Here is a 57,671-nt window from a genome sequence, read left to right on the forward strand (position 1 = left end):
TGTTCGTTTCACACCTTGTCCCATCGGGTTCTCCATGTATTGGGGGGAAAGGTGTAAACCATATTCAGGACGGGACACCAGCCACACTGAAGGCAGCTCACCATCTCCCCTTTTAAAGCCCGTTATTAAGTGGATCATGTTGATATGGTGCCACATGGCAGCATGAATCATGCTCGTCACAGGAGGGGCATAGGGTGGATACGGCATATTTCTCCAAGGTGGGTTCCTGCTGCCAATGTCGATGATGCGCACCACTTTGGGGCGAAAGCACCATAACAGAGCAAGCCACCCTCGGATGCCGCTTGCGCCCAAGCGATGTCGACGCTACTGCTTATTGCCTTCCCCGTCTGGTCCCTCTCCCTCGCTCCCTTGATATGCGGCATAAAAAAGTCGGCCCCAAGGCCGACTCGCTGCATACGGTGACAGGCTTTCCTTATTTGAGATATTTACCGTCAACGCCCACCTTGCCCGGGCCGTTCAGTACCCAGATCCGTGCCGAATAGGCGGGCACCGCAAAGCTCAGACTGCCGTTGCTGACGTTCTGACTCGCGCCGGTCACCGCATCCGTATAGGTGCCGTTCTTCAGGCCACTCAGGTTTATTTGCTGGGCCGAATTGGCCGCTAGGCCCACGGCAGCGTAGCTGCCTTGAGCGCTCAGGTCACGCACGAAGCTGATGCCGCTGCCCCACTCGTTCACCTGGCTCATGGGCGCCTTCTGCAGGGCGGGCACCGCCTTGCGGATCTGGTTCAGGCGCTTGATGTGCTGGTAGAGCGGGTGGCTCGGGGTGGCCGGGTTGTCCAGCACCTCCCCGTAGTAGGCACGACCAGTCTGATCCACCGTCATGGTGGCCCCGTCGATATCCTGGGGCTTGCCCGCCTGGAACATCACCTCCTCCCCGTAGTAGAGGGTCGGGATGCCCCGCGCCGTCCAGAGCAGGTTGTAGGTCATGGCCGCATTGCCCTCTTCCCCGCCGTAGCGGTACTTGAAGTCGTTGTCCGGCCCCACGTCATGGTTCTGGAAGAAGGTGATGAGCTTGGTGGCATCCCCATAGACCCAGTCCATGGCAAAGATCCCGCCCACCCCGCCAAAGCTCCCCCGGGTGACGTTGTCACGGAAGGTGGAGAAGAGGGAAAAGTCCAGCACCGAGAGGCCGGAATCGCCCCCTGCCCTGGGATCCGCCGGGTTCGGCGTGGTGCGGGTATACCACCAGGGACGGATCACCGCCGAGGCATTGTCGTTGGCCAGCTCAGAGCCCCAGCCGGTACCCTTGACCAGGTTCTCGCCAAAGACGAACAACCCCGGCTTGTGGGCCTGCCAGTCGTGGACATAGGTCAGCAGCTCGTCCCGCTCGATGTGCTTCAAGGTATCGATGCGAATGGCGTCAACCCCCATGTCGAGGTACTGGCGGATGGCGCCGTTGAGGTAATCCTTGACGTTCTGGTTGCCGGTGGCGAGATCGATGCAATCCCCCGCCATGTGTTTGCGCTGCAGGGCGAGCGGGCTCTCCCAGTCACCGCCTGACATGAAACCGTCCAGGTGATACCAGGCGGGATCCAGGGTCTGGGCGTCGATGCCGAAGAAGCGGTTGGGGTTGTAGCCAGCACTCGGCACGGTGGCGTCCGTCTTGGGGTCCACCAGAGGCTGGGTGCCCGCCGGATCGGACTGGCAGCGGGCCTTGTACCAGTCGGGAGCCACCGGGTTGTCGTCGTCACAGCGGTTGGCGCTGGCGTAGTCCCCGAGGTTGCCCTGATAGGGGCCGTTGTTGATGAGCCCCTGGCTCGACCCCGCCGGTACGTAGTATTTGACGGGCAGGCGATCGATCCAGGTCTTGCCGCGCAGGCCGTACTGGCTCGAGTGGTTGAGCACCACATCCTGGATCACCTTGAGCCCCTTGGCGTGGGCCGCCTGGATGAACTCCCGGTAACCCGCCCCCGGCGACTCCAGACGGGGATCGACCCGGTAGAAGTCGTAGGCGTGGTAGCCGTGGTAGTCGAGGCCGGAGCGATTCTCCACCGGTGGCGTCACCCAGATGGCGGTGAAGCCGAGATCCTTGATGTAGTCGAGCTTGGCGATCAAGCCCTTGAAGTCGCCGCGCCAATGGGGATCCCCCGCCTTGTAGCGATCCCGGTTATGGTAGTTGTTGCTGGCATCGCCATCATAGAAGCGGGCGGTCAGCAGGAAGTAGATGCTCTCGGCACGAAAATCGCCGCTCGCCACCCCCTGCTCGCCGATACGGTACTCGAAGCGCTGCTCGCGCTGATTGCCGCTGGCGTCAATGGCAAGGGTGCGGATCACCAGATCGGTGCCGCTCCCCTTGTCGCTCGCCACCAGGGGCTGGCCTGCATAGCGGGCCGACGCCGTGGTGGGCTGGCTGCCGTCCGTGGTGAAATGCACGGCGGGGGCGCTGTCCTGATCGTCGCTCACCCCCAGGGTGATGGACTGGTTGTCCAGATAACTCCCCGGGGCCGGGGTGACCGTCACCGTGGGGGCCTGCAGATCGGCCCCAGCCAGCGTCTCCACCTCGATGGCCTTGCGCAGGCTGTCAAAGCAGATGCGATAGCGGGTGTTGGCGCTGACCAGGTAATCCTGGGCCGGATACGCCTCGGTCCAGTCCCCCTTGTGGTCAATCTTGAAGCGGGGGTTGTTGCTGCCAAAGGCCTGCTCGGTGCAGAAGGTGGTACCATCCTCGCTGGTCATTGGGGTGAGCCCCCAGTTGTTGGTCGTGCCCCGGAAGTACCAGCTGTCGCTGCTCTGTCCTGCCCCGACCACCACGCTCACACTGCTGCTGCCCTTGGCGCCCTGATCGTCGGTGACCGTGAGGCCATAGGTGAAGGTGCCGGTCTGGGTGGTACTGACGACGATGCTCTCCGTGGTCTCGCCGCTGCTCCACAGATAGCTCGTGATCTGGCCGTCGGGATCCGTAGAGTCGCTGCCGCTCAAGGTCAGTGACGCCCCCTGGGTCACATTCACCGTGCCCCCCGGGGTGATGACCGCGAGCGGCGGCTGGTTGTCATCCCCAAGGGGGGTGATGCTGTAGACCAGGGTCTGGTCGTTGACCTGGATGCGCACCGTACCCACGGCGCTCCAGAAGATGTCGCCGCCACTTTTCTCCAGCACGCCGTCGCCGTTGCTGTCGCCAAAGTTGACGGCCCAGTCGCCAGCCTGATCAAACTTGAGGCGCTGGCTCGCCTTGCCATCCATGTAGGCTTCCACCTGCCATAGGTGATCCCCTACCAGAGTCATGGGTAGGCTGGCCCAGCCGTTGAAGGTGCCGCGTACGTTGAGTTGCGGCAAGGTGCTGGCAAACCCCGAGGCCTCGCAACTGGCCACCGCCGTCGCGCTCACCGCCTGAGTGCTGGCGTTGATGCGGATCTGGTACGCCGTGTTGGCATTGACCCCGTAGTCGGCCGCCGGGTAGCTCTGCTGCCAGTTGCCGTACCTGTCTATCTTGAAGCGCGGTCCGCCGCTGGCATCCCCGCTCACGAAGCGCTGGCAGGTATCAAAATTGACGCCGTCCGTCGACGTCATGGCGGTCGCCGCCCATCCATTCGCGGTGCCCCGGAAGAACCACTCCGCCGCCGACGTCGGCGCCGTGATCAGGGTTCCCAACAATCCGGCCGCGAGTATCCATCTAGCCATTGATAGTCCTTTATTTTCATTGTTTTGTGTGTGATGCCGGTGTGCCCCGGCATTCCCCCATCCGCTACAGTCCCGCCTTCGGATGAGCCCGATCAGTCTAGAGTTCCCCATAACCAATTCATGGCGAATGCGCGCAAAATGTGACCACCATCGACTTCGCTATTGGCTGTATGTGATTGATAGCGCTTTCATTTCCATGCAACACCGATTTGCAGGGAGGAGTGACCAACCTGATCCATTGACTCGGCGGACGAGGTGAAGTGGGGTAAGATGGCGACATTGTTTCTCTCCTCCGCCTTCGCTGGCGAGGAACCGTGCGCAGGAACCGCCTTGAACTATCGCAACGAATCCGGCCAAAACAGGCAACAGCAGGTCTTTACCGTCACCCGCCTCAACAGCGCCGTGCGCATGATCCTGGAGCAAGATCTGGGGCTGGTGTGGCTGACCGGCGAGCTCTCCAACCTGGCGATGCCAAGCTCCGGCCACTGGTATTTCTCGCTTAAGGACATATCGGCGCAGGTGCGCTGCGCCATGTTCAAGGGCAACAACCGGCGGGTGGCCTTTCGCCCGCAGGATGGCATGCAGGTACTGGTGCAGGCGCGAGTTTCCCTCTATGAGCCGCGCGGCGACTACCAGCTGATCATCGAGTCGATGCAACCTGCAGGCGATGGCGTGCTGGCGCTGCGTTTTGAAGAGCTCAAGCGCCGCCTCGGCGCCGAGGGGCTGTTTGACGAGAGCCGCAAGCGGCCGCTGCCCCGCGAACCGCGCGCGGTAGGCCTCATTACCTCCGCCACCGGTGCGGCTTTGCACGATATGCTGACGGTGCTTAAACGGCGTGCGCCGGATCTACCGGTCTTTATCTACCCGACTCAGGTACAGGGGAGCGCCGCCATCAGCCAGATCGTCGCGGCGATCGCCAAAGCGAACCAGCGCGCCGAGGTGGATGTGCTGATCGTCGGGCGCGGCGGCGGGTCGCTCGAAGATCTCTGGTGCTTTAACGAAGAGGCGGTGGCGCGTGCCATTGCCCACTCCGCCATACCAGTGGTGAGCGCGGTGGGCCACGAGGTGGATGTCACCATCAGCGACTTTGCCGCCGACTTGCGCGCCCCTACCCCATCGGCCGCCGCCGAGCTGGTGGCGCCGGATCAGAGCGCCCGAGCCCAGCGTCTCGTTCACCTCAAGCAGCGACTGCTGCAGGCGATGAGCCGCCAGCAGACCGCCGCCCGCCACGATTTCATCCTGCTGCAAAAGCGGCTCGACCATCAGGATCCGAAGCGGCGGCTGGAGCAACAATCCCAGCGACTCGACGAGCTCTCCACCCGTTTGCAGCAACTGCTGCGCCAGCGGCTGCATCAGGGTGAGCGGCGCCTCACCAACCTTGAACTGCGCCTGCAGGGCAAGAGTCCGGAGCGCCTCTTGGCAGCTGGCAAACGCCGCCATCAGCTGGCCGAGGAGCGGCTTCATGCCCTGATTGCAAAACGGCAAGACCTTGCTAGTCACCGCCTCGCCATGCTCAGCGCCCGCCTCGACGGGGTGAGCCCGCTCGCCACCCTGGGGCGCGGCTACTCCATCACCCGCACCGCGCGTGGCGAAGTCATCAGCCGCGCCGATCAGGTCAACAGTGGCGACCAGCTCGTCACCACCCTGGCGCAAGGGAGCTTGCAGGTACGGGTCGAGGAAGTTATCAACGACTCAGCGCAGTAGATCTGCTGCATCAAACTACCAGCCAATCTGCTATTTAGCCCGGCATCGACCCGTTAATCGGCCAAACAAAAAAAGGCCACCACCGCAAACAGGGTGGTGGCCTTTTTTATCTCGGGTGCTGGCGCCTGCTCACCCCTTGGCGCGGCGGGCGACCAGGGTGAACTTGTAGTCATCGCTCTTGAAGAAGTTGCGACTGAACTCGAACACGGTGCCATCTTGCAGGAAGCCACGGGAAACCTTCTCGATAATGGGCTTGGCAGGATCGATACCGAGCGCCTCCACCACCTGCGCCGAAGGGAGCACCGGAATGATCTCCTGCTCGCTGCGGTCGATCACCAGCTGCTTCACCTCTTCGATGTAGTGGTACTTGGAGCCCTGCATCACCGCGTAGCTTAGATCGGGGAAGAGGGCCAGCGGCATCCAGGTCTCCTCCAGCGTTACCGCGATCTGGCGAATAAAGCGCACCCGCTTGACGTAGTAGACCAGCGCCCCTTCCAGCAGATTGAGCCGCTCGGCCAACTCACTGCTCGCCTTGATCACCTCGAAGGCGAGAATGTCGCTGTGGGTCTCGGCCGCCGGATCGGTCACCTTCTCATAGAGGCTGGTGAGCTGATAGATGTCGTAGTTCACCTTCTCCTGCCGCACGTAGCTACCGCTGCCCTGAATACTCTCGATGACGTTGAGTTCGGTCAGCTGCTTGAGAGCCTGACGCACCGTCACCCGGCTCACCCCGAACTGCTCGCGCAACTCGGCTTCGGTGGGCAGGGCATCGCCGGGGGCCAGCTCCCCTTGCGCAATCCACTGCTGGATGGTGTCGGCTATCTGGCGATACATGGGTTTTTTCGACACGAAAGGCCACCTCGTCGGCTCTGCGCCATGATAAATGGAAGAGGCGCCATTCTACCCCAGTTGCCCGGCAGACAAAAAGGCTCGGCCTCATTTGACCTAACAAATCCCCTTGATCAAACAATACAAAAATAATACAAATAACGAATTGTATGATACCACTCACAAAAATCAGTCGGTCGGTTTGTTAGCATCGCTGTCACTTTCACCATGACGGCTTGCTGGCAAGCCAACCTGACAGAGGATCATCATGAATCTGACCAGTCTTACCGGCCCCCATCTCATCACGCTGCAAACCCGGTTTGCCGATCGGGATGCGGCCATTCATGCCCTGGCTGATCGGCTCGATCAGGCCGGCAAGCTGCACGACAAGGCCGCCTTTCTGGCCGCGGTCATGGCCCGCGAGGCACAGGGCCCCACCGCCCTTGGCGAAGGGCTGGCGGTGCCCCACGGCAAGTGCGATGCGGTGCGTGAAGCGTCCTTTGCCGTCGCCACCCTGAGCGAAGAGCTGGGTTGGGAGGGGATCGACGGCACCGAGCCGGTCAACCTGATCTTCATGCTGGCGATCCCGACCGATCAGGCGGGCTCCACCCACATGCAGCTGCTCACCACCCTCACCACTGCCCTGGTGGATGACGATACCCGCGAGGCGGTGCTGGCAGCCAAAAGTGCCGAGCAACTGATGGCGCTGCTTGATGGTGAGGGGGATAGTGGCAAGCAACCAGAAAAAGAAGACAACTTAAATACAAATAAACCCACTGTGGTCTGTGTCACCGCCTGTCCGGCGGGGATCGCCCACACCTATATGGCTGCCGAGTATCTGGAAAAGGCGGGGCGCAAGCTGGGCATTCGGGTACTGGTCGAGAAGCAGGGTGCCAACGGCATCGAGGATCGCCTGCCGCAAGAGGCGCTCGATGCTGCGGTGGCCTGCATCTTCGCCGCCGAGGTGGCCATCAAGGAGCAGGAGCGTTTCGCCGGTATCCCCCGGATCGAGACGCCGGTGGCCGAGCCCATTCGCCATGCCGAGCGGATCCTCAATGATGCGCTGGAAGCGGCCAAGGCCGGTCGCACCGCCCCGACGCCAAACCCCAGCCAGAGCGACGCGCCGACCGGCAAGAAGGTGAGCCTCAAGACCGAGCTCAAGCAGGCGCTGCTGAGCGGCATCTCCTTTGCCGTGCCGCTCATCGTGGCAGGCGGTACCGTGCTCGCCGTCTCTGTGCTGCTGGCCCAGATCTTTGGCCTGCAACATCTGTTTGACACCGAGAACTCCTGGCTCTGGATGTACCGAAAACTCGGCGGTGGCATGCTGGGCACCCTGATGGTGCCGGTGCTGGCGGCCTATACCGCCTATTCGCTGGCAGACAAACCGGCGCTGGGCCCGGGCTTTGCAGCGGGACTGGCCGCCAACATGATTGGCTCCGGCTTTCTCGGCGGTGTGGTCGGTGGTCTTATCGCCGGTTACCTGATGCGCTGGGTCAAGCAGCATGTGCGTCTGAGCCCCAACTTCAACGGCTTTCTCACCTTTTACCTCTATCCGGTGATCGGCACTCTGGTGGCGGGCAGCCTGATGCTGTTTGTCATCGGTCAGCCGGTGGCCTGGCTCAACAACAGCCTCACCGAGTGGCTCAACGGCCTCTCCGGCACCAATGCGCTGGTACTGGGCGCCCTGCTCGGCTTTATGTGCTCGTTTGACCTGGGTGGCCCGGTCAACAAGGCGGCCTACGCCTTCTGCCTCGGCGCCATGGCCAACGGGGTCTACGGCCCCTACGCCATCTTCGGCGCAGTCAAGATGGTCTCGGCCTTTACCGTCACCTTCTCCACCCTGCTGGCGCCACGCCTGTTCCAGACCTTCGAGATCGAGACCGGCAAGTCCACCTGGCTACTGGGGCTGGCGGGGATCACCGAGGGCGCCATTCCGATGGCCATCGAAGATCCGATCCGGGTGATCGGCTCCTTCCTCGCAGGCTCGGTGGTCACCGGCGCCATGGTGGGAGCCATGGGGATTGGTCTCTCCACCCCGGGGGCCGGCATCTTCTCCCTGTTCCTGCTCCACGATGGCGGCCACGGTGCCCTGATGGCTGCCGCCGTCTGGCTCGGTGCGGCGCTGGTGGGCACCCTTATCTCCACTGTGGTGCTGATCGGCTGGCGCCGTCACGCCATGCAGCGCGGCACCTATCAGGTGGTTGCCGCAGAGTAAGGCGCATCTTCACAACCGATTTTTCAACAGACTATTTTTCCGCACGGCAGGCAAGGGCCGCCGTGCGTCAGCAAAGGATCATTGTCATGACAGTTTCACGAGTTCACATCACGCCGCACATGCACTGGGATCGGGAGTGGTACTTCACCACCGAGGAGTCCCGCATTCTGCTGGTCAACAACATGGCGGAGATCCTGGCACGGCTTGAATCCGACCCCGACTACAAGTTCTATGTGCTGGACGGCCAGACCGCGGTGCTGGAGGATTACTTCGCCATCCAGCCCGAGAACAAGGCCCGGGTGAAGGCACTGGTGGAAGCGGGCAAGCTCATCATCGGCCCCTGGTACACCCAGACCGACACCATGCAGGTGAGCGGCGAGTCCATCCTGCGCAACCTGCTCTACGGGATGCGCGACTGCCTCAGCCTTGGCGAGCCGATGAAGATCGGTTACCTGCCCGACTCGTTCGGCATGTCCTCCCAGCTGCCCCACATCTTCAACGGCTTCGGGATCGATCGGGCCATGTTCTGGCGCGGCTGCTCCGAGCGTCACGGTACCGACAAGACCGAGTTCCTCTGGCAAAGCAACGACGGCAGCGAGGTGACCGCCCAGGTACTGCCGCTCGGCTACGCCATCGGCAAGTACCTGCCGGAAGATGAAGCTGGGCTGCGCAAGCGGCTCGAATCCTACTTCGAGGTGCTGGAGAAGGCCTCGGTGACCAAGGATATCCTGCTGCCCAACGGCCACGACCAGATGCCGCTGCAACAGAACATCTTCGCCATTATCGACAAGCTGCGGGAGATCTACCCCCAGCGTGAATTCCACATGAGCCGCTTCGAGCAGGTCTTCGAGCGCATCGAGGCGTGCCGCGACCAGCTGGCCACCCTCAAGGGGGAGTTCAACGACGGCAAATACATGCGGGTACACCGCACCATCTCCTCCACCCGGATGGACATCAAGCTGGCCCACGCCGCCATCGAGAACAAGATCGTCAACATTCTCGAACCGCTGGCAAGCATCGCCTGGGCGCTCGGCTTCGAGTACCACCACGGGCTGCTCGAGAAGATGTGGAAGGAGATCATGAAGAACCACGCCCATGACAGCATCGGCTGCTGCTGCAGCGACAAGGTGCATCAGGAGGTGATGACCCGCTTCATTCTGGCCGACGACATGGCCGAGAACCTGATCCGCTTCTACATGCGCAAAATTGTCGACAACATGCCGGTGGTGCTGTGCGAAGACGGGGTACAGGTGGCCGACAAGCTCTGCCTGTTCAACCTGATGCCCTTCCCCCGTCAGGAGGTGATCAACACCAGCATTCGCATTCGCGCCCAATCCTTTGCCCTGCGCGATGAAGCGGGCCAGCCGGTCCCCTACTTCATTCGCGCCAGACGCGAGATTGACCCGGGTCTGGTGGACAGACAGATCGTTCACTACGGCAACTACGACCCCTTTATGGAGTACGACATCCAGCTCTGCCATCCGCTGCCGGCCATGGGCTACTGCACCCTCCATATCGAGGGCAACCAGCCGGGACTGGAACAGCCGGTGACGGCCAGCGGCGAGCTGCTGGAGAACGATTTTTACCGCATCGCCCTCAACGACAACGGCACCCTGCAGATCTTGGACAAACTGCGCGGCACCACCTTCGATCAGGTACTCACGCTCGAAGAGGGCTCCGATGATGGCGACGAATATGACTACTCGCCGTCGCGGGACGAGTGGCTGCGCTACTCCACCGAGTATGCGGTGACCCGCGAGGTCACCCATCAGGCGTGGCAGAGCATCGCCACTCTCAAACTGCGTATGGCCTTGCCGGCCAATCTCGCCGAGCGTGCGGATCGCCAGTGCAGCGGCCACCTCGATGTCACCTGCCGCATTACGCTGGCGCATCAGAGCCCACGGATCGACATCGAGCTGGAGCTCGACAATCAGGCTGATGACCACAGGGTGCGGGTGCTGATCCCCACCCCCTTCCCGAGCGACACCGTGCTTTCCGACAACCAGTTTGGCTGCATCACCCGCCCCACCCGTGACAGCGCCATGGCGAACTGGAAAGCGGAGGGGTGGAAAGAGGCCCCCATTCCGGTCTGGCAGCTGATGAACTTCGTCGCCCTTCAAGATGGCAAGCAGGGGCTGGCGGTGCTGAGCAACGGTCTGCGCGAGTTTGAAGTGATCGGTGAGCAGTGCGACACCCTGGCACTCACCCTGCTGCGCGGGGTCGGCGTACTCGGTAAAGAGGAGCTGCTGCTGCGCCCGGGTCGCCCCTCCGGCATCAAGCTGCCCACTCCGGACTCCCAGGTGCGTGGCAAGCTCAGCTGCCGTTTCAGCCTGCTGGCGTTTGCCGGTGATCACATCAGCGCCAACGTGATGCAGGCGGCGCGCAGCTACCTCACCCCGGTGCGCTGCTACAACAAGATCCCGTTCGATGCCATGAAGCTCAACAAGGCGAGCTTCACCACCCCGCTGCACTTCAGTCTGCTCGCCATGGACCCGTCCGGTCCGGTGCTGAGCGCCCTTAAAAAGGCAGAGGATGAAGAGGCGCTGGTGATCCGGGTCTACAACCCGAGCGAGCAGGCGCGGCTGGAGGGTGGCAAAGTGAGCAGCGAACACGCCCTGAGCGACTGGCAAGCGGTGCGGATGGACGAGCAGCCCCTGCCCCTTGAACTGGCCGCTGGCGAGTTTGGCGAGCTGGCGCCGTGCCAATCCCGCAGCGTGCGCTTTTGGGTGGCTCGCGGCTAACCGCCGGTAACACCCACAGCTAGCAACAGGCGGGGAAGAGTCATCCCCGTCTGTTTATCCCTTCAAGCTGGCCTGCCCCGCTTGATAAAGACATAAAAAAATCCCCGCCAATTGGCGGGGATTTTTATTGGGTTCTGCTTCATCCCGCGAGCGGGAGAGCACGCTTAGCTGGCCTTGCGAAGGATCTGCTCAAGGTAGTCGGCGAAGCGGTGACCGTGATGCTCCAGCAGTTTCGGGAACATGGAGATGGAGGTCATGCCCGGGAAGGTGTTGATTTCATTCAGCAGGATCTCCCCCTCCTCGGTCAGGAAGAAGTCGATGCGCGAGAGATGGGTCAGTTTCAGCTGACGGAACGCCTTGAGGGCATACTCGTGGATCGCATCGGCCTGCGCCTCGGTCAGCCCTTCGGCACGCAGTGCGGTCTCGGTATGGCTGGCACTGCTGTACTTCTCTTCATAGGTGTAGAACTTGTCCTGCGGCACGCAGATCTCGCCCGGATAGGTGGCCACCAGCTCGTCACCATACTGGTAGACCGCTACTTCCAGCTCGCGCGGCTTGACCGCTTTCTCGATCAGAACCTGTTCGGAGTAACCGAAAGCATCGGCAATGCCCTTCACCAGATCCGCTTCGTTGCTGGCGGAGTAGCAGCCAACGGAAGAGCCCTGGGAGGCGGCCTTGATAAAGACCTTGCCCCACTTGGCCAGTGCCACTTTCGCCTCAGCCAGAGCCGCATCGCCCTGCTCGGTCAGGAACAGATAAGGGGTGTTGGGGATACCGATGGCGGAGAGCCACAGCTTGGTGGTGATCTTGTTGAAGCAGATCTTGCTCGCTTCGGCGTCGCAGCCCAGATAAGGCAGGCCAGCCAGCTCGAGGAAGGATTGCAGATCGCCGGTCTCACCCGGGTAACCGTGGATGCAGGGCACCACGTAGTCTACCGGACGGGCCACGCTGTCAAACGAGAGCAGCTTGTCCAGCCCCAGTTTGCACTCGCGACCATCGGCGCTGAGCCAGCGGTCGGCAAACATCTCGACGCGGGTCACTTCGACGCCGGGCAGGAGAGCGAGTTGTTTTTCGAGGAAATTGGCGCTGCGCAGAGAAACCTCGTGCTCGGAGCCACCGCCGCCGCACAGCAGCAAGACATGCATGTTCTTCATTAGATGTGATCCCTTGGGAAAAGCGGCCTCGTCATGACCATTTGATAAGCCAACCACCATAAAAACCGGACGAAGCCAGATACGAACATAAGTGCGCGCCAGTGTAGCAAGGGAGATCAACCCTTGTCAGCTGATGGGAGACCCATGACCCCACTTCTTGCAGTGAAAAGTCTCCCCTGTGTCAAAATCGGGACACATTGCCCCTCAGCGCGGGGGATCGACCCTTCCCATGCCGTTGCCATTGACCCGAAACCAGCCAGCGATGCTGTAGCGCTCGCGGTTGGCGGGCAGCACCTCGTGGGGAAACTCCTCGGAGAGAAACATGACCAGCCGCCCCCCCTTGGGGCTGACATCCATCAGAAACTGCTCCCTGTCGTCATACATGCGCAGCACTCCACCCGCTTCGGGCAGCCAGTCGTTGTTGAGGTAAAATACGGTGGTAAGACGGCGGTTGGAGCGACCGGCAAAGGCATCCCGATGGGTGGCGTAAAAATCCCCGCTGCGATAGCGGGCGAAGTGTGCCTCGTAGTCGAACAGCCCCAGCATCAGCATCCGGTTGGCGGCAAGACGCAGGGACTCCATCCGGGCGAGGTAGTCAGCCACCGGCGCACCGAGGGAGGGCTCCAGCCAGTGGATCTGGTCACGGCGAATGTCGGGATTGCCCTGGTGCAGGGCGTCACGGCCGATCCCGGCCGGTTGCCATTCGCTTGGCAAACAGGCTTTGAGGGCATCCACCTCGGTGGCGGTCAAAAAATCATCCACTATCACCCATCCCCGGGTGTAAATGGCATCCATGGCAGCTTGATAGTCCAAGATTGGCTCACAATGAGTGGAAAGAGGGCGCTTTGTAGCGACTTACCGGCAAAGTCACAAACCGGTTTGCTTCTCTTGAGAAGTCCCAACATCAATACGCGAGTTGCTGCCCGCCGCCCCGCATTTTTGTCGACAGTTGTGATCCCGCTCTGCCAAGGAGCGTATTGGCTGTCGAAACTGTGATGGCCCTTGCAATCAAGGGGACGGATCCTTGCTCTCACCTTGCCGTTAAAAGAGCCAACCGATACCGTAGCCACATCACCATCATGTCGTTAGGCCGGCGCTCATCGCCACAACCGACCTGACACCCCACGGATAACCACGAGAAGGATCTGCTTATGCCTCTGCCCGACCTTATTTTGCAACAACTGGATGGAAGCCCCTACCCGCTGACTCAACTGGCGGGCAAGGTGGTACTGGTGGTCAATGTGGCTAGCCGATGTGGCTTTACTCCTCAATACGAGGGGTTGGAAGCCCTCTATCGCGAGCTGGGGCCAGAGGGGTTGGTGATCCTGGGCTTCCCCTGCAACCAGTTCGGCAATCAGGAGCCGGGGGATGCGGACGAGATCGCTCGCTTCTGCTCTCTCGATTATCCGGTCAGCTTCCCCATCATGGCCAAGTGCGATGTCAACGGTGAACAGGCCCACCCCCTCTATCAATGGCTCAAGAAAGAGAAACCGGGGCTGCTGGGGCTCGAAAACGTCAAGTGGAACTTCACCAAGTTCCTGATCGACCGTGATGGCAAGGTGGTTGACCGCTTTGCTCCCACCACCAAGCCGGAGAGTCTGGTCACCCCCATCCGCGACCTGCTCTGATTGCTTTTCGCGATACAAAAGAGCGGCCGGTACAACAGCTACTGCGCAGCGGCCGCTCTTTTGCTATATTACGCCCCCGTTATCATTTCCATATCGTGGCTGGCCCCAACGCGCTGGCCACCCGTTGAGCCAAAGGCTCATCTCAGGAGTTTCTCTCGAACATGTCATTCAACGAACTGGGTCTGTCCCCGCACATCCTGCGGGCCGTCAAGGAGCTGGGTTACGAACAGCCAACCCCCATCCAGCAGCAAGCCATTCCGGCTATTCTGGCTGGTCAGGATGTGCTCGGCGGTGCCCAGACAGGCACAGGCAAAACGGCCGGTTTCACCCTGCCGATGTTGCAGCGTCTGCTGGCCAACCATGGCCGCGGCCGACGTCAGGTGCGCGCCCTGGTGCTCACCCCGACCCGCGAACTGGCGGCACAGGTGGGCGAGAGCATCATAAAGTATGCCCACCACCTGCCGTTCAAGACTCTGATCGCCTATGGCGGTGTCAGCATCAAGCCCAATCTGGACGCCATCAAGCTGGGGGTGGACATTCTGGTCGCCACCCCGGGCCGTCTGCTGGATCTGCTGACCCAGGGCGCCCTGACCCTGAGCCAACTGGAAGTGTTGGTACTGGATGAAGCGGATCGCATGCTCGACATGGGCTTTATCGTCGACATCCGCCGCATCATGAAGGCGCTGCCTGCAGAGCGGCAAACCCTGCTCTTCTCTGCCACCTTCTCAAACGACATCAAGGCGCTGGCCGATGACCTGCTGAACGACCCCACCCTGATCGAGGTGGACCCCAGCAATACTGCCGCGGAGCAGGTGACCCAACGCATCATTCAGGTGGATCGGGAACGCCGCCGCGAGCTGCTCTCCCACATGATTGGCCGTGGCAACTGGCAGCGGGTGCTGGTCTTTGTTCGCACCAAGCAGATCGCCGACCGCCTCGCCCAGCAGATGCAAAAAGATGGCCTCAATACCGTGGCGATCCACGGTGACAAGAGCCAGGGAGCCCGCAACCGGGCGCTGGCCGATTTTCGCAGTGGCGACGTTCGGGTATTGGTGGCAACCGATATCGCCGCCCGCGGTCTGGATATCGATCAACTGCCCTACGTGATCAACTTCGAACTGCCCCAGATGGCGGAGGATTACATCCACCGTATCGGCCGTACCGGCCGCGCCGGTCGTGGCGGCGAGGCAATCTCGCTGGTCAGCCAGGACGAGCTGGGTCAGCTCAAGGCTATCGAAGCCTTGATCGGCCAATCCCTGACCGTGGAGATCCTGGAAGGGTATGAGCCAAGCGGCAAGCCGAGTCGCCAGACTCTGCCGGGCAGCAAGCCGGTGCAGAACCCGCCCCGGGCTCGCGGCCATGCCAACGCCAAGAGCAATGCCAAAGGCAAACCTGCCGCAGGCAAGGGCAAAGCCAAGGATGATGCCTCCAAGAAGCCCGCCCAGTCTCCTCAAAACAAGTCCCGCAAGCGGGAAGTGGTGGGCGAGGATATCGGCTTTGCGCCAATGCGCCGCTTGCCCAAAGCAATGCGCGACAGCTATCAGGAGAGCAGCGACGAGTAAGCTCGCGCGACGCTAACTGCCAAGCCAAAAGAGGGAGCCTGCAAGGCTCCCTCTTTCGTTGTGGATCACACGGAGCCGTGCAAATGCTCCACTCGGGCTCAGACCAGCGAATGGCGCACCGCGGCGGTACCATGGCTGGGCGGCGCTGAACCATCGAGCGGATTGAGCTGCAGGAAGTCGAACAAGCCAGCCTGCATATTGACGTTCCAGAAGCGTCCGGCAAGGGTGAGTTGCAGTCGCTCATGGCTTATCTCGGCCAAGCCATGCTGCTGCCAGGCCGAGAAGAGCGGCATCAGATGAGCACGCAAGGAGACCGGCAGACGATCCAGCGCCAGCACGCCACTGTCGAGGGCACCGCGCAGCAGACCGTCCATCCTTGCATTGGGATTGCGCCCCATCACCATCCCGGGCGCCCGCTTGCCACTGGCCAGCGCGTCGTGCCAGGGGGCCAGATCCCGTCCATACATCAAGCCGTGGCCAAGAATGCTGCCCCCCGCACCGGCGCCAAAGGGGAGGATCTCCGCACCGCGCTTGGCCATCTGGTTATAACGACTCTGCTCGGCCGGACTGCGCCGCCAGTGACTGCAAGAGAGACGCTCCCAGCCGTGAGCTTCCAGTTGCGCCCCGCCATAGGCATACATGGCCGCCCGCTGCTGGCCATCGGCGAGCCAATCCAGGGTGCCCTTCTCCTGCGCCCGCTCCAGATTGGTGCCCTGCATGGCGATGAGCTGATAGAGATCGACCCCGTGTACACCGCTCGCCATCACATCGCGGATATCCTGCTGCCACACGGCATCATCCTGACCGGGCAGACCAAAGATGAGATCCGCCACGATCACAGCCGCATCATCCCGGGTCAGCTCACCCAGACGGGTCAGCAGCGTCTCCCTGTCATCGAAACGGGCCGCCTGCTGACGCACCCGGGTATCAAAGCTCTGCACCCCGAATGAGAAGCGGTTGAAGCCCCCGGCCAGCGCCACCTGCCATTTCTCATCATCAAAGCCGTTGAGCCGCCCCTCCAGCGTCACCTCGGCATCGGCCGACAACGGAAAACGGCGGATCACGGCGGCCAGCATGGCCAGCTCGTCGGCGCTCATGTCGGTCGGCGTACCGCCCCCCACATAGACGGCTGAAAATGGCAGGCTCTGCGCCAGCGGGGTGTCAGCCGCCTGCGCAAGGGAGGCGCACAGAGCGTTGACATAGCGGTTGATCCGCGCCGGGTTGGCGCCATTTTCAAAGAAATTGCAGAAGCTGCAGCGCTTGCGGCAAAACGGAATATGGATGTAGAGGGCGCGCTCCTCAGCTTCACTCTCTCGCTGCCACCAGCTCTGCCAGCCAGCCTCATCCAGCGGGAAGGGGCGCATCCCTCCCCGACTGGCGTGGGCCGAGGTCTTGGCGCTAAAGGCAAACTTGAGGGGATCCGGCGAGGAGATACCGGTCATGGAAGGGGTCAGATTCATGGTGGTCACTATTTAGTAAATAATGACAATGATAACGATTATCGTTACTGGCATTTTGTTCTGGATCAACCCGCAGAGCCGTGCAGCTCGTCGAAGTCATTTTGGCAACCAGCATTACCGATCTGCTTAACAGATTATTTACTAAAGAGCGGTTATGGTGTGCCGATAGAGAACCATCATTCTTGCTCTCCTCGCCTACGCTCAGATGAAGCTGGAACAGATAAAACACAACAACGCATGGAACGCCCCGACTATGCATAACCTCTCCCTGAACTGGAAAATCTTTCTCCCTCTTGCGCTGGTCATCAGCACCACCTTTGGCCTCAGCTTCGAGCTCTCTGCCTGGCTGCAACGGGATCTCGCCATCCGGCTGGCAGAGGAGAAGGTTGAGAGCATGGCCAACACCTATATGGATCAGGTCAACGTGCTGATGATGACAGGTGGCATGGCCAACCGGCAGATAGTGCAGACCAAACTCAAGAGTGAAGCGGGCATTGTCGAGGCTCGTCTGGTTCGAGCCCCGGCCGTCAGCAACCTGTTTGGCCCGGGTTTCCCGGACCAGAAAGCCCAGGACAGCTTCGACGAACGCGCCATCAATCAGGGGGAAACCATCCTGCAGCAACAGGGTAACCAGCTCACCCTGATCAAGCCGTTCAAAGCCTACAAGGAGTATCGCGGTACCCAGTGCACCACCTGCCATCAAGTGCCTGAAGGCACTGTCATGGGAGCGGTGCGGATCAGTTACGATCTCAGCCATACCTTCGGCGAGATCCGCCACAACAACCTGATCCTGAGCGGCAGTCTGGCCCTTGTCTTCAGCCTCGGTTTCGGCCTGCTGTGGTGGGTATTGCAACGCTATGTAAAACACCCGCTGCGGCAACTGCAACGTACCATGCTCCAGATGGCCAAAGAGCGTAACCTCGCTATCCCCCTGCTAAACCAGAGTCAGGATGAGCTGGGCCAGATGACCCGTGCCGTCAATGAGATGGTGCAGGGCTTCAGGCACAGCCTGCAGGAAGTAGAAGGGGCGACCCATCAGCTCTATCAGGAGTCGAGCCAGATCCGTCAGGTGGCGACCCAGACAGAAAACTCGGCCCGTCAGCAAGAGTCGATGACCACTCAGGTTGCCGCCGCTGTAAGCGAGCTTGCGGCAAGCTCCCACGAAGTGCGCGAACATGCCCGCAAGAGCGCCGAGCTCTCCGCCCTAACCAATCAGGATGCCGCCAATACCAGCCGCCTCGCCCAGCACTCCATCATAGATATGGGCGAGATGTCGGCAGAAATTGATCGGGTGGATCAGGTGATCCAGCAACTCGATAGCCGCTGCCTCGCCGTTGACGGTGTGCTTGAGGTGATCAAGGGGATTGCCGATCAGACCAACCTGCTGGCCCTCAACGCCGCCATTGAAGCGGCCAGGGCCGGCGAGCAAGGCCGTGGCTTTGCGGTGGTAGCCGATGAAGTGCGGGCCCTCTCCAACCGTAGCCGTGCCGCCAGCGAGGAGATCTCCCAGATGATCGCCGCCCTGCAAAACGAGGCCCAAAGCGCCGTTGTGGTGATCGGGGATGCAAAAAGCAAAGCCGGTGAGAGCATCAGCAAGACAGAGGCGACCCTGGCGGCCATGCAAAACATCATTGGACGCATCGCCAGCATCAATGACCTCAACGCCCAGATGGCACAATCAGCAGAAGAGCAGGACAGGGTCTGCAGCGAAGTGGATCACGCGGTCAGCGACATTCGCAATACGTCAAATGACACTCTGGGTCAGGCCCATGCCGCCAACCTCGCCAGTATCCAGCTGGTCGAGCAGTGTCAAAAACTGGAGGCCTTGCTGAAAACCTACCGCTGGTAATCCAGCCAATGGCAACAAGCGCGCTCCCGAGTCGCGCTTGTTGCCGCAAACTACCCTTGATGGGCGGTGTCGAGCATTCATCAATCCTCTTCAGCACATAGCATGTGTGCTTCATCTCCCTCGGCAACATAGCCTCAACAGTCATCCCACCAGGGATCCAGCAAGGTGAGCTGCTGGCGGTCGAGATCAAGCGCCACCTCGATACCCAGCGGCAGCGTCAGCATGGGGTGGGTATGGGCGCAATCAAACTCCGCCAGAATGGGGAAGTTCAGCTCCCCCACCACCTCCAGCAGGATATCGAGGGGGCGCTTACCGCTACCCTGATCGTTGAACAGCTCATGCTTGCCGAGGATAAGCGCGCCGATCCTATCAAACACCCCGCACAGCTTGAGGTGGGCGAAGGATCGCTCCACCGTCTCGGCAGATTTCAGGCTGTCCTCGAGCAGCAAAATGCCGCCGTGCTCGATGGGCGGCATATAGGGGGAGCCCCAGATCCCCGCCATGGTGTTGAGGTTGCCGCCAATCAGCCGTCCCTCAACCCGGCCTGAGCCCACCGAGATCAGCCGATTGGGCTGGCAGCGCTTGGCCCGGGTCTGGCTTTCCCAATCGAGCCGTTCATCGCTCCACTTTACCGGGGTGGGCAGCGTGCAGGGGACGCCAGCTTCATCGGCCAACGCAATCTGTAAAAAACTGGCCAGCGTCTCATCCACCAGCGGCGGCAACTCGCCAAAGGAGGCCACCAGCGCCGGGCCATAAAAGGTAACCAGGCCAGTTTGGGCGTGGATGCCGAGCAGCAGGGCCGTCACATCGGAGTAGCCAACGATGATCTTGGGATCGCGCTTGAGCGCATCAAAATCGAGATAAGGGAGCAGGGAGTTGGAGTTGCTGCCGCCAATCACCGATATGATGCAGCGCACTTCTGGGTCGCGAATAAGGGCGTTGAGCTCCTCGGCTCGTGCGGCGATGGAGCCGGAGCGCCAGTGATCCTGCTGGCCGGTGAGGCTGCCCGCCTTGAGCCTAAAGCCCTGCCCCTCAAGAAAGGCTTTTGCGCGGGCAAAACGGTTGGGTGCCCAAGCGGTCGCAGCGCTGGAGGGGGAGAAAAAAGCGATGGTATCGCCACGTTGGAGCAGCGGGGGAACCAATAACGTCATGACACACTCATCCTTGCCAATATCCAGCCATCACAGAGTTGTTGAGACTCCTGCACAATCCCTTTGATCACAACGGGTTTATCACTGTCGTTTAGAAATACAAAACACTTGATTCATTATTAACAGATATTCTAAACACCATCCCCTTCCTAGAATGACCTCATTGCGATGGCCAACCCCGGTTGGTTGTCAGAACGGTCGGCCTGACAGCCCGGACGTTCTCTTTCCCACTTTTTCTCTCTGACTTATCAATGAGGTGCCTGTCATGAACAAAAACGCATCCCCCAGCGCATTGGTTGTAGAAGGCGGCGCCATGCGCGGCATATTTGCCAGCGGCGTGCTGGATGCGTTTATCGAGCATGACTATCGCCCATTTGACTTCGCCATCGGTGTCTCGGCGGGGGCCACCAACTTGCTGGCTTATCTCGCCAGCCAGCATGGCCGCAGCCACGAGATCCTGACCAAACTGGCGTGCAGCCAGCAGTTTATGGATCCCCTGCGCTTTGCCAAGGGGGGCAATCTGGTGGATATCCACTGGCTGTGGAACACCAGCTGCAGCAAGTATCCCCTCGACATTCACACCTACCGGGAGACCGGCATCCCCTTCTATGCGGTGGTGACCAATACCCTGACCGGCAAGGCGGAGTACATCCGGGTCAAGCCGGAGAACATGAACGAGGTGCTGCCCGCCAGCTGCGCCATTCCCCTCGCCTCCCACGAATACCCGGAGGTGCACGGGGTACCGATGACAGATGGCGGGGTGGCCGACTCCATCCCGGTGATCGAGGCCTACCGTCGCGGTGCCCGTCACCTGACGGTGATCCTCTCCGAGCCCCTTGGCTACCGGCTCAAGCCGATGCCCTTCCCCTGGATGATCCGCACCCTGCTCAAGACCCGCCCCGCGCTGGCACAGGCGCTGGAGCAGCGGGATCGCAGCTACAACGAGGCGCTCGATTTTATCGCCAATCCGCCGGAGGACTGCCAGATCGAGGTGATCGCCCCGGCCGACTACTTCCCCGTTTCCCGTTTCACCCGCGATATCAACAAGCTGGAGATGGGATACGTGATGGGCAAGTGCGCAGGCTATCAGGCCGCCCTGCTCAATTGACAAGGGCTTTACAGGCATGACCCGACCTGCCGCGACGCACGCGCCGCCAACACAATAACAATCGGGTCAGTTGAGCAACATGAGTCATAAAAACAGACCGTGGCGAGGCAAGCGCGGCCAGAACCGGTGCCAGACACCCTGACCGGCCCGCTCCTCATCCCTATGCCAGGTCATCTCACCCTCATACAAGGTGTTTATTTATGTCGTTTCTTCTCACCCATCCCGCGCTGGCGCAGCTGTTCGAGCGGCTGCTGCCCGATTACCGGATCATGGCGCCCGCGGCCGAATATCGGGGCGGCCGCTTCTCCGACACCGACAACGTCACCTACCACAGCATCCGCCATCCGGCCGATCTGGTGTGGCAGGAGAAGTCCCACTTCTCCCCAAAAGAGGTGGTGCTCCCCATCACCCAGACCCTGTTCCACTTCGACAATCTGGAACTGCGCGAATCAAAGGTGGAGGCCAAGCCCACCCTGCTGTTCTTGCGCAGCTGTGATATCCACGCTCTGCGCAGGCTGGATCAGGTCTACCTGAAAAACGGCCAGAACAGCGACGTCTACTACGCCCGGCTGCGCAGCAAGCTCAAGCTGGTACTGCTGGAGTGCCGCGAGAGCTTCGAGAACTGCTTCTGCGTCTCCATGGGCAGCAACGAGACCCAGGACTACGCCGCCGCCATTCGTCTGAGCGATGAGGGTGCCCGTATTGAGGTGAAGGATCCCGAGCTGCTCGGCTACTTTGCCGAACTGGGCGAAGCCGATGACTTCACCCCGGAATTTGTCCAGAGCAACCCGGTCAAGGTACGCACTCCGGACAGCGTCTGTGACGACCCCCAGCGGATCCGCCAGATCCTCACCGCCCATCCGGTCTGGGCCGAGTACGACAGCCGCTGCATCGGCTGCGGCCGCTGTACCACCTCCTGCCCGACCTGCAGCTGCTACAGCGTGCACGACCTCACCTATGCGGAGAACCCCAAGCAGGGCGAGCGCCGTCGCCAGTGGGCCAGCTGCATGGTGGATGGCTTCAGCGACATGGCCGGTGGCCACGGTTTTCGCGCAAAGCATGGCGAGCGCCTGCGTTATCGCGCCCTGCACAAGGTCAACGACTACAAGGCCCGTCAGGGAGAGGAGCACATGTGCGTCGGCTGTGGCCGCTGCGACGATCGCTGCCCTCACTACATCTCCTTTAGCAACATCATCAACAAGATGACCGATGTGGTCGAACAGACCATCGCAGCCGACAACGCGCAGGGGGCGAACTGATATGTGCCAGTGCCAACAAACCGCAACAGCAGAACCGCAGCAGGACGTGGTCGAAAACCGCCTGCTGCCCAAGGCCTACACCATTCTGGCCATCGAGCGCCACACCGAGCTGGAGTGGAACTTTCGTGTATCACGCGACTTTGATGTCCACTACGGCCAGTTTGTGGAGATCTCCCTGCCCACCGTGGGCGAAGCGCCCATCTCGGTCTCCGACTATGGCGATGGCTATGTGGATCTGTTGATCCGCAAGGTCGGCAAGGTGACCGATGCGCTGTTTGCCCTCGATGTGGGCGACAAGGTGTGGATGCGCGGCGTCCACGGTAACGGCTATCCGCTGGAGACCTACCGCAACCAGCACCTCATCGTGGTGGCGGGCGGCACCGGCGTCGCGCCGGTCAAGGGGCTGCTGCGCCGCTTCAGCAAACATCCGGAACAGGTGAAATCCCTCGACATGATCCTCGGCTTCAAGAACGAGCAGGCGGTGCTCTATCGCCACGAGATGCCGCTCTGGGCCGAGCAGCAGAACCTCATCGTCACCCTGGACGAGGGCAAGGAGAGCGAGCAGTTTCGCATCGGCCGGGTCACCGACTACATCGACCAGCTGGATCTCGCTGACAAGGAGGATATCCAGGTGATCGTGGTCGGCCCCCCCATCATGATCCGCTTCGTGGTGCTCGCCTTCCTCGAACGGGGCATCCCCAAGGATCGCATCTGGGTCGACTACGAACGCCGCATGGCCTGCGCCGTGGGCAAGTGTGGCCACTGCCGGATGGGCGACACCTATATCTGCGTGGATGGACCGGTCTTTCGTTTTGACCAGGCCCAGCATCTGATCGACTGAGGGAGAACACCATGAGTCTCGATATCGACATCATCAAGGCCCGCGCCAAGAACGAATACCGCCTCTCCAAGGTGCGCGGCGAAGCGATGATCAGCGTACGCATTCCCGGCGGGATCATGCCCGCCCACCTGCTGGCGGTGGCCCAGCAGATCGCCGAACAGTATGGCAACGGCCTGATCCACCTCACCACCCGCCAGAAGCTGGCGATGCCCGGCATCAAGTATCAGGACATGGACAAGGTCAACGCCGCCCTCGAGCCCTTTATCAAGGAGATCGAGGTGGAGACCTGCGGCATCGAGGTAGAAGACACCACAGCCGGTTACCAGACCATCGGCGGGCGCAATATCGTCGCCTGTCAAGGCAACACCATCTGCCAGAAGGGCAATATCGACTGCACCGGGCTGGCTCAGCGGATGGAGAAGCACCTCTACCCCAACCCCTATCACCTCAAGATGGTGATCGCCGGCTGCCCCAACGACTGCGCCAAGGCCAACATGGCCGACTTCGGTATCCTCGGCATCGCCAAGATCCACTTCAATGCCGAGCGTTGCATCGGCTGCGGCGCCTGCGTCAAGGCGTGCAGCCACCACGCGGTGGATTGCCTCGCCATCAAGCATGGCAAGGCGGTCAAAGAGGAGAGCAAGTGCATCGGCTGTGGCGAGTGTGTGCTGGCCTGCCCGACCCTGGCCTGGCAGCGGGATCCCAAGCAGCTCTACATGGTCAAGCTGGGGGGACGCACCAGCAAGAAGACTCCCCGTACCGGCAAGCTGTTCCTCAACTGGGTGACTGAAGAGGTGCTGCATGCGGTGATCAAGAACCTGTTCGAGTTCGAGGCCGAGATGCTGGATGGCAAGCCCATCTACCTGCACATGGGTCACCTTATCGACCGGGCCGGTTATCACAAGTTCAAGGAGCGGGTGCTGCGCGGCGTCACCCTCAACCCGGAAGCCATGGTCGCTGACCGCATCTTCTGGGCCGAAGATCAGTACGTCGCCAACATGCACGTCAAAGCGGTGCAATAGGAAAAACCTCGTTTGGGGAAGCGTGATCAAGTGGCCGACACCGGTGGGGATCTGTCGTTGGCCCGGGCGTAGATCACCCTTCCCCTTTTTTATTCCCGTCGGGGGATCTTTCCCCCGACCATCCGGGGTGCGTCACGGCGCGCCCTGCTATCTCGCCCGGCGCGGCATTGCGAGCGGGCCAGCATCCGGAGCCTGTTATGGACTTTCTCCCTCTCTTCTGTCAGCTGCAAAACAAGCCGGTCCTGATCGTCGGCGGCGGTGAGGTGGCGGTGCGCAAGGCGCGCCTGCTGCTCGATGCCAAGGCGAAGATCATCATTAATGCCCCGCATCTGGAACCCCAGCTGATGAGCTGGGCCGAGCAGGGTCGCCTGACCGTCTGCGCCGCCGATTTTCATCCCGAACTGCTCGATGGCAAGTGGCTGGTGATCGCCGCCACCAACCAGCCAGAGGTCAACCATCAGGTCTTTCATGAGGCGAGCCTGCGCCAGATCTTCTGCAATGTGGTGGACTCTCCGGCCCACTGCAGCGCCATCATGCCCGCCATCATCGACCGCTCGCCGCTGATGGTGGCCATCTCCAGCGCAGGTTCGGCGCCGGTTCTAAGCCGCCAGCTGCGGGAAAAACTTGAAGCCATGCTGCCGCAACACCTCGGCCAGCTCGCGGCGCTGGCGGGCAAGCTGCGCGAGCGGGTCAAACTCATTCCGGACAAGCTGGCCCGCCGCCGCTTCTGGGAGCGGCTATTTAGCCACGATCGCCTCGCCCGCCAACTGGCCCGCGGCCAGCAGCAAGCTGCCGAACAGAGCGTCGCCGAGCTACTCGATGAGCAACAGCAGAGCAAGGGAAGCGTAACCCTGGTGGGCGCAGGCCCCGGCGATGCGGGACTGCTTACCCTAAGCGGTCTGCAACAGTTGCAGCAGGCGGATGTGGTGGTCTATGACCGACTGGTCTCGCAGGAGGTATTGGCGCTTGTTCGCCGGGATGCCGAGCGGATCTTTGTTGGCAAGGAGGCGGGCCGCCACTGTGTGCCCCAGCAGGCGATCAACCAGCTGTTGCTGGAACAAGCGCAGCTGGGCAAACAGGTGGTGCGGCTCAAGGGGGGCGATCCCTTTATCTTTGGCCGGGGTGGCGAGGAGCTGGAAACCCTGGCCGAGGCGGGCATCCCCTTCTCGGTGGTACCGGGCATTACGGCAGCCTCAGGCTGCGCCGCCTACAGCGGCATTCCCCTCACCCACCGCGACCATGCCCAGCGGGTGCAGTTCATCACCGGCCACGACAAGGAGGGCAATATCGCCCAGGAGTGGTCAGCGCTGGCGGCCCCACGCCAGACCCTGGTGTTCTACATGGGGCTGGCCCACGCCACCCGCATTCAGGATGCGCTGCAAACCCACGGCATGCCCGGCCACACCCCGGTGGCGCTGGTGGAGCAAGGCACCCAGCTCAGTCAGCGGGTGGTGCGCGGCGAGCTGCAGCAATTGGCCGAACTGGCCCGTCAGGTGAAGAGCCCGAGTCTCATCATTATCGGCTCGGTGGTCACTCTGGCCGACCAGCTCGACTGGTATGGCAACGACAGAAATTGATCAATAAACGAGAAGGGCCGACAACCGGGTTGTCGGCCCTTGGGCAGCCAGCAGTTATCCACTTTATCCGTGACCCTGCCTGCGACGGCAGTTGTCGGCAACCCTTGCGTGGCGCATCACACCAGCACGGCAGTACCACTGATGCTGACCATCAGCATGCTGCCGTTTTGCCCCACCACTTCGTAGTCGATATCGATACCGACCACCGCATTGGCGCCAAGGGCGGCAGCGCGCTCTTTCAGCTCATCGAAGGCGATGTCGCGGGCACGGGCCAGCTCTTTTTCATAGGCGCCGGAGCGGCCGCCGATGATGTCGCGGATCCCGGCAAAGAGATCCTTGAAAATGTTGGCGCCGAGAATGGCTTCGCCAACCACGATGCCGCGGTATTCACGAATGGTTTTGCCTTCCAGCGTGGGGGTCGTCGAGAGGATCATCTTGAACTCCTGTGAGTAGCAGAAGGCCCCAGACTACCCCAACTGACAGCAAATCCCAACCGGGTGGTGGCCTGTACGACGCCGTCATTAAAAATCACGACGGTCAGATAAAAAACACCGCGCACGGGGCGCGGTGTTTGTTTCAGAGGGCCATTGCAAACGGCAACGCCATTACGGGTTGTAGGAGACCACCGAGCCACTGAGGCCGGTCATCTGGGAGATCCGTCCCTGCATCCCCTGCAGTTTGGCCTTGGAGACATCCGGCCCGATAAAGACACGGTTGAGCTGACCCTGCACCGGTGTGCGCGGCGAGGTGTGGGCAGAGTAGCCCGCCGCCCGCAGCTTGCTCACCAGCGCGTTGACGCTGTCGACGTTCTTGAAGGCGCCAAGCTGAAGGATCCAGCTGCCCTGCGCCGGTGCCGCAGCAGGCGCGGGAGTGGTCGGCTGGGTCATCTTGCTTTCAATCAGATCGTCGAGGGACTTGATCTGACCCGCCTGCGGTTTGGTCGGTGCGGGTGCCTTGGCCACTTCAACCGGTTTGGCTGGCGTCGGCTTGGGTGCTGGCTTTGGCGGTTCGACCGGTTTTTTGGCCACCACTTCCGGCTTGGGCTGTGGCTTGGGTTGGGCATTCTGTTGCGGCTGAACCGGTGCCGGTGCGGCAGGGGTTGTCGCCAGCTGCGCACCGTTGCCCTGACCGGCGAGGGTCATGGGGTCAGCCACCTCTTCCACTTGCCACTGCTGGGCCGCAGAGGCCTGTTGCTGGCTGGCCAGATGATCGGCGGGCAGGCTGCTGGCTGCCGAGACCTGCAGCGCAGGCTTGGCAGGCTCCAGCTCGGGGCGCAGCGGGATCTTGGCAAAGGCCTCCTCCTTTTGTGCCAGCTTGTGACCATCCAGCAAGTCCGGCAGGAAAATAACAACCAGGGCCACCAGGATGACGGTGCCCACCAGACGGTTTTGAAACTTCGAGGCCAAGTTGAATCCTACCTTTACGTAACTCAATATGCGATTTGGCTCCCCGCCAAAGGGCTGGGGAGCCGGGGTGTGGCCTAGACGGCGACACCCGCCAGAATGTCGGCGACAGTGTAAAACGAACCAAACACAATGACCATATCGTCCGGACTCGATGCGGCCAACGCTGCCTGATAAGCGGCGCTGACATCATCAAACTCCCTGGCAGGCCCCTTGCCCTCCCCCTGCGCCACAGCCAGTTGCGCAGCGGTGGCGGCGCGCGGGCCGGTGAGGCTGGCCAGATACCACTCGCCGATCAGACCGTCGAGCTCAGCAAGTGACCCCGCCATGTCCTTGTCTTTGAGCATGCCGACCACGGCACGGCGCACACCCGTGCAGGGCATCTTACGCAATTGCGCGGCCAGATAGGCTGCCGAATGGGGATTGTGGGCCACATCGACGATCACCAGCGGCGCACTTTGCAACTGCTGCATCCGGCCAGCCAGCCGGGCATTGGCAAGCCCGTCACGAATGGCGGACTCCGGCAGCGGCAAGCCGAGGGATTCCAGCGCCGCCAGCACGGTCACCGCGTTCATCAGCGGCAGCGCCGGTTTTGGCAGATCCCGCCACTGGTTGAGGCCGTGATAATCCCAACCGCTCTCGTGCTCATCACCACGAAAATCGAGACCGACCTGACGCAGGTTGGCGCCAAGACGCTGGGCTTCGCTCGCGATAGTCGCAGGTGGATTGGGCTCACCGCTGATGGCGGGTTTGCCGGCGCGATAGACCCCAGCCTTCTCCACCGCCACGGCTTCACGGGTATCACCCAGCCAGTCGCAGTGATCGAGGGCAATGGAGGTGATCATCGCCACATCGGACTCCACCACATTGGTGGCGTCGAGCCGGCCACCCAACCCCACCTCCAGCAGCAGCACATCGGGCGCGGCGCGGCGAAACAGCCACAGCCCAGCCAGTGTCGCGAACTCGAAGAAAGTGAGGGCAATCTCGCCGCGAGCCGCTTCCACCTCGGCAAAGGCGGCGCAGTGGTCGCTGTCGGGCAGCTCCTGCCCGTTGATCCGCACCCGCTCGGTAAAGCGCAGCAGATGGGGAGAGGAGTAGACGCCGACCTTATAGCCTGCGGCCATCAGAATGCTGGCCGCCATGGCACAGCTGGAGCCCTTGCCGTTGGTACCCGCCACCGTGATCACCTTGAACGGCAGTTGGGTCAGCCCCATACGCCGGGCAACGGCACCGACCCGATCCAGACCCATGTCGATATTGACCGGATGGATCTGCTCCAAATAAGAAAGCCAGTCGACAAGCGACCGGCTTTGGGATTGTTGCATGTTTGAACTCATCTTCACTCTTCGATGACGTGAGTATTCAGCATTTTGGCGAGCAGGCTGGCCAGACGGTTACGCATGTCGCGACGATCGATAATCAGGTCGATGGCCCCCTTCTCCAGCAGGAATTCGGAGCGCTGGAAGCCTTCCGGCAGTTTCTCGCGTACGGTCTGCTCGATAACGCGCGGGCCGGCAAAACCGATCAGCGCCTTGGGCTCGCCCACGTTGATGTCACCCAGCATCGCCAGACTGGCGGAAACGCCCCCCATGGTGGGGTCGGTCAGCACAGAGATAAAGGGCAGGCCAGCCTTGGAGAGTCGGTCTAGCGCCGCGCTGGTCTTGGCCATCTGCATCAGGGAGAAGAGGGCTTCCTGCATGCGGGCACCACCAGAAGTAGAGAAACAGACCAGACCGCGGCCCTCCTTGATGCACTCCTCGACAGCGCGCACGAAGCGGGCACCGACCACGGAGGACATGGAGCCACCGATAAAGGAGAACTCAAAGGAACAGGCGACAACCGGCACCCCTTTGAGGGTCCCTTTCATGACCACCAGCGCATCTTTTTCTCCTGTCGCTTTCTGGGCGGCAGACAAACGATCCTTGTAGCGCTTGGAATCCTTGAATTTCAGTACATCCTGCGGCTCCAGCTCGGCACCGATCTCGGTACGACCCTGCTCGTCGAGGAAACTCTCGAGACGGGCGCGAGCGCTGATGCGCATATGATGATCACACTTGGGGCACACTTCGAGGTTGCGCTCCAACTCTGCCCGGTAGAGCACCTGTTCACAAGCACTGCACTTGGTCCACACCCCTTCCGGAATGTTGTGACGACGGGGTGCAGTGATCTTGCTCTTGGGAAGAATCTTCTCAAGCCAGCTCATGGAATTCCTTAATGCTTTTGTGCCTGACAAAACGCATCGAGCCTAGATTGTTCAATGACTTAATAGCTCGATGGCAACAAATGACGGGTCATTAAACCACAATTTTTCGGGCGCAGTTACTAAAAACTGGTCGTACCCGGTGCCGAGTCCGGCAGCCACAGCGGGCCGAGCGGCAACTGCGGCAGAGCAAACTCGGCCGGGTAATCCACGTCGACCAGATAGAGGCCACCGGCCTTGGCGGTCGGCCCGGCCAGATTGCGATCCTTGGCAGCCAGCACCTCGGCAATCCACTCCACCGGTTTGAGCCCCTGCCCCACCAGCAGCAGGGAGCCGGTGATATTGCGCACCATGTGGTGCAGGAAGGCGTTGGCCTTGATGTCGAGCACGATGTAGGGGCCGGAGCGGCTGACGCACAGATGGGTCACATTGCGCCACGGGGTGTTGGATTGGCAGGCAACGGCACGGAAGGTGCTGAAGTCGTGCTCCCCCAGCAGGCTCTGGCCCGCCAGGTGCATCAACTCGGCATCGATGGTCTCGTGGTAGTGACTGACGCCACTGCCGAGGATCGCCGGACGGAAGTTGTGGTTGTAGATGACGTAGCGGTAGCGACGGGCGGTGGCGCTGAAGCGGGCGTGGAACGTTTCGTCCACCTCCTTGACCCAGCGCACGGCGATATCTGGCGGCAGGTTGGAGTTGAGCCCCAGGGTCCAGGCCCCTTCGGCACGGTTCGCCTCGGTATCGAAGTGGATCACCTGGCCGGTCGCATGGACGCCGGCATCGGTGCGCCCGGCACACTGGATGGAGACAGGGTGGTTGGCGATCCGGCTGATGGCCTTCTCCAACTCCTCCTGCACGCTGATCACTTCACGCTGACGCTGCCAACCGAAATACCGGCTGCCGTCATATTCAATACCTAGGGCAATTCGCATGGATAAACTTGTCTTGTTGTGAAACGCAGTGAAAGAAACGGGGCGGATTATACGCGCTCAACTCGAAAAGTCCCACAAACCGCCTGATTGGCTTGCATGGGCGGAGAATTCACCCTGTGCAAATTGCCATGAAGAAGGGGGCAGCCAATGGCTGCCCCCTTCTTGCTGATCCCGCGACAGGGACAATTTTACCCCAACCGCTTGAGCAGTTTTTCTGCCTCGGCACGCTGATGCTCGGTGCCCTGCTCTGCCGCTTCTTGCAGCAGCTCGCGGGCGCTATCCTTGTCGTCGATCTCGAGGTAAGCGCGGGCCAGATCCAGCTTGGCCCCCACACCGCCGTCATCGGCATCCACATCAAAGCCGGTGGATTCAGGCAACACCTCGGGGAAACCATCGAGCCCCACGTCCAGCGAGAGACCCTGATAGGGCTCCTGCTCCGGCGCGGTGGCATCCGCATCGGCCAGCAGCTTGTCGATCTCGACGTAACCGCTTGCCTGGGCCTGTTCCCTTGGCTGCAATTCTGCCGGATGAGACTCCACTTCGGTAAAGGCATCCTCGAAATCGGAGAGCGCCAGTTCGTTGGGATCCCACTCAAGATCGAGCTCGGTCTCCTTGCCTTTGGTTGGCTCAAGCCCCAACTCGGCCAACATATCATCAGCCGAACCATCCACGCTCAAGTCGATGGCATTATTGCCCTCGCCCGCAGCCGGTTTATCCAGCTCATTTTCAAAATCACCCAGATCAAAACTGGCCAGATCATCAGCAGCCGTACTCTTGCTGCTTGCACTCAACTCCGGTTCCAGATCAGCCGAAAGATCCGCATCCAGCTCGGCAAACAGGGCTGCCTGCAGCTCCTCTTCGCTCATGAGCTCATCAGCATCCCTGGACTTGGGATTGAACTCGCTGGCCAGATCCATGTCGGGTTCATTGGCCAACGCGACAGGCTCATCCAGCGAGAGATCGAGATCCGGCACCAGATCCGGGTCACGACTGGCTGACTGGGCAGCCATTCGCTCCGGCTCGAAACCTTGCAGATCGATCTCGCCATCGTCGCTGAAAACCAGATCAACATCCGGCTTTTTAGCCGGTTCATCTGGCTCGACCGGCATAAAGCCATCAGGGGTATTGAGATCCGGCACCGGGCGTACCGGCTCGTTGTCGGTCACATCGACACTCAGCAGATCGTCAAACTCGCTCTGCTCCTGATCCATCATCATGGCGGTGGACTCGGAGAGGCTCTTCTCCTGCTCCTCCAGCTCGCGACGGGCACGGGCCCGCAGCCACAGAGTCACCAGCGCCAATACCAGCAGCACCGGCAGCAGGATGATCATGGCAAGGTTGAGCGGTGAGGAGAGCAGCTCCATCAGCCAGTGCTGCTTGGGTTCAGGCTCTGCCACCACGGGGGGGACAGGTCTGGCCTTCAGCTCGGCGAGCTCTTTTTGCAGCGCGGTCTGATCCTGCAACTGGGCCTTGAGGGTCTCGACCTCTTCGGTGAGAGATTGCAAGCGCAGTTTGAGCCTGTGGTTCATCTCGGTCACCTGACCGAGCTGGGCATTGGCATCTTCCAGCGCCAGCGCCATCTCGGTGGCCGGTTTGCCCACCGGTTTTTCCAGATCGGAAGGCAGAGGCGCCGGTGTGGTGCTTGCTGCGGCGCTCGTCGCCGGGACTGGGGCCACCGCCTCTTTTGGCGCAGGCTCGCTCGCCTTGACAACATCTTTGGTTTCAGCAGACGGTTGCGGTGCTACGACAGGAGCAGGAATGGGTGCCGCTTTTGCCGCAGGCAAGGGAGCTGGCGCGGTTTTCACCGGTTCGGCTTTGGCAGTCTCAACCTTCACGGGCTTGGCCGCCGGTTTGGCGCCATGGGCCTGCTTCTCGGCGAGATACTTGGGGCTTAACCCCTTCCAGCTGGCGTTGTCGCTGCGGAACTTAGCACGAGCCTGGGCATCGGTGATGACGCTCGCCTCGGCCACGGTCGGCAGCAGGATGCGTGACCCCACCAGAATGTGGTTGATATTGCCATCGGCAAAACTGCGGGGGTTTTTCTCGTAGATCGCCACCATGGTCTGGTAGACGCTGACACTACTGGAGGGACGGTATTTGCTCGCCAGACTCCAGAGAGTATCGGTTGGACGAACAGGGCCATAACTACCGGCATTGGCCGTGACCTGACGTACCACCGGCTGGGCGGTTGCACGTACCGGTTGCGCCACGGGTCTGGCGACCGGTTGCGCCAGCGGCTGGGAATTGACGGCTGGAGGTGCGGGCTCGTCAGGGCCTTTTAGCTCGACAAAAAAAGGCTCCCGCGCAGCGTCTTCAGCCTGGACGGAGCCCAGCAGACCCAATGCGAGTAGCGTTGCCAATGTTATGCGGGAATGTCCCATATTCGTTCCTTCGTATGACGGCCCTATCACATTGAAAAATCTGGATAGTTACCCCAAAACAGTCGGTTCAATATAAATCAGGCTCGCGTCGCAAGCCAGTAGTCCGACACATTTAGCACCCGACTTGACTCTGAGTGTAGGAAAAAACTTAATCAGTTGATATCGCAACAGAATCTTGATGTAGCGGAGTGCGGCATGGGTCACACCCCCGATTTATCACAGTCCGGATGGGCAGCACTCCCTGCTGCGCATCTGTGGCAGATATCCAGCCTTACAGATAGTCGCGAACCAGCAGCTCGGCAATCTGTACACTGTTGGTTGCCGCGCCCTTACGAACGTTATCGGCCACGATCCACATATTGATACCACTCGGATGAGAAATATCCTGGCGCACCCGCCCCACCAGCACCTCATCCTTGCCGGTTGCGTCGCGCACCGGAGTCGGATAATCCCCTTCGTCATCAAACAGGGTCACGCCCGGCGCACTGCGCAGCAGATCCTTGACCTGTTCGGCATCGAGCGGCTGGTGCAGTTCGACGTGTACCGCCTCGGCGTGACCGTAGAAAACCGGCACCCGCACGCAAGTCGGGTTCACGGCTATGCTGGCATCCCCCAGGATCTTCTGGGTTTCCCACACCATCTTCATCTCTTCACGGGTGTAGCCGTTGTCGGTGAAGCTGTCGATCTGCGGGATCAGGTTAAAGGCGATCTGTTGCGGATAGAGGGTCGGTTCCACCGGACGACCGTTGAGCAGATGAGCGGTCTGACCCGCCAGCTCGCTGACCCCCTCTTTGCCGGAGCCTGACACGGATTGATAGGTGGCCACATTGATGCGGGCAATGCCCACTTCGTCGTGCAGCGGCTTCAGGGCCACCAGCATCTGGATGGTGGAGCAGTTGGGGTTGGCGATGATGTTGCGATTGCGAAAATCGGCCAGCGCATCCGGGTTCACTTCCGGGATCACCAGCGGGATATCTTCGTCGTAACGGAAGCAGGAGGTGTTGTCGATGACGATGCAGCCGTGTTCGGCAGCAATCGGCGCCCACTTGGCAGAGACCTCGGCACCGGCGGAGAAGAGTGCGATCTGTACCTGGCTCCAGTCAAACTCCTCCACATCGAGGATCTCGAGGTTCTTGCCGCCAAAGCGCACGGTATCACCGGCGCTGCGGCTGGAAGCCAGCGGATAGAGGGTCGCTACCGGAAATTCGCGCTCTTCCAGGATCTCGATCATCGCCTGACCCACGGCGCCGCTGGCACCCAATACCGCTACGTTAAACTGCTGGCTCATTCTGTTCTCCTCTGATAATGCTGCAATGGCGCCGGGTGGCGCCATGGTCGGCAGGCTCCCGCACGGCGAGATGACGCTGCCTGATATGGCTGAGCAGGCACAGTAGCATCTGAGCCTGCTCAGTAAAAAATGGGATTGGTGTGGCCAGCGCGGCTCACCCCTTCCAGTTATCTTCCAACTCCTAGTCCCCGATTCAGGGACGTGACAGCGCAAATCCCAGCTCGCCCAGCGCCTGGTCAGCAAAGGCTCCCTCAACCTGCAGGGAGGATAGCTCACGGCGCTCGGGGTAGTGTTTGCGCTGCTCGTCAAAGCTGCCGGGCAGGCCGAGTCGGGCCCGGAAACGGGCATCATCGCGGCGCACGTCATAGACCAGATGCACCAGCTGCTTGATCAGCGCCTGATCCGGTGCGCGGCCCGGCACCACCGCCTGCACATCGGGGGCTGGCAGGAGCTTACTCAAATCCTGACGAGGCTGGCATCCCAACTGCTGGCAGAGCGCCTGGTAGAGCATCCAGGTACCGCGGGCCTTCCCCTCCAGGCTGTAACCGGCGATATGGGGGGTGGCAATCTCGGTATGGGGCACCAGCGCAGCCAGTGGCTCGGGCTCGTTCTCCCACACATCCATCACCAGTCGCAAAGGCGCATCTCCCAACTGGCGCGCCAGCAGAGCCCGGTTATCCCACACCTCGCCACGGGATGCGTTGATCAGGATCTGCCCGGCAGGACGCGCGGCAATCTGTTCGGCATCGAGCAGATGGTAGGTGGCATCCTGCCCTTCGCGGGTAATGGGCACATGGAAGCTGACGATATCAGCACCAAGAGCGGTATGATAATCGACAAAGCCCGCATCGGGGGTATTACGCGCCTTGGGTGGATCGCAGCGCAGTACCCGCATGCCGAGCGCTTGGGCCTTGCCAGCCACACACTCGCCGGTATTGCCCGCGCCAATCACCGCCAACGTCATGGCCGAGAGGTCGAATTCGTAGCGCTCCGCCAGCACCAGCAGGGCGGAGAGCACATAATCCCCCACCGAATACTTGTTGCAACCGGGGGCGCTGAAGAAGGGAATATTGCGGCTTGCCAGCAACGCCTTGTCCACATGGTCGGTGCCTATGGTGGCGGTGCCGACAAACCCGAGTTTAGGGCTGGTCGCCAGCAAATCGCCGTTGACGCGGGTGACCGAACGCACCAGCAGCACATCGGCATCCAGCAGATCGCGGGCCTGCATCTGCCGTCCGGGCAAGGCGATCACCTCGCCAAATTCGGCAAACAGCTCCACGGCATGGGGCATATTCTCATCAACGACTATCTTCATCGGGCTCTCTTTGGTCACAACCGCCACGGGGGCGCCATTCTAGCGCAAAGCCGCCCGAGATTTCAGCCTGTGATGCAATCAGGCGCGAAAGGGGACCACATTGTTCGGTGGCCACTCTCTCCTGCTGTTCAAACCGAGGATGTCGCCACAAATGTGTAAGCAGAGGTAACAAACGTGCTGCTCGGCTTTGTCCGGGCATATCACGGTGGCACAATGCCCCTCTTTTTCGCGATCGCCCATACCCACCATGCCGCCACACGCTTCGTCGCTCCCAACGTCAACCGCCTCACTCACCCGCAGTCAGGTGCTTGGCTTCACTGCCCTGTTGATCCTGCCCCTGCTGCTGCTCGCCACCCTGCCCTGGCAGCCTTTTCTGACCGGCTCCCTGCAATCAGGCTGGTTATGGTGGTCATACGCCCTCACCCGCATGGTCGATATTCCCGGGATCGGGGTCAGTGGCGCCCTCTTGCTGTTGCTGACCCGCTACAAACTCAAACTGGAGCTGTCCCCCTTCATTGCACTGGGGTGTGCGCTGGCAGCCCTGCTCGCCAGCGACTGGGTGCTCAAGAGCCTGATCAAACACCTGACCGAAGAGCCCAGACCCTATCTGCTCTGGCTGGAGAGTCAGTCGCTGATCCCGGCCATCAAGCACTTCTACGCCAGTAGCATCGATGTGCGCAGTGAACAGGTTCATGCCGCCAGCCAGTTGCTGGCCCTGCCTGAGTGGCTCGGCCACCACTGGCAGGCCGAGGTGAACTACGCCTTCCCCTCCGGCCACAGTATCGCCGCCATCAGCCTGGCCCAATTTTTCGGCCTTATCTGGCTGGCCCGCGCCCCCACGGGCGTCTGGCTGCTGCCGTTGTGGGCGCTGGGGGTTGGTCTGTCGCGCATGGTAATGGGAATGCATTGGCCGGTGGATGTGCTGGCCAGCGCCCTGTTGGGCACGCTCACGGCGCTGATTGCCGCCCGCTGGTGGCTGCACAGATATTGAATCCTGCGCCATCTTGCCGCGGCCGACTGCGTGGGATGGGGGGACAAGCCTGTGCTTTTTTGCCATAATGCCGCCTCATTTTATCCCGACCGAGATCCCATGACCGACGCAGTTCATACCCTCAAGGGCCGTTTCCGTGGTTTTTACCCCGTCGTCATCGATGTTGAAACAGCCGGGTTCAACGCCAAGACCGATGCCCTGCTCGAAATCGCGGCTTACACCCTGAAAATGGATGAGCAGGGCTGGCTCGTTCCCGATCAGGTATTCCACTTTCATGTCGAGCCTTTCGAAGGGGCCAACCTGGAAAAGGCTGCGCTGGAGTTCACCGGCATCGACCCTTACAACCCGTTGCGTGGCGCTGTCTCGGAAAAAGAGGCACTGACCGAGATCTTCAAGGGGATCCGCAAGGGGATGAAGGAGCAGGATTGCGGCCGCGCCATCATAGTGGCCCACAACGCCACCTTCGATCACGGCTTCGTGATGGCTGCCGCCGAGCGCGCTGGCCTCAAGCGCAATCCGTTCCACCCGTTTGCCACCTTCGACACCGCGGCTCTCTCCGGATTGGCGCTGGGTCAGACCGTGCTGGCCAAAGCGTGCCAGAGCGCCCGCATCCCGTTTGACAATAAAGAGGCGCACTCTGCCCTCTATGACACCGAACGCACCACAGAGCTCTTTTGTCATATCGTCAACCGTTGGAAGAGCATGGGGGGATGGCCGCCAGCGCATCCAGATGATGACACAACCGATGCCCCTGCCGACGATGAGGGGCAAGCATAAACGGACGAAGGCTGCCAGTGGCAGCCTTCGCTTTTTGGGGAAGTGATTGATTGCACGGCGCACCGGAAATCGCCATCAATGTCACTATCAACCGCTGCGCACGGGATGAACGGAGACAAACAGGTCAAAACCCCTCATGTTGAGCAACCTTGTGCCACATGCTGCTGCGATATGAGAGGTTTGACTGATTTTTTACTCGACATTTGTCACATTTTTCGCAAACTAACTCCCCTTCACATGACAGACAGCAGTAACAAACTATAAGGAAATCAAATGAATCCAGTTGTTATCGCAGTCGGGCTGATGCTGGTGCTCAGTCTGCTGCGGATCAATGTGGTGGTCTCGCTGGCGCTGGGGGCCATTGCTGGCGGCCTGGTCGGTGGGCTGTCGTTGACCGATACCCTCACCACCTTCAGCGGTGGCTTGGGCGGTGGCGCCGAGATTGCCCTCTCCTACGCCATGCTGGGCGCCTTTGCGGTTGCCATCTCCCGCTCCGGGATCACTGACCTGCTGGCCCGCAAGGTGATCAACCAGTTGGGCAAGGATGCCAGCTCGACCCGCATCATGTGGGTCAAAACCCTGCTGCTCTCTTCCGTGCTGGCCGTGGCGATCTCCTCCCAGAACCTGATCCCGGTTCACATCGCTTTTATTCCCATCCTGATCCCGCCGCTGCTGCATGTGATGGCGCAGATGCAGATCGACCGTCGTCAGGTGGCCTGTGTCATCACTTTTGGTCTGACCGCCACCTACATGGTGCTACCGGTCGGCTTTGGCGGCATCTTCCTCAACAACATTCTGGCCAAGAACCTGATCGATAACGGCGTGCCCATCACCACCAGCCAGATCCCGCTGGCGATGGCCATTCCGGTCGCCGGTATGGTACTGGGCCTGCTGATTGCGGTATTCATCAGCTATCGCAAACCACGCCAGTACGATCTGGCCAAGATCCTGGATGCCGAGCCAGAAGCGGTCGAGCTCAACCTTACCCACATCTGGGTGGCCCTGCTGGCCATTGGCGTGGCGCTGGGGCTGCAACTGATGACCAACAGCATCGTACTGGGTGCACTGGCCGGTTTTGTCATCTTCACCTGCGGCGGCGTTATCAAGTTTCGCGAAAGCCAGGATGCCTTCACTCAGGGGGTGCGGATGATGTCGCTGATCGGCTTCATCATGATCTCCGCCGCCGGTTTTGCCGCCGTGATGAAGGCAACTCACGGGGTCGACTCTCTGGTCCAGGTGGTCGCCTCCGGCATCGGCCAGCACAAAGGCATCGCCGCCTTCCTGATGCTGCTGGTTGGCCTGCTCATCACCATGGGGATCGGCTCCTCCTTCTCCACCGTGCCCATCATCGCCACCATCTATGTGCCGCTCTGTCTGCAGCTCGGCTTCTCACCAATGGCGATCATCGCGCTGGTCGGTACCGCTGGCGCGCTGGGGGATGCGGGGTCACCGGCCTCCGACTCTACCCTGGGCCCGACATCCGGCCTCAACGCCGATGGCCAGCACGACCATATCTGGGACAGCGTGGTGCCCACCTTTATTCACTACAACATCCCGCTGGTGATCTTCGGCTGGATTGCCGCCATGGTGCTCTGATAGCCCCTTAGGCTGCGAACTCTGCACGTCACAATGCACAACAAGAAGGCGACCATCAGGTCGCCTTCTTTATAAGCACGTTCACCTAATCACTAGGACATGGTCCCGAGAGGAGAAGCTCTTTATTGGGCGACATGGATTCCCGGATTTGGATGATTGCGCACTGCTTGTTTCGCTCCTTGCTCTTATGGGATCAGTCTCTAGCCACAGATGCCATAACAGCACTCAGCACCCCCAGCGTTGTGCGCCACACCCGTTGCCACATACCACGCCGATTAATTGCTCAGCGATTGGATATCATTTTGAAAAACTGATACTTAACTAGCTACACTAGCGATTATCACCATACAGGGACGTGTAAAAAATGAGCTTGATTGGCTTGGTGCTGGCGTTGATCGCCATCCTTGGCGGCAACATGATCGAGGGGGGGCACCCCAGTGCACTGCTCGATCTGCCCGCATTCCTCATTGTGATCGGTGGCACCATAGGTGCTGCGCTGACCCAGTTCCCTTTCTCCGTCGTCGGCAGCACCATGAAGCGTTTCAAATGGCTGCTCTCCCCCCTCAAGCTCGATATGCATGAACAGGCCCAGTTGCTGGAGACCCTGGCAGGCAACGCCCGCCGCAGCGGCATGCTGGCGCTGGAAGGGATGATCGACGAGATCAAGGATCCTTTCCTGAAGAAAGGGGTGCAGATGATGGTTGATGGTTACGAAAAAACCAAGATACACGAGGTGCTGGAGAACGAGATCGAGTTCGAGCAGGAAGATCTCGAACAGACAGTCAAATTCTACGAAGCCATGGGCGGCTACTGCCCGACCATGGGGATCGTCGGCGCGGTGTTTGGCCTGATCCACGCCATGGGTCTGCTGGATGCCCCCGACAAGCTGGGCGGCGCCATCGCGGTGGCCTTTATCGCCACTATCTACGGGGTATCCGCAGCCAACCTGATCTTCTTGCCCTTCGGCAACCGCTACAAGGGGTTTGCCCACCAGATCCGCCACTACAAGGAGATGACCCTGACCGGCATTCTCTGCATCGTGGATGGCGAATCCCAGGCACGCCTGCAAGTTACCCTCGAACCTTATCTGGGAGGTCACGGTGGCCAAAAAGAAAAAGGCTGAAGCACCGGAGAACCACGAACGCTGGCTGGTCTCCTATGCCGACTTCATGACCCTGCTGTTCGCCCTGTTTGTGGTACTCTACTCCTTTGCCATGGCCAAGCAGTCCGAAACCCGGGTGCTTATCCAGGGCTTTATCGAGTCGCTGGGTAAAATCGGCCTCATCTCCCCGCCTGCCGGCTCACCTTTGATGCAGGGGGGCACAGGAATTCTCGAGCCGGAATCAAAAACTACGCCGAGCAGCCCGAAAGAGGAGACTGTGCTGGAGAAAGATGCCCCCATGGCGGCATCGGACCCCTTCAACGAGACCATAGGTGCCTCGGAAAAACCGAGCGCCACCGAAGCCTGGCCCCACAAGACTCGGGAGCAGGAGTGGGTGCAGGTGACCAAGCAGAAGCTTGAGCAGCAGCTCAAGGCCCAGATCGAATCGAAGGATCTGGAGGTCGAGCAGCTTGGCAGTCAGCTGGTGATCCGCATCGGCGAGAAGGCGCTGTTTCCCGCCGATTCGGCGTTCCTGCAGCCCCAGTTCATCCCGCTGGTCAACAAGATCGCCGGCATTTTGGCCAACATCCCGGGGCAGGTCGTGGTCACCGGCCATACCGACAACTCCCAGGCGCCGGTGGAGCTCTATCGCAACAACTGGGAGCTCTCGGTGCTGCGGGCCTCCTCCATCGTGCAGACCATGCTGACCAATCCCCAGCTGGATGCCAGACGAGTCATCGCTCAGGGGGTTGCCGACACTCAACCCCGCTTTGCCAATGACACCCCCGAACATCGCCAGGCAAATCGCCGGGTCGATATCACCCTCTCTCAAGGCAAGGCAGCAGAAGAGTCGCTGCAACTGCTCAAGCCCTGATCCCCCCGCTCCCGCTTCGCGCGGGAGCCTCTTTTTTAAAAACAAATAACTCAATAATATCAACACCATAAGACATTAATGATAATGATTGCTATTTATTGTCAAGTAGTCAGGCCTCTGCAATAATGCCGCCCCTCAGGCTTAAATAAAAACAATTATCATTATGAACAAACTGCTTCAGGCATGGCCGGCACTCCTGTGTGCCTCCGCTGGCGCGGCCGATCTTCCCCCTGTGGAGAAGGCTCGCAACGACGACACCATCATTGTCACCGGGCAACGGGTACAACAGAAACTCTCCGATGTTTCCGGCTCCATCACCGTCATCACCCAGGAAGAGCTGGACCGTCAGGTCGCCAGCGAGCTGACCCATGTGTTTCGCAAGATCCCCGGTGTCTCGGTCACCGGCTCTGCCGGGCGACCGCAAAACATCAGCGTGCGCGGCATCGGTGGCAACCGTATCCTGCTGATCAAGGATGGGGGGCGCGTCAGCGACGGCTTTGGCGCCGACAACATCAATGACAAGGTGGGTCGCTTCAACTTCGACCTTGATGACATCAAGCAGATTGAGGTGGCCAAGGGGGCCGGCTCCTCCCTGCATGGCTCCGATGCCATCGGCGGCACCGTGGTGATGAATACCAAGCAGCCGGAAGATTATCTGCAACAGCAAGATAGCTATCTGGCGGCCAAGACCCTCTACGGTGGCGACAGCAACAAGAAGAAGCTCAACATGACCGGCGCGGTGCGGGCGTTGGAGAGCGAACATCTGTTGCGCCTCTCCGGCTGGCGTGGCAACGAAACCGCCAACTTTGAGGAGAGCCGTATTCCGGCTGATCTGGATGGCATGAGTGCCTCCACCAGCAGCCGCCTCCCCCTCAATGCCCATCACGCTCTGCGGCTGGAGCTGGACTACTACGAGGATCACGCCAAACGCCAGATGGGGCCCAAAGCGGTGCCCCAACCCGATGGCAGCTGGGACGTGGTCGGTTTTCAGGAAGATGGCGATCAGCGCACCCAGGGCGGCAAGTTCAGTTGGGAAGCCAACGATCTGGGCATGGTCGATACCCTCAACTGGAGCCTGTTTGGCAACCAGTCACGCAACGAAGCCAACCAGCGCCAGCTGCTGCGCAACGATGCCCTGAGCGGCTATCCCAGATATCGCAGCCAGCGCACCCTCTCCACATTCGAGGAGCTGCGCCTTGGCAGTGAGCTGGAGCTGCAGAGCAAGCTGAGCACCGGCTCGCTGGATCACACCTTCAGCTACGGTGTGGAGCTGGAGCAGGCCAACCACGAGCGGCCGGTCAGCAATCTGACACTGGAAGATGGCATCACCACCCAGGGACAGAAAGCCCCCTTCAGCAAGGCCGAGACCCGCCGCGATGGCATCTGGCTGAGCGATGTGATCGATCTGGGCAGCTGGCAGTTTACGCCGACCCTGCGCTTTGACCGCCAGCGCCTGCGCGCACCGGACAGTAATCTGGCCGAGAACCACAGCGACCACATCTCCCCCAGTGTGGCGGCCAGTTACCGCTTCAACGAAACATGGCGCAGTTGGCTCAGCTATGCCAACGGCTTCCGCGCCCCCGCTTACGATCAGGTTTACGGCAACATTCCTCACTACTTTGCCATGCCGCCGTTCGAGATCATTGCCAACCCCAACCTCAAGGAGGAGACCAGCCACAGTCTGGAGTGGGGAGTGAATGGCCAAAGCGACAACTGGAGCGTCAAACCGGCCGTTTTCTACAACCGCTACTACAACTTCATCGACTGGCGCCAGACCGGTTTTCGCCTCGATGACGGTGTCTTCCTGCGCCAATATCACAACGTTGCCAAAGCAGAAACCTGGGGCGCCGAGCTGGCCGCCAGCCTCTGGCTGAGCGACGAGTGGGAGCTTTCGACCAATCTGGCCTGGATGGATGGCAAGGATCACCGCGGTGAGCCGCTGCGAACCCAGACACCGCTGGAAGGCAACACCACCCTGCGCTGGCAACAGCTCGACTGGGGGGTTGAGCTCAGTGGCAACTATGCCGCCGCCATGACCAAGGTGCCCCAGTGCGCCAATGCGCAGACTGGCTACAACGGTGCCTGCCAGAGCAGCGCAGGCTGGTTCAGTCTGGATCTCACCGGCGACTGGCAGATCACCGAGGCGCTCAAGGTCAATGCCACCATCGGCAACCTGCTCGATACCCGCTACGTCCGCTATCAGGATGTGGCCGGACTCCCGGCTGGCAGCGACACCTCCCTCTACAGCCAGAGCGGCCGCTACCTGTCAGCCAGCCTCAGTTACCGTTTCGTGGGGATGTGATGAAACATCATGCAATCATGGCGGCCCTGTTGGCCGTCCCGTTGGCGTGGGCGCAAGAGGCCCTGCCACCGCCGATCCCGTCCCAATCGCACCTGATTTCAGGCAATCCCGTACGCCAGGATCCCTACTTCTGGTTGCGGGACGAGAGCCGTAGCAACCCGGCCATTCTCGCCCTGCTCAAGCAGCAAAATCGCTGGAGCGAGCAGCAGCTCGCCGCGCAGCAGCCGCTGGAAGCAACCTTGCGCGCCGAGTTTACCCGTCATCCGGCGGGGGAATCTGTGCCAGACAACTGGCTTGTCCGCGGCGATCAGGCATGGCAACTGCGCCCGGATGGCTCACTCTGGCAACGCCACGGGGGCAAGGTGCAGCAACGACTTCCCGCCAGAGCGGGTGAGGGCTATTACGAAGCGGGCGGCTGGGCCCTGAGCCCGGATAACCGCACACTGGCCATCGCCGAAGACAGGCGCGGCGATCTCGACTATCAGGTCACCCTGCTCGATCTCCAGAGCGGCAAGGCGCTGGCCAGTTTGGCGCAGCGCAGCGCTGATCTCGCCTGGTCACAAGATGGTCGCACCCTCTACACCATCGCCAACGAGCGCGATACCCTGCGCCCCTGGCAGCTGCGCGGCTGGCAGGATGGCCAGGAGCAGACTCTCTATGAGGAGCAGGATCCCGCCTGGCTACTCAGCCTCTATCGCACCACGGATGGCCAGCATCTGGTGTTGCAGGGCAACAACCACGATAGCTCGGAGCAGTACCTGCTCGACTCGGACAAGCCGCAGCAGGTCAAACCCCGCCAGCGCGGGGTGGAATACTATCTGGACAGTCAATCCGGCTGGGTGATCAAGAGCAACCGGGAGGGGGCGTTTGCCCTCTACTCAGCCAGCACGCCGCTCGGTGAGTGGCAGCGCCTGTGGCCCGCCAAAGACGAGGATCTCGGCGATCTCGAGAAGTGGCGACTGTTTGATCGCCATCTGGTGGTGCAGTTTCGCCAGCAGGGGGAGGATTGGCTCGCCCTGCTCGATCGCAACGGCCATGAACGCCAGCGCCTGCCGCTGGCCAGTGGCGCCGGTACCGGCTGGCTGCAAGGAGAACATGACCCGGCCAGCGACCGTATTCTGGTGCGCAGTCAGGGCTTGAGCCAGCCCCCCGGCCAGCGCTGGCTGGATTTAAACAGCGGCCAGTGGATCAACGACCAGCACACCGCAGGTAATAAAGCATTGCCCTATCAGAGCGAGCGGCGCTGGATCACCTCTGCCGATGGCACCCGGGTGCCTGTCTCGCTGGTGTGGCGCAAGGATCTGGCCCCTCGCGCCGTACTGCTCTACGGCTATGGCGCCTATGGCACGCCGATGCGCCCCTACTACCAGAAAGAGCTGTTAAGCCTGCTGGATCGGGGCTTTGTCTACGCCATCGCCCATGTGCGCGGCGGCGGCATGCTGGGGGAGCAGTGGACCCGCGACGGACGGGGCATCCACAAGCAGAACGGCATCAGCGACTTTATCGCCGCAGGTAGCGTCCTGCGCCACTGGTCGCCCGACTCTGCTCCCCTGCCCCTGTTTGCCATGGGGGGCAGCGCGGGGGGCACGCTGGTTGCTGCGGCCCTCAACCAGCAACCGACACTCTTTAGCGGTGCCGTGTTGCAGGTTCCCTTCGTCGATATGCTCGGCACCATGAGCGATCCTGCCCTCCCCTTGACCCGTCAGGAGTATCAGGAGTGGGGCAACCCGGCCAAGCCCGCAGAGTATCAGGCGATGCGCCGCATCAGCCCCTACGACAACCTGCACCGCGCCCCCTACCCGCCCCTGCTGGTCACTACCGCCCTGCACGACAGCCAGGTGCCCTACTGGGAGCCGGTCAAGTGGCTGGCCCGCCTGCGGGAGCACAGCACGGGCTCCGGCCCCTACCTGCTGCTGACCGAACTGGAGGGTGGCCACCGCGCCGGTGGTGGCGATCGGGCTCGTGAATTTGCCTTCTTGTTGCATCTGGCGGGGATCAATCAATGACCCTGCCGCTGATTGGGAGTACCACTATGAAACCCCTGTTGCCCGCCCTCTTGCTGGGGCTGGCTGGCTTTTCCACTCAGGCCGCCGAACTGCGTTTTGTCGAACAGGACGCCCCGGCCGATACCCGCCTCTGGCTCGAACAGCAGCTCGGCGTCACCCTGAGTGATGCCCCGGCCTACCAGCGCCAAGGCAAGCTGGGCCACTATCTTCACTATCGCCAGCAGCTCAATGGCGCACCGATCGCCGGCCTGATGGCCGCCGTCAGTCTCGATGAGCAGGGTCGCCCGTGGCGCCTTTATCACAATACCCGGCTGATGCAGGCACAGGCGGCGCCATGTGATGAAGCAAGCCGCGCCGGGGTGGATGCCTATACCGCCACGCTGGATAGTACGGTGTGGCAATTCGCTGGCAGTGACGAAGCCCAGCCCTGGTACTGGCAGGATGGCGACACCCTGACTGCGGCCTGGCGTCTGCTGGCGGTGGAAAGCCAGCCGGGCAACAGCAAGAGCAGCCACTGGCAACTGTTTGTCACCTGCGATGGCAGCGCCCTGCTGGGGCGCACGCTGCAAGAGGCCAACACCCGTGCTGAAGCAGTCCCGCTGGCAGGGGAAGCGGCCACGGTGCAGGCCCGCATCTTTGCCCTCGACCCACGCACTCAGCTGCAAGATGGCAATTTGCTGTGGCGCCACGATCTGGTGCTGGACAACCGGGCCTATCGCACCGTCCCGCTCACGGTACAAAAGGTGGATGACACCTACCAGCTGAGTGGCCCACGCGCCCGGGTCGTGGATGGCACGGCGCCGGAAACTGCCCCCTTTAGCAGCCCTGATGCCGATGGCTTCCAGCTGGATCACCAGCAGCCCGCCTTCCTCGATATCAATGGCTACTACCATCTGGATCTGGCCCAGCGCCATTTGGAATCCCTTGGCTACCCGACGCTGATGGGCGGCCCCCTGGCCATCGATACCGATGCCGGGGAGCAGGACAACTCCCTCTATGACCCCTTCCTGCGCCGGTTGGAAATTGGCCGGATAGGGGTGCCCGACGCGGAAGATCCCATGGTGATCTGGCACGAATTTGGCCATGCGGTGCAGCACCATATCCTGCCCGACATGGGAGAAGAGGGGGACTGGGGCGCCATCGGCGAGGGCTTTAGCGACTATCTGGCCGCCAGCTGGCGCCAGCGCAGTCCCGAAGCCCGCCAGTTCGAGCCTTTCATGGTCTTCAACTGGGATGCCAGGATCAGCGGCCGGACGCCCCGTCAGCTCGATGATCTGCGGGCGCGCTATCATCCGGGCTTCCTCTATCCGGCTCACCTCACTATCAACGGTAGCAACGGCGACCAGCTGTGGGGCACTCCGCTCTTCACCGCGCTGCGCCAGGCCGTTGAACAGTATGGCGAGGTAGCCCGTGACGAGTTCGATACCCTGCTGATTGAATCCCACTTCGGCCTCGGCCCGCAGGTGCGGATGCCCCAGCTGGCGCGCGTCACCGTGGATACCGCCAACCGCCTCTATCCGGACCGCAGCTATGGCAAGCTGCTGGAGCAGGCCTTCCGCCACCACGCCCTGCTGCCAACGCCCATCGCGGCCCGCCTTGCCGATGATAGCTACCTGTTGCCCGGGGAGAAAAAGAGCCTCGCCATCGAATTGACCAACCAGAGCGGCCGCCCCCTGACCGTGGCTGACGCCAGCCTGCTCCCGAGCAAGGGGCTCATGGGTGACGATCACTGGCAGGGAGAGCTCAACGCCGATGGCACCGCCCGCTGGACCCTGCCGCTGGAAGCGGCGAGCAACCTGACCTGTGGCGAGGCAGTCACCTTGCCGCTGCAGTTCCAGCTCACCCTGCCCAGCCCCACCGAGCGCCAGACTCGCCTTGACCTGCAACTGCCGATCGGTGAACCGCTCTGGCAGCGGGCCATCGGCCAGGGTGGCCAGATCAAGGATGCGGTGAGCGATGAACGGCACGGCCTGTCCCGCTTCACTCTCACCCTGCCCGAGAGCAAGGCCCGCATCGACAGCGGATTCGTGGTTGCCCTCGATCTGGAGCACAGCAAGCTGGAGCAGCTGGAGATCTGGCTCACCTCCCCTTACGGTACCCGGATCAGCCTGTGGAACAAGGGTTACGCCAGCCATACCCGGCTCAAGGGGGAGTTCCCCCGTGAACTGGTACCGTTCGAATCGCTGGATAAGCTGCACGGCGAACCGCTCGCTGGCCGCTGGCTGCTGGAGATCAACGACACCAGCGCCGGTGACACCGGTCAGTTGCGCAACTGGCGGGTCGCCCAGCAAGTCGGCGCCCGCTGCGACAAGGATGAAGCCCTGCCCAACACCGGCATCATTCCCCTTGAGCAGGATGAAGGGGGTGGCGGCACGACTTCCCCCCTGCTGCTGTTGCTGGCCCTCTGGCCCCGCCTCTGGCGCCGGAGCACCCCGCGCCGTTGAATCCTGTACCACGGGGGTTACCGCCCCCGTGAACCTGTGACCGAATCAAGGAATGTGAAGTGAAACCATCCGTACTGGTTATTGCAACCCTCTCAGCCCTGCTCAGCGCCTGTGGCGGCGGGGAAGATAACGCACCACTGGCGATCCCGGACTACCGGGTCGATGTCGCCCTGCCGACTGCCGGTACCCTGTGCGCCGATCTGGATCAGAACTGGCAATGTGATCCTGCCGACCCTGCCGTCACCGGCGAAGGAGCTGTGGCCCTGGTCAGCCGTTCGGCCAACATCGTCAACTCGCCCCTGCTGTTCGTTCCGAGGAGCGAAGGTCTGCTGCTGGCACATCCGGCCGCCAAAGGGGACCCACAACGGCTGCAACCGACCCTTCTCAGCACCCTATGGCAGAGCCGCATTGCCGAAGGGGTGGCCGCCGATCGCGCACTGACGCAGCTGCTGGCCGATCTCGCGCCGCTGCAACCGGGCAGCGACCGCGCGGCCCTCGCAGGTCTCGGCCAGTTTGATCAGGCGCTACAGCAGGTGGCGATCAGCTTGCAGCAACAGGCCCGCACACGCCTTGCCACCGCCAAGGAGACCCAGTTGCTCACCACCAGCTATCGCGCCATCAGCCTGATGCTGGCGCAATTGGCTCAGGAGTGGCAGCGTAACGGCCAGTTTGCCGAAGAGACCCAAAGCGAGCTACTGACCCTGCTGGTGCAGCAGCAGCCACGCAACCTGCTGACCGTCACCGGCGTCACCACCTTCAGCGATGGCAACGATCCGCTGCTGGAACAGGAGCCCGACGACTATCCGGGACAAGATGCCAGCTGGAATCGCACTCGTCCCCAGCTTGCCTATCGCAAACTCGATGATCGCGGTCAGGCGCTCCCTGACAACGCGCCGAGCTGGCAGTGCGTCAAGGATCTCAATACCGGTCTGGTGTGGGAGGTCAAATCGGACGATCCCTTGAGTCCGGCCTGGAAAAGCAGACCCTTTGCCTATGAGGATGAGCAGTTCAAGGCGACCGCAGGCGAGCAGCAAGCGGCCTACCAGCATATTCATAAGAGGATCGAACAGCTCACCGCCGAAGGAGATCTGGCGGCCCTCGCCCGGGCACAGGCGCTGACCACCATGCTGACCACCCGCGCGTATCAGCAGTGGCTCAATGGCGAGCAGCGCTGCGGCATCAGCCAGTGGCGGCTGCCCACCATGGGTGAACTGATGTCACTGATGCACTACGGTAGCCTGGCCAAGGACCCGCTGGGTCAGCGCATCATCGTGGATACCCGTTACTTCCCGGATATCGCCCCCTCGGAAGATGACACCTACCATGGCTACTACTGGAGCGCCACCAGCAACACAGCTCAGCGCTTCTCCGGTGGTCCCATCAGCAAACGCACAGTCCTGCTCTTGGGAGAAGATGCGGGCACCACCTATCCCGCGCTGGTGCAGCAAGATACCTATATCGAGCTGATGCAGGTACGACTGGTCGCCACTCCCCAATAATCCGAGGAATATCATGAGCCTTTATCGCTTTTCGTTCGCCATGCTGGCACTGCTGGCCCCCCTGGCCCACGGTGCTGCCATTTGTGATGACACCATGGATCGCACCGCCCCCTCTGCCCGTTTTCTTGACCATGGCAACGGCACCGTCACGGATCAACACACCGGCCTCACCTGGATGCGCTGCAAACTGGGGCAGACATGGAGTGGCAACAGTTGCCTGGGGGAACCGACCGTTTACTACTGGCAGCAGGGGCTGCAAGTGGCGGAGCGGATCCGCAGTGACAGCAGCCATGCACTCTATCACTTCGGCGGTATCAGCCAGTGGCGCCTGCCCGACATCAAGGAGCTGGCAACCCTGGTCGAGCATGCCTGCTACCAGCCCTCTCTCAATGAAGCCATTTTCCCGCGCGCCATGGCGGGGGGCGGTAAAGAGGTCAATGAGGGCTATGTCTATCTGATGAGCAGCACGGTGACCTCCGCCAATGGTCAGCGGGCGTATCTGGATATCACCTCGGGAGATATCGGTCTTCGCTCCATTGGCGCCTACCCGGATCAGGTCTTGCTGGTCGCCAATAAACCCTGACCGCCCCACGCTCGAAACCGGAACGCGATGACAGGAGAGGCTTGAAAGCCTCTCTTTTTATTGCTCTTGCCACCCCCTATCTCACCCGCCATCACGCTCTTCTCCCACCTGTGCCCCCTGCCCACGATACCGACCTGATCCGGCTTCGCCCGCGGCATTTACCCCTTTCAGGTGATGACGAGGAGCAGCTCTCTGCGCTTTCCAGGCCTTTCTCGCCCGCCATAACCAACAAAAAAGTGCGCTTCTTAACAAAATTTAATTACCGGTTAACCGATTAATAATTAACCCGTAAAAATGACATGTAAATCAGTGCGAAAGTGTCATAATGCGTAACATTATTGTTAAGTCACTTGATTAATTTGGTTAGGAAAAACCTCTATGTTTGCTGATATTTCTGCTCAACATTGGGCTTTTGCCATTTATGTCATCGGTGCCATCACCATCTGTCTGGTGATGATAGGCCTCGCCGCCCTGCTGGGAGGTCGTGCCTACGGCCGCACCAAGAACAAGCCATTTGAATCTGGTGTCGACTCGGTCGGCAGTGCCCGCCTGCGTTTTTCCGCCAAGTTCTATCTGGTCGCCATGTTCTTCGTCATCTTCGACGTCGAGGCGCTCTACCTGTTTGCCTGGTCTGTCTCCGTGCGGGAGAGCGGCTGGGTCGGCTTTATTGAAGCCACCATTTTCATCGGACTGCTGCTTATCGGCCTGATCTACCTCTGGCGCATCGGCGCACTGGACTGGTCACCGCGCAAACCGCAGCTGAACAACAAAAACAGTGATTGAACCACAGACCCTTTCCTTGAGGTTGCACCATGAAGTACACCCTGACCCGGATTGACCCGGATGCCCCCGTTGAGCGCTACCCCCAGGAGCAGCGCCAGACCGTCGATGACCCACTGGCGCAAGAAGCGACGCGCGGCATCATGATGGGCCGTCTCGAGGAGGTGCTGCAAGACACAGTCAACTGGGGCCGCAAAAACTCCCTCTGGCCTTACAACTTCGGCATCTCCTGCTGCTACGTGGAGATGTGTACCGCCTTCACCTCCCCCCACGATGTGGCCCGCTTCGGCGCCGAAGTTATCCGCGCTTCGCCCCGTCAGGCCGACTTCATGGTGATTGCAGGGACCCCCTTCATCAAGATGGCGCCAGTCATCCAGCGCCTGTATGAACAGCTGCTCGAACCCAAGTGGGTGATCTCCATGGGGGCCTGTGCCAACTCAGGCGGCATGTATGACATCTATTCAGTGGTGCAGGGGGTAGACAAGTTCCTGCCGGTCGACGTCTACATTCCGGGTTGCCCGCCCCGTCCCGAAGCCTTTTTGCAAGCACTGATGCTGCTGCAGGACTCCATCGGCAAAGAGCGCCGTCCCCTCTCCTGGGTAGTGGGCGATCAGGGGATCTACCGTCCCCAGATGCAGGCCGAAAAAGAGCGCAAGCGCGGCGAACGGATCAATGTGACCAACCTGCGCACGCCGGATGAGATCTGACCATGAAACTGACTCGTGATTTTCCCAGCAATTACGCCATGGCCCAGTGGCAGCCCAGCGACCACAAGGATGCCAAAGTCATTGGCGAACTGTTTGCCCACTTCGGGGCCGAGCACTTCACCGTGCAGACCACGCGTACCGGCGTACCGGTGGTCTGGCTTCCCCGCGAACTGCTGCAGGATGTGATGAGCTTCTTGCGCAAGGTGCCCTCCCCGTTTGTGATGCTGTTTGATCTCAGCGCCACCGATGAGCGGCTGCGCAGCCATCGCGACGGTCTGCCCCAGAGCGACTTCACCGTCTTCTATCACCTCATCTCCATCGACCGTAACGCCGATGTGATGTTGAAAGTGGCGCTGGCCGAGAGTGACCTGCATCTGCCCACCATCACCAACCACTTCCCCAATGCCAACTGGTATGAGCGGGAAGTGTGGGATCTGATGGGCATCACCTTCGACGGTCACCCCCATCTGACCCGCATCATGATGCCCAAGAGCTGGCAGGGTCACCCGCTGCGCAAGGATTACCCGGCGCGCGCCACCGAATTCGATCCCTTCATGCTCGATGCAGCCAAACAGGACATGGAGCAGGAGAACCTGCTGTTCAAACCGGAAGAGTGGGGCCTGGCCCGCGGCAACGAGAACGAGGACTACATGTTCCTCAACCTCGGCCCCAACCACCCCTCTGCCCACGGCGCCTTCCGGTTGGTGTTGCAGCTCGATGGCGAGGAGATCCGCAACTGCGTGCCCGACATCGGTTATCACCATCGTGGTGCCGAGAAGATGGGCGAGCGCCAATCCTGGCACAGCTATATCCCCTATACCGACCGGGTCGAGTATCTGGGCGGGGTGATGAACAACCTCCCCTATGTGCTGGCGGTCGAGAAGCTGGCTGGCATCAAGGTGCCACAGCGGGTCGACATGATCCGGGTGATGATGGCGGAGCTGTTCCGCATCCAGAGCCACCTCTTGTTCCTCGGTACCTATATCCAGGACGTGGGGGCCATGACCCCGGTCTTCTTCACCTTCACCGACCGGCAGAAGATCTACACCATCATCGAGGCGATCACCGGAGCCCGTATGCACCCGGCCTGGTTCCGTATCGGCGGTGTGGCCCACGACTTGCCGAAGGGATGGCAACGGCTGGTACAGGACAACCTGCTGAGCTGGCTGCCCAAGCGTCTGATGGATTACGAAAAAGCGGCGATGCGCAACAGCATTCTGCGCGGTCGCACCATAGGGGTATCGGCCTACACCACCGAGCAGGCGTTGTCCTGGGGTACCACGGGGGCCGGATTGCGCGCCACCGGCCTCAACTTCGACGTACGCAAATGGCGTCCCTACTCCGGTTACGATCAGTTCGACTTTGAAGTGCCGGTCGGCAGCAATGGCGATGCCTACGACAGAGCCACCGTGCGGATCGAGGAGATCCGCCAGAGCATGTCGATCATCGAGCAGTGCATGAAAAACATGCCGGAGGGTCCCTTCAAGGCGGATCACCCCCTCACCACGCCGCCGCCCAAAGAGCGCACGCTGCAACACATCGAGACCCTGATCAACCACTTCCTGCAAGTGTCGTGGGGCCCGGTGATGCCCGCAGCCGAGTCGTTCCAGATGATTGAGGCGACCAAGGGGATCAACAGTTATTACCTGACCAGCGACGGCTCCACCATGAGCTACCGGACCCGGATCCGCACCCCGAGCTTTGCTCACCTGCAGCAGATCCCCTCGGTGATCAAGGGCAGCATGGTGTCGGACCTCATCGTCTATCTGGGCAGTATCGATTTTGTTATGTCGGATGTGGACCGTTAAGTGATCCGCCCTCCCGGTCATGGCCGGGAATCGGGATCGCCGAACGAGCAGTAAAAGGACAAGCCACCAAAGGTCAAGTCATGAGCCAGCAATGTCAGTGTCACAATAATCAGACCCCACAGGGGCAAGGGGCATGCAGCAGCAAACAGGACGACTTCGTTCTGAGCCAGGCTGAACGCGATGCCATCGAACACGAGAAACACCATTACGAAGATCCCCGCGCCGCCAGCATCGAAGCGCTCAAGATCGTGCAGCAGGCTAGAGGCTGGGTCCCCGACGGCGCCATTCACGCCATCGCGGCCCAGCTCGGCATTCCCGCCAGCGATGTGGAGGGGGTTGCTACCTTCTATAGCCAGATCTTCCGCCAGCCGGTGGGGCGCCACATCATCCGCGTCTGCGACAGCATGGTCTGCTACATCAATGGCCATGAAGAGCTGATGGCCGGTCTCAAGGAGGTGATGAACCTCGGCCCCGGTCAAACCACCCCGGATGGCCGCTTCACCCTGCTGCCGGTCTGCTGTCTTGGCAACTGCGACAAGGGGCCAGCGATCATGATCGATGACGACACCTATGGCGGCCTCGATCCGGTGACCTTGCTGAAAACCCTGGAGGCTTACCCATGAGCCTGCCGCAGAACAAGATCCTCGCCTCTCTTGGCACCGCCAACCGCACGGCACGCGCCGCCGAGACCCACCCGCTCACCTGGCGGCTGCGGGATGACGGCCAGCCGGTGTGGCTGGAGGAGTATCAGGCCAAACAGGGGTATGAAGCCGCCCGCAAGGCGCTCGGCCAGATGAGCCCGGACGAGATTGTCAGTACCGTCAAGGATGCCGGTCTCAAGGGGCGCGGCGGTGCGGGCTTCCCCACTGGCGTGAAGTGGGGGCTGATGCCCAAAGACGAGAGCATGAACATCCGTTACCTGCTCTGCAACGCCGACGAGATGGAGCCCAACACCTGGAAAGATCGCCTGCTAATGGAGCAACTGCCCCATCTGCTGATCGAGGGGATGATTATCAGTGCCCGGGCGCTCAAGGCCTATCGCGGCTACATCTTCCTGCGCGGCGAGTATGTCGATGCTGCCATCCACCTGCGCCGTGCGGTGGAAGAGGCCAAGGCCGCCGGTCTGCTGGGCAAGAACATTCTGGGGTCCGGTTTTGACTTCGAGCTGTTCGTCCACACCGGCGCCGGCCGCTACATCTGTGGCGAAGAGACGGCCCTTATCAACTCGCTGGAAGGGCGCCGCGCCAACCCGCGCGCCAAGCCCCCCTTCCCCGCCGTTTCCGGCGTCTGGGGCAAACCCACCTGCGTCAACAACGTCGAAACCCTCTGCAACGTGCCTGCCATTATCGGCAACGGAGTCGCCTGGTATCACGGGCTGGCGCTGCCGGGCTCGGAAGATCACGGCACCAAGCTGATGGGCTTCTCTGGCAAGGTGAACAACCCGGGCGTCTGGGAGCTGCCGTTTGGCATCACCGCCCGCGAGCTGTTTGAAAATTACGCCGGCGGCATGAAGAGCGGCTATCGCCTGAAAGCGTGGCAACCGGGCGGTGCGGGCACCGGCTTCCTGCTGCCGGAGCACCTCGATGCCCAGATGTATACCGCCGGTATCGGCAAGGTAGGTACCCGGATGGGGACCGGCCTCGCCATGGCGGTGGATGACTCCATCAGCATGGTCTCCCTGCTGCGCAACATGGAGGAGTTCTTCGCCCGCGAATCGTGCGGCTGGTGCACGCCCTGCCGCGACGGCCTGCCCTGGAGCGTCAAACTGCTGCGGGCACTGGAGCGTGGCGAAGGGCAATCAGGCGATCTGGCGACCCTGGAGCAACTCTGCAGTTTCCTTGGCCCGGGCAAGACCTTCTGCGCCCACGCGCCGGGCGCCGTCGAGCCGCTGGCCAGCGCCATCAAATATTTCCGCTCCGAATTCGAGGCCGGGATCAAAGGCAGCGGCGACAACCGCAAGCCGGTCAAAGGGATCCAGCCCAACCTGCTGGGCGAGCGCTGGTAACGACACCACAGATTTCACAAAACAGGTTTCAGGGAAGTTGTATGGCAACCATTTATGTAGACGGCAAAGAGTACGAGGTAGACGGGGCAGATAACCTGCTGCAAGCCTGTCTGTCGCTGGGTCTGGACGTCCCCTATTTCTGCTGGCATCCGGCGCTGGGTAGCGTTGGCGCCTGCCGCCAGTGTGCGGTCAAACAGTATCAGAATGCCGATGACAAGCGCGGCCGTCTGGTCATGTCCTGCATGACCCCGGCCACCGATGGCAGCTACATCGCCATTGAGGATGAAGAGGCCAAAGAGTTTCGCAAGAGCGTGGTGGAGTGGCTGATGACCAACCACCCCCACGACTGCCCGGTGTGTGAAGAGGGCGGCGCCTGCCACCTGCAGGACATGACGGTGATGACCGGCCACAACAGCCGTCGCTACCGTTTCACCAAACGCACCCACCAGAATCAGGAGCTGGGCCCCTTCATCGGTCACGAGATGAACCGCTGCATCGCCTGCTACCGCTGCGTCCGTTACTACAAGGATTATGCCGGTGGCGAGGATCTCGGGGTCTACGGTGCCCACGACAACGTCTATTTCGGGCGGGTCGAGGATGGCACCCTGGAGAGCGAATTTTCAGGCAACCTGGTGGAGGTCTGCCCCACCGGCGTCTTCACCGACAAGACCCACTCCGAGCGCTACAACCGCAAGTGGGACATGCAGTTTGCCCCCAGCATCTGCCAGCAATGTTCCGTGGGCTGCAACATCAGCCCGGGTGAGCGTTATGGCGAGCTGCGCCGCATCGAAAACCGCTTCCACGGCAGCGTCAACCACTACTTCCTCTGTGACCGTGGCCGCTTTGGCTATGGCTACGTCAATCTGGCCGACCGCCCGCGCCAACCGCTGCTCAAAGATGGCAACAACCAGCTGACCATCACAGTCGATGGCGCCCTCAACCGCGCCGCAGATGCCCTGCGCAGTGCCCGCGGCCTCATCGGCATCGGCTCGCCCCGCGCCTCGCTGGAGAGCAACTTTGCCCTGCGCGCGCTGGTGGGTGAAGCCAACTTCTACGCAGGCGTCGAGCAGGCCGAATGGGCCTGTCAGCTGAAGATGCTGCAGATCCTGCAACAGGGCGGCGTGCCGACCCCGAGCCTGCGGGACATGGAAGAGGCTGACGCAGTGCTGGTACTGGGTGAAGATGTCACCATGAGCGCCGCTCGTATCGCGTTGGCGCTGCGCCAAGCCGTCAAGGGCAAGGCCCGCGATCTGGCCCGCAAGATGAAGGTCGATCTGTGGCAAGTCGCCGCCGTTCAGACCCTGGGTCAAAACGAGCGCTACCCGCTGCTCATCACCAGCCTCGACACCACCCGTCTGGACGATGTGGCGACCGACAAGCTGCACGCCCCCTATGCTGATCAGGCGCGCCTTGGCTTTGCCATCGCCAATCTGCTTGACCCGAGTGCACCGGCCGTGAGCGACCTCTGCCCCGAACAGCAGGCACTAGCGGCTCGCTGGGCCGAGCTGCTCGGCAACGCCAAGAAGCCGCTCATCATTGCAGGCTCCACCTCCCGCGATGTGGCGCTGCTTGAGGCGGCCAGCAACATTGCCCGCGCCCTGAAAGGCCGTGGACAGAATGCCAGCATCGCGCTGGTTGGCCAGGAGGCCAACTCACTGGGTCTGGCCATGCTGGGCGCCCAAACCTTGTCAGACAAGCCGCTCGAAGCCGCCCTTGCACGTATCGAGTCAGAAGAGGGGTTGGCGCTGGTCACCCTGGAGAACGATCTCTACCGCCGCGCGCCGCGCAACCGGGTGGATGCGGCGCTGGCACGGCTGCAGCACCTGCTGGTCATCGACCATCAGGCGACCCCGACCGCCAACAAGGCAGACCTGGTGCTGCCAGCGGCCAGTTTTGCCGAAGCCGATGGCACGCTAGTGAACATGGAAGGGCGCGCCCAGCGCTTCTTCCAGGTCTATGCGCCCGCCTTCTACAACGCCGATATTCAGGTGCGTGAAGGGTGGCGCTGGCTGGCGGCGTTGCAAGGAGCGATCGAACGCAAGCCGCTGCGCTGGCAGAACTTCGACCAGGTCAACCATGACTGCGCCACCAGCAATCCGCTGCTGGCTACCATGCTGGAAGCGGCGCCCAACGCAGGCTTGCGGATCCGTGGCATGCGGCTGGCCCGTGAGCCGCACCGCTACAGCGGCCGCACCTCCATGCTGGCGGATCAGAACGTCAGCGAGCCGCGGGTGGCGCAAGATCCCGACTCCCCCTTCAACTTCTCCATGGAGGGGTATGCCGGTGCCCGTCAGCCGCTGCCGCAAGTACCGTTCGCCTGGGCACCGGGCTGGAACTCTCCCTCCGCCTGGAACAAGTTCCAGGATGAAGTGGGTGGCAAACTGCGTGCTGGCGATCCGGGTCGCCGTCTGCTGGAAGCAACAGACCCGCAGGCAGAAGGCAAGGAGCTGCTCGGCTGGTTCACCACCATCCCCGCCCCCTTCAAGGCCGCAGAGGCGCTGCAAGTGGTCAATTATGCCCAGCTGTTTGGCGGCGAGGAGCTCTCCGCTCGCAGCCCGGTCATTCAGGCCCGGATGAACGAACCCGAGCTGGTACTCAATCCCCTTGATGCGCAGCGTCTGGCCCTCCACGGAGGCAGTCAGGTCTCCTTCTCCTGGGGCGGTAGCCACTGGCAACTGCGTCTGCGGCTTAGCGAGCAGCTGAGCGCCGGTCTGGCGGGGCTCCCCCTTGGGGTGAACGGCCTGCCGACGGCCCTGCAACAAGCCTCAATCACTAACCTGCAGGAGGTGATCGCATGAGCGAGTCGCTGATCGATCTGTTGCTGGAGGTGGGCAAGGCACTGATCGTGCTGGTGGGGATCGTGGGGGCTGGCGCCTTTATGAGCTTTATCGAGCGCCGTCTGCTGGCCCTGTGGCAGGATCGCTACGGCCCCAACCGGG

At 61.3% G+C, this 57,671-nt stretch carries 43 protein-coding genes (1 of these 43 running past the window's edge); 29 read left to right on the plus strand and 14 right to left on the minus strand.

Annotation, left to right across the window (positions count from 1 at the left end):
- Positions 1-433: 433 nt before the first annotated feature.
- Positions 434-3,640 carry an alpha-amylase family glycosyl hydrolase gene (locus G5179_RS14605; RefSeq protein ID WP_421258611.1) on the minus strand — a complete coding sequence of 1,069 codons (3,207 nt, stop codon included), beginning with the start codon at positions 3,638-3,640 and terminating at the stop codon, positions 434-436.
- A gap of 330 nt (positions 3,641-3,970) precedes the next feature.
- Between G5179_RS14605 and xseA the strand changes: the two genes are divergently transcribed.
- Positions 3,971-5,344: an exodeoxyribonuclease VII large subunit gene (gene xseA / locus G5179_RS14610; protein ID WP_421258643.1), complete on the plus strand. Its 1,374-nt coding sequence runs from the start codon at positions 3,971-3,973 to the stop codon at positions 5,342-5,344.
- 129 nt (positions 5,345-5,473) lie between these two features.
- Here the strand turns inward: xseA and G5179_RS14615 are convergent, their stop codons facing one another.
- Entirely contained in the window at positions 5,474-6,193 is a 720-nt protein-coding gene (locus G5179_RS14615) for a GntR family transcriptional regulator (protein ID WP_005337027.1), read from the minus strand.
- 247 nt (positions 6,194-6,440) lie between these two features.
- Here G5179_RS14615 and mngA point away from each other — a divergent pair, with 247 nt between their 5' ends.
- On the plus strand, positions 6,441-8,387 hold the full coding sequence (gene mngA / locus G5179_RS14620) for a PTS 2-O-a-mannosyl-D-glycerate transporter subunit IIABC (RefSeq protein ID WP_236768196.1): 1,947 nt from the start codon (positions 6,441-6,443) through the stop codon (positions 8,385-8,387).
- Positions 8,388-8,473: 86 nt separating this feature from the next.
- Positions 8,474-11,128, plus strand: a complete 2,655-nt coding sequence (gene mngB / locus G5179_RS14625) for a mannosylglycerate hydrolase (protein WP_421258612.1) — start codon at positions 8,474-8,476, stop codon at positions 11,126-11,128.
- 164 nt (positions 11,129-11,292) lie between these two features.
- Here the strand turns inward: mngB and G5179_RS14630 are convergent, their stop codons facing one another.
- Positions 11,293-12,282, minus strand: coding sequence for a D-alanine--D-alanine ligase (locus G5179_RS14630; protein ID WP_227340724.1), 990 nt, complete (start codon positions 12,280-12,282; stop codon positions 11,293-11,295).
- Positions 12,283-12,486: 204 nt separating this feature from the next.
- Positions 12,487-13,095 (minus strand): 2OG-Fe(II) oxygenase, encoded by a 609-nt coding sequence (locus G5179_RS14635; protein ID WP_421258613.1) that lies wholly within the window; start codon positions 13,093-13,095, stop codon positions 12,487-12,489.
- 338 nt (positions 13,096-13,433) lie between these two features.
- Between G5179_RS14635 and G5179_RS14640 the strand changes: the two genes are divergently transcribed.
- Entirely contained in the window at positions 13,434-13,910 is a 477-nt protein-coding gene (locus G5179_RS14640; RefSeq protein ID WP_040066373.1) for a glutathione peroxidase, read from the plus strand.
- A gap of 161 nt (positions 13,911-14,071) precedes the next feature.
- On the plus strand, positions 14,072-15,472 hold the full coding sequence (locus tag G5179_RS14645) for a DEAD/DEAH box helicase (protein ID WP_266133891.1): 1,401 nt from the start codon (positions 14,072-14,074) through the stop codon (positions 15,470-15,472).
- Between the two features lie 98 nt (positions 15,473-15,570).
- Here G5179_RS14645 and hutW read toward each other — a convergent pair whose 3' ends face one another.
- Positions 15,571-16,932, minus strand: a complete 1,362-nt coding sequence (gene hutW / locus G5179_RS14650) for a heme anaerobic degradation radical SAM methyltransferase ChuW/HutW (protein ID WP_421258614.1) — start codon at positions 16,930-16,932, stop codon at positions 15,571-15,573.
- A 253-nt stretch (positions 16,933-17,185) separates the two neighbouring features.
- Between hutW and G5179_RS14655 the strand changes: the two genes are divergently transcribed.
- Positions 17,186-18,781, plus strand: coding sequence for a methyl-accepting chemotaxis protein (locus G5179_RS14655; protein ID WP_421254062.1), 1,596 nt, complete (start codon positions 17,186-17,188; stop codon positions 18,779-18,781).
- Positions 18,782-18,915: 134 nt separating this feature from the next.
- On the opposite strand, the gene G5179_RS14660 is transcribed toward G5179_RS14655, so the two are convergent.
- On the minus strand, positions 18,916-19,932 hold the full coding sequence (locus G5179_RS14660; RefSeq protein WP_421258615.1) for a S66 family peptidase: 1,017 nt from the start codon (positions 19,930-19,932) through the stop codon (positions 18,916-18,918).
- 265 nt (positions 19,933-20,197) lie between these two features.
- On the opposite strand from G5179_RS14660, the gene G5179_RS14665 reads away from it, so the two are divergent.
- From G5179_RS14665 to cysG, 5 genes are all read left to right on the plus strand, one after another.
- Positions 20,198-21,040, plus strand: coding sequence for a patatin-like phospholipase family protein (locus G5179_RS14665; protein ID WP_421258616.1), 843 nt, complete (start codon positions 20,198-20,200; stop codon positions 21,038-21,040).
- Between the two features lie 200 nt (positions 21,041-21,240).
- Complete coding sequence (gene asrA, locus G5179_RS14670) at positions 21,241-22,299, plus strand: anaerobic sulfite reductase subunit AsrA (RefSeq protein ID WP_005361273.1); 1,059 nt, start codon at positions 21,241-21,243, stop codon at positions 22,297-22,299.
- 1 nt (position 22,300) lies between these two features.
- A complete protein-coding gene (asrB, locus tag G5179_RS14675) occupies positions 22,301-23,140 on the plus strand; it encodes an anaerobic sulfite reductase subunit AsrB (protein WP_330544248.1) in 840 nt (279 codons plus the stop codon).
- Between the two features lie 11 nt (positions 23,141-23,151).
- Positions 23,152-24,162 (plus strand): sulfite reductase subunit C, encoded by a 1,011-nt coding sequence (asrC, locus tag G5179_RS14680; protein ID WP_040066440.1) that lies wholly within the window; start codon positions 23,152-23,154, stop codon positions 24,160-24,162.
- A 197-nt stretch (positions 24,163-24,359) separates the two neighbouring features.
- Complete coding sequence (cysG, locus tag G5179_RS14685) at positions 24,360-25,739, plus strand: siroheme synthase CysG (protein ID WP_421258617.1); 1,380 nt, start codon at positions 24,360-24,362, stop codon at positions 25,737-25,739.
- A gap of 116 nt (positions 25,740-25,855) precedes the next feature.
- Here cysG and G5179_RS14690 read toward each other — a convergent pair whose 3' ends face one another.
- From G5179_RS14690 to G5179_RS14725, 8 genes are all read right to left on the minus strand, one after another.
- Complete coding sequence (locus G5179_RS14690; RefSeq protein ID WP_216953896.1) at positions 25,856-26,173, minus strand: heavy metal-binding domain-containing protein; 318 nt, start codon at positions 26,171-26,173, stop codon at positions 25,856-25,858.
- Between the two features lie 171 nt (positions 26,174-26,344).
- Positions 26,345-27,145, minus strand: a complete 801-nt coding sequence (gene dedD / locus G5179_RS14695) for a cell division protein DedD (protein WP_421231466.1) — start codon at positions 27,143-27,145, stop codon at positions 26,345-26,347.
- A 74-nt stretch (positions 27,146-27,219) separates the two neighbouring features.
- The gene (gene folC / locus G5179_RS14700; RefSeq protein WP_421258618.1) at positions 27,220-28,479 is read right to left on the minus strand and encodes a bifunctional tetrahydrofolate synthase/dihydrofolate synthase; all 1,260 of its coding nucleotides are present in this window, start codon (positions 28,477-28,479) and stop codon (positions 27,220-27,222) included.
- 2 nt (positions 28,480-28,481) lie between these two features.
- Entirely contained in the window at positions 28,482-29,345 is an 864-nt protein-coding gene (accD, locus tag G5179_RS14705) for an acetyl-CoA carboxylase, carboxyltransferase subunit beta (RefSeq protein WP_005344944.1), read from the minus strand.
- A gap of 119 nt (positions 29,346-29,464) precedes the next feature.
- Entirely contained in the window at positions 29,465-30,274 is an 810-nt protein-coding gene (truA, locus tag G5179_RS14710) for a tRNA pseudouridine(38-40) synthase TruA (protein WP_227340735.1), read from the minus strand.
- 188 nt (positions 30,275-30,462) lie between these two features.
- Positions 30,463-32,655 (minus strand): FimV/HubP family polar landmark protein, encoded by a 2,193-nt coding sequence (locus tag G5179_RS14715; RefSeq protein ID WP_216953906.1) that lies wholly within the window; start codon positions 32,653-32,655, stop codon positions 30,463-30,465.
- A gap of 271 nt (positions 32,656-32,926) precedes the next feature.
- Complete coding sequence (locus tag G5179_RS14720) at positions 32,927-33,943, minus strand: aspartate-semialdehyde dehydrogenase (protein ID WP_040066449.1); 1,017 nt, start codon at positions 33,941-33,943, stop codon at positions 32,927-32,929.
- A gap of 193 nt (positions 33,944-34,136) precedes the next feature.
- The gene (locus G5179_RS14725; RefSeq protein WP_421258619.1) at positions 34,137-35,258 is read right to left on the minus strand and encodes a 4-phosphoerythronate dehydrogenase; all 1,122 of its coding nucleotides are present in this window, start codon (positions 35,256-35,258) and stop codon (positions 34,137-34,139) included.
- Positions 35,259-35,505: 247 nt separating this feature from the next.
- Here G5179_RS14725 and G5179_RS14730 point away from each other — a divergent pair, with 247 nt between their 5' ends.
- From G5179_RS14730 to nuoH, 18 genes are all read left to right on the plus strand, one after another.
- A complete protein-coding gene (locus G5179_RS14730; RefSeq protein ID WP_421258620.1) occupies positions 35,506-36,249 on the plus strand; it encodes a phosphatase PAP2 family protein in 744 nt (247 codons plus the stop codon).
- A 99-nt stretch (positions 36,250-36,348) separates the two neighbouring features.
- Positions 36,349-37,026, plus strand: coding sequence for a ribonuclease T (gene rnt / locus G5179_RS14735; RefSeq protein WP_043819552.1), 678 nt, complete (start codon positions 36,349-36,351; stop codon positions 37,024-37,026).
- 273 nt (positions 37,027-37,299) lie between these two features.
- Complete coding sequence (locus tag G5179_RS14740) at positions 37,300-38,622, plus strand: Na+/H+ antiporter family protein (protein ID WP_005361308.1); 1,323 nt, start codon at positions 37,300-37,302, stop codon at positions 38,620-38,622.
- A gap of 364 nt (positions 38,623-38,986) precedes the next feature.
- Complete coding sequence (locus G5179_RS14745) at positions 38,987-39,745, plus strand: flagellar motor protein (RefSeq protein WP_042056089.1); 759 nt, start codon at positions 38,987-38,989, stop codon at positions 39,743-39,745.
- Entirely contained in the window at positions 39,723-40,598 is an 876-nt protein-coding gene (locus tag G5179_RS14750; RefSeq protein ID WP_005337213.1) for a flagellar motor protein MotB, read from the plus strand. Before G5179_RS14745 ends, G5179_RS14750 begins: the two co-directional genes overlap by 23 nt.
- 163 nt (positions 40,599-40,761) lie before the next feature.
- Complete coding sequence (locus G5179_RS14755; protein ID WP_421258621.1) at positions 40,762-42,900, plus strand: TonB-dependent hemoglobin/transferrin/lactoferrin family receptor; 2,139 nt, start codon at positions 40,762-40,764, stop codon at positions 42,898-42,900.
- Entirely contained in the window at positions 42,900-44,906 is a 2,007-nt protein-coding gene (locus tag G5179_RS14760; RefSeq protein WP_421258622.1) for a prolyl oligopeptidase family serine peptidase, read from the plus strand. Before G5179_RS14755 ends, G5179_RS14760 begins: the two co-directional genes overlap by 1 nt.
- The gene (locus tag G5179_RS14765) at positions 44,903-47,350 is read left to right on the plus strand and encodes a proprotein convertase P-domain-containing protein (RefSeq protein WP_421258623.1); all 2,448 of its coding nucleotides are present in this window, start codon (positions 44,903-44,905) and stop codon (positions 47,348-47,350) included. The genes G5179_RS14760 and G5179_RS14765 overlap by 4 nt, the downstream gene beginning before the upstream one ends.
- Before the next feature lie 59 nt (positions 47,351-47,409).
- Positions 47,410-48,849, plus strand: coding sequence for a DUF1566 domain-containing protein (locus G5179_RS14770; RefSeq protein ID WP_421258624.1), 1,440 nt, complete (start codon positions 47,410-47,412; stop codon positions 48,847-48,849).
- A gap of 13 nt (positions 48,850-48,862) precedes the next feature.
- Positions 48,863-49,432, plus strand: a complete 570-nt coding sequence (locus G5179_RS14775) for a DUF1566 domain-containing protein (protein ID WP_236365284.1) — start codon at positions 48,863-48,865, stop codon at positions 49,430-49,432.
- A 41-nt stretch (positions 49,433-49,473) separates the two neighbouring features.
- On the plus strand, positions 49,474-49,710 hold the full coding sequence (locus G5179_RS14780; RefSeq protein ID WP_421258625.1) for a hypothetical protein: 237 nt from the start codon (positions 49,474-49,476) through the stop codon (positions 49,708-49,710).
- Between the two features lie 100 nt (positions 49,711-49,810).
- Positions 49,811-50,215, plus strand: a complete 405-nt coding sequence (locus tag G5179_RS14785) for an NADH-quinone oxidoreductase subunit A (RefSeq protein WP_005344919.1) — start codon at positions 49,811-49,813, stop codon at positions 50,213-50,215.
- Positions 50,216-50,244: 29 nt separating this feature from the next.
- Positions 50,245-50,919, plus strand: a complete 675-nt coding sequence (locus tag G5179_RS14790; RefSeq protein WP_005344917.1) for a NuoB/complex I 20 kDa subunit family protein — start codon at positions 50,245-50,247, stop codon at positions 50,917-50,919.
- A 2-nt stretch (positions 50,920-50,921) separates the two neighbouring features.
- Complete coding sequence (gene nuoC / locus G5179_RS14795) at positions 50,922-52,727, plus strand: NADH-quinone oxidoreductase subunit C/D (protein WP_421258626.1); 1,806 nt, start codon at positions 50,922-50,924, stop codon at positions 52,725-52,727.
- Positions 52,728-52,807: 80 nt separating this feature from the next.
- A complete protein-coding gene (gene nuoE, locus G5179_RS14800) occupies positions 52,808-53,350 on the plus strand; it encodes an NADH-quinone oxidoreductase subunit NuoE (RefSeq protein WP_270817113.1) in 543 nt (180 codons plus the stop codon).
- A complete protein-coding gene (nuoF, locus tag G5179_RS14805; protein ID WP_421258627.1) occupies positions 53,347-54,732 on the plus strand; it encodes an NADH-quinone oxidoreductase subunit NuoF in 1,386 nt (461 codons plus the stop codon). The genes nuoE and nuoF overlap by 4 nt, the downstream gene beginning before the upstream one ends.
- Positions 54,733-54,773: 41 nt before the next feature.
- Positions 54,774-57,530, plus strand: coding sequence for an NADH-quinone oxidoreductase subunit NuoG (nuoG, locus tag G5179_RS14810; protein ID WP_421258628.1), 2,757 nt, complete (start codon positions 54,774-54,776; stop codon positions 57,528-57,530).
- On the plus strand, positions 57,527-57,671 hold the beginning of the coding sequence (gene nuoH / locus G5179_RS14815) for an NADH-quinone oxidoreductase subunit NuoH (RefSeq protein ID WP_005337244.1). 824 nt of this gene lie beyond the right edge of the window; the window shows 145 of its 969 coding nt (coding positions 1-145); the start codon lies at positions 57,527-57,529; its stop codon lies beyond the right edge, outside the window. Before nuoG ends, nuoH begins: the two co-directional genes overlap by 4 nt.

Origin of the sequence: Aeromonas sp. 600886 (assembly GCF_049174935.1) — a bacterium.
Lineage (GTDB): Bacteria > Pseudomonadota > Gammaproteobacteria > Enterobacterales > Aeromonadaceae > Aeromonas > Aeromonas veronii_A.

Excerpts from the sequence above, each read along its gene's own strand:
- G5179_RS14605 (WP_421258611.1), bottom strand. The coding sequence starts at position 3,640 with ATGGCTAGATGGATACTCGCGGCCGGATTGTTGGGAACCCTGATCACG.
- mngA (WP_236768196.1), top strand. The coding sequence starts at position 6,441 with ATGAATCTGACCAGTCTTACCGGCCCCCATCTCATCACGCTGCAAACC.
- mngB (WP_421258612.1), top strand. The coding sequence starts at position 8,474 with ATGACAGTTTCACGAGTTCACATCACGCCGCACATGCACTGGGATCGG.
- G5179_RS14630 (WP_227340724.1), bottom strand. The coding sequence starts at position 12,282 with ATGAAGAACATGCATGTCTTGCTGCTGTGCGGCGGCGGTGGCTCCGAG.
- G5179_RS14640 (WP_040066373.1), top strand. The coding sequence starts at position 13,434 with ATGCCTCTGCCCGACCTTATTTTGCAACAACTGGATGGAAGCCCCTAC.
- G5179_RS14645 (WP_266133891.1), top strand. The coding sequence starts at position 14,072 with ATGTCATTCAACGAACTGGGTCTGTCCCCGCACATCCTGCGGGCCGTC.
- hutW (WP_421258614.1), bottom strand. The coding sequence starts at position 16,932 with ATGAATCTGACCCCTTCCATGACCGGTATCTCCTCGCCGGATCCCCTC.
- G5179_RS14655 (WP_421254062.1), top strand. The coding sequence starts at position 17,186 with ATGCATAACCTCTCCCTGAACTGGAAAATCTTTCTCCCTCTTGCGCTG.
- G5179_RS14660 (WP_421258615.1), bottom strand. The coding sequence starts at position 19,932 with ATGACGTTATTGGTTCCCCCGCTGCTCCAACGTGGCGATACCATCGCT.
- G5179_RS14665 (WP_421258616.1), top strand. The coding sequence starts at position 20,198 with ATGAACAAAAACGCATCCCCCAGCGCATTGGTTGTAGAAGGCGGCGCC.
- asrA (WP_005361273.1), top strand. The coding sequence starts at position 21,241 with ATGTCGTTTCTTCTCACCCATCCCGCGCTGGCGCAGCTGTTCGAGCGG.
- asrB (WP_330544248.1), top strand. The coding sequence starts at position 22,301 with ATGTGCCAGTGCCAACAAACCGCAACAGCAGAACCGCAGCAGGACGTG.
- asrC (WP_040066440.1), top strand. The coding sequence starts at position 23,152 with ATGAGTCTCGATATCGACATCATCAAGGCCCGCGCCAAGAACGAATAC.
- cysG (WP_421258617.1), top strand. The coding sequence starts at position 24,360 with ATGGACTTTCTCCCTCTCTTCTGTCAGCTGCAAAACAAGCCGGTCCTG.
- G5179_RS14690 (WP_216953896.1), bottom strand. The coding sequence starts at position 26,173 with ATGATCCTCTCGACGACCCCCACGCTGGAAGGCAAAACCATTCGTGAA.
- folC (WP_421258618.1), bottom strand. The coding sequence starts at position 28,479 with ATGAGTTCAAACATGCAACAATCCCAAAGCCGGTCGCTTGTCGACTGG.
- accD (WP_005344944.1), bottom strand. The coding sequence starts at position 29,345 with ATGAGCTGGCTTGAGAAGATTCTTCCCAAGAGCAAGATCACTGCACCC.
- truA (WP_227340735.1), bottom strand. The coding sequence starts at position 30,274 with ATGCGAATTGCCCTAGGTATTGAATATGACGGCAGCCGGTATTTCGGT.
- G5179_RS14715 (WP_216953906.1), bottom strand. The coding sequence starts at position 32,655 with ATGGGACATTCCCGCATAACATTGGCAACGCTACTCGCATTGGGTCTG.
- G5179_RS14720 (WP_040066449.1), bottom strand. The coding sequence starts at position 33,943 with ATGAGCCAGCAGTTTAACGTAGCGGTATTGGGTGCCAGCGGCGCCGTG.
- G5179_RS14725 (WP_421258619.1), bottom strand. The coding sequence starts at position 35,258 with ATGAAGATAGTCGTTGATGAGAATATGCCCCATGCCGTGGAGCTGTTT.
- G5179_RS14730 (WP_421258620.1), top strand. The coding sequence starts at position 35,506 with ATGCCGCCACACGCTTCGTCGCTCCCAACGTCAACCGCCTCACTCACC.
- rnt (WP_043819552.1), top strand. The coding sequence starts at position 36,349 with ATGACCGACGCAGTTCATACCCTCAAGGGCCGTTTCCGTGGTTTTTAC.
- G5179_RS14740 (WP_005361308.1), top strand. The coding sequence starts at position 37,300 with ATGAATCCAGTTGTTATCGCAGTCGGGCTGATGCTGGTGCTCAGTCTG.
- G5179_RS14745 (WP_042056089.1), top strand. The coding sequence starts at position 38,987 with ATGAGCTTGATTGGCTTGGTGCTGGCGTTGATCGCCATCCTTGGCGGC.
- G5179_RS14755 (WP_421258621.1), top strand. The coding sequence starts at position 40,762 with ATGAACAAACTGCTTCAGGCATGGCCGGCACTCCTGTGTGCCTCCGCT.
- G5179_RS14760 (WP_421258622.1), top strand. The coding sequence starts at position 42,900 with ATGAAACATCATGCAATCATGGCGGCCCTGTTGGCCGTCCCGTTGGCG.
- G5179_RS14765 (WP_421258623.1), top strand. The coding sequence starts at position 44,903 with ATGACCCTGCCGCTGATTGGGAGTACCACTATGAAACCCCTGTTGCCC.
- G5179_RS14775 (WP_236365284.1), top strand. The coding sequence starts at position 48,863 with ATGAGCCTTTATCGCTTTTCGTTCGCCATGCTGGCACTGCTGGCCCCC.
- G5179_RS14785 (WP_005344919.1), top strand. The coding sequence starts at position 49,811 with ATGTTTGCTGATATTTCTGCTCAACATTGGGCTTTTGCCATTTATGTC.
- G5179_RS14790 (WP_005344917.1), top strand. The coding sequence starts at position 50,245 with ATGAAGTACACCCTGACCCGGATTGACCCGGATGCCCCCGTTGAGCGC.
- nuoC (WP_421258626.1), top strand. The coding sequence starts at position 50,922 with ATGAAACTGACTCGTGATTTTCCCAGCAATTACGCCATGGCCCAGTGG.
- nuoE (WP_270817113.1), top strand. The coding sequence starts at position 52,808 with ATGAGCCAGCAATGTCAGTGTCACAATAATCAGACCCCACAGGGGCAA.
- nuoF (WP_421258627.1), top strand. The coding sequence starts at position 53,347 with ATGAGCCTGCCGCAGAACAAGATCCTCGCCTCTCTTGGCACCGCCAAC.
- nuoG (WP_421258628.1), top strand. The coding sequence starts at position 54,774 with ATGGCAACCATTTATGTAGACGGCAAAGAGTACGAGGTAGACGGGGCA.